The 57,671-nt window shown below is 70.7% G+C and carries 50 protein-coding genes (2 of these 50 running past the window's edge); 28 read left to right on the top strand and 22 right to left on the bottom strand.

Annotation, left to right across the window (positions count from 1 at the left end):
* The 4 genes from F4560_RS38400 to ribA all read right to left on the bottom strand — a co-directional run.
* Window positions 1–68: the beginning of a vWA domain-containing protein gene (locus tag F4560_RS38400; protein WP_184927957.1), read on the bottom strand. 646 nt of this gene lie to the left of the window's left edge; 68 of the gene's 714 nt are visible here — the first part of the coding sequence; the start codon lies at window positions 66–68; its stop codon lies off the left edge, out of view.
* 34 nt (window positions 69–102) lie between these two features.
* The gene (locus F4560_RS38405; RefSeq protein WP_184927958.1) at window positions 103–1,572 is read right to left on the bottom strand and encodes a DUF4407 domain-containing protein; all 1,470 of its coding nucleotides are present in this window, start codon (window positions 1,570–1,572) and stop codon (window positions 103–105) included.
* Window positions 1,569–2,975: a hypothetical protein gene (locus F4560_RS38410; protein ID WP_184927959.1), complete on the bottom strand. Its 1,407-nt coding sequence runs from the start codon at window positions 2,973–2,975 to the stop codon at window positions 1,569–1,571. The genes F4560_RS38405 and F4560_RS38410 overlap by 4 nt, the downstream gene beginning before the upstream one ends.
* A 528-nt stretch (window positions 2,976–3,503) precedes the next feature.
* Entirely contained in the window at window positions 3,504–4,142 is a 639-nt protein-coding gene (ribA, locus tag F4560_RS38415; RefSeq protein WP_184927960.1) for a GTP cyclohydrolase II, read from the bottom strand.
* Window positions 4,143–4,232: 90 nt separating this feature from the next.
* Between ribA and F4560_RS38420 the strand changes: the two genes are divergently transcribed.
* Genes F4560_RS38420 through F4560_RS38435 form a run of 4 tightly spaced genes read left to right on the top strand, consistent with a single transcriptional unit; the run spans window position 4,233 to window position 7,434 of the window.
* A complete protein-coding gene (locus F4560_RS38420) occupies window positions 4,233–4,631 on the top strand; it encodes a 6-pyruvoyl trahydropterin synthase family protein (RefSeq protein ID WP_184929639.1) in 399 nt (132 codons plus the stop codon).
* Window positions 4,628–5,668: a glycosyltransferase family 4 protein gene (locus F4560_RS38425; RefSeq protein WP_184927961.1), complete on the top strand. Its 1,041-nt coding sequence runs from the start codon at window positions 4,628–4,630 to the stop codon at window positions 5,666–5,668. The genes F4560_RS38420 and F4560_RS38425 overlap by 4 nt, the downstream gene beginning before the upstream one ends.
* Before the next feature lie 9 nt (window positions 5,669–5,677).
* Complete coding sequence (locus tag F4560_RS38430; protein ID WP_184927962.1) at window positions 5,678–6,457, top strand: class I SAM-dependent methyltransferase; 780 nt, start codon at window positions 5,678–5,680, stop codon at window positions 6,455–6,457.
* The gene (locus F4560_RS38435; protein WP_184927963.1) at window positions 6,454–7,434 is read left to right on the top strand and encodes a lysylphosphatidylglycerol synthase transmembrane domain-containing protein; all 981 of its coding nucleotides are present in this window, start codon (window positions 6,454–6,456) and stop codon (window positions 7,432–7,434) included. The genes F4560_RS38430 and F4560_RS38435 overlap by 4 nt, the downstream gene beginning before the upstream one ends.
* Here F4560_RS38435 and F4560_RS38440 read toward each other — a convergent pair.
* Both F4560_RS38440 and F4560_RS38445 read right to left on the bottom strand, forming a co-directional pair.
* Window positions 7,360–8,040: a creatininase family protein gene (locus tag F4560_RS38440; RefSeq protein WP_184927964.1), complete on the bottom strand. Its 681-nt coding sequence runs from the start codon at window positions 8,038–8,040 to the stop codon at window positions 7,360–7,362. The genes F4560_RS38435 and F4560_RS38440 overlap by 75 nt on opposite strands.
* Complete coding sequence (locus tag F4560_RS38445; protein WP_184927965.1) at window positions 8,027–9,004, bottom strand: zinc-dependent alcohol dehydrogenase; 978 nt, start codon at window positions 9,002–9,004, stop codon at window positions 8,027–8,029. Before F4560_RS38445 ends, F4560_RS38440 begins: the two co-directional genes overlap by 14 nt.
* A gap of 46 nt (window positions 9,005–9,050) precedes the next feature.
* Here F4560_RS38445 and F4560_RS38450 point away from each other — a divergent pair, with 46 nt between their 5' ends.
* Both F4560_RS38450 and F4560_RS38455 read left to right on the top strand, forming a co-directional pair.
* Window positions 9,051–9,773, top strand: coding sequence for a CDP-alcohol phosphatidyltransferase family protein (locus F4560_RS38450; RefSeq protein WP_184927966.1), 723 nt, complete (start codon window positions 9,051–9,053; stop codon window positions 9,771–9,773).
* The gene (locus F4560_RS38455; RefSeq protein ID WP_184927967.1) at window positions 9,766–10,179 is read left to right on the top strand and encodes a DoxX family protein; all 414 of its coding nucleotides are present in this window, start codon (window positions 9,766–9,768) and stop codon (window positions 10,177–10,179) included. The genes F4560_RS38450 and F4560_RS38455 overlap by 8 nt, the downstream gene beginning before the upstream one ends.
* Here the strand turns inward: F4560_RS38455 and F4560_RS38460 are convergent.
* The gene (locus F4560_RS38460) at window positions 10,161–10,832 is read right to left on the bottom strand and encodes a RibD family protein (RefSeq protein ID WP_184927968.1); all 672 of its coding nucleotides are present in this window, start codon (window positions 10,830–10,832) and stop codon (window positions 10,161–10,163) included. The two genes, F4560_RS38455 and F4560_RS38460, sit on opposite strands and share 19 nt — an antisense overlap.
* A 98-nt stretch (window positions 10,833–10,930) precedes the next feature.
* Here F4560_RS38460 and F4560_RS38465 point away from each other — a divergent pair, with 98 nt between their 5' ends.
* Window positions 10,931–12,553: a sulfatase-like hydrolase/transferase gene (locus F4560_RS38465; RefSeq protein WP_184927969.1), complete on the top strand. Its 1,623-nt coding sequence runs from the start codon at window positions 10,931–10,933 to the stop codon at window positions 12,551–12,553.
* 11 nt (window positions 12,554–12,564) lie between these two features.
* Here the strand turns inward: F4560_RS38465 and F4560_RS38470 are convergent, their stop codons facing one another.
* The 5 genes from F4560_RS38470 to F4560_RS38490 all read right to left on the bottom strand — a co-directional run bounded on the left by F4560_RS38470 (window position 12,565) and on the right by F4560_RS38490 (window position 20,448).
* Window positions 12,565–15,609: an alpha-L-rhamnosidase gene (locus F4560_RS38470; RefSeq protein WP_184927970.1), complete on the bottom strand. Its 3,045-nt coding sequence runs from the start codon at window positions 15,607–15,609 to the stop codon at window positions 12,565–12,567.
* A 100-nt stretch (window positions 15,610–15,709) separates the two neighbouring features.
* Window positions 15,710–16,555: an SDR family oxidoreductase gene (locus F4560_RS38475; protein ID WP_184927971.1), complete on the bottom strand. Its 846-nt coding sequence runs from the start codon at window positions 16,553–16,555 to the stop codon at window positions 15,710–15,712.
* Between the two features lie 49 nt (window positions 16,556–16,604).
* The gene (locus F4560_RS38480; RefSeq protein ID WP_184927972.1) at window positions 16,605–18,635 is read right to left on the bottom strand and encodes an iron ABC transporter permease; all 2,031 of its coding nucleotides are present in this window, start codon (window positions 18,633–18,635) and stop codon (window positions 16,605–16,607) included.
* A complete protein-coding gene (locus tag F4560_RS38485) occupies window positions 18,635–19,600 on the bottom strand; it encodes an ABC transporter substrate-binding protein (RefSeq protein ID WP_184927973.1) in 966 nt (321 codons plus the stop codon). Before F4560_RS38485 ends, F4560_RS38480 begins: the two co-directional genes overlap by 1 nt.
* A 29-nt stretch (window positions 19,601–19,629) precedes the next feature.
* Window positions 19,630–20,448, bottom strand: coding sequence for an ABC transporter ATP-binding protein (locus tag F4560_RS38490; RefSeq protein WP_184927974.1), 819 nt, complete (start codon window positions 20,446–20,448; stop codon window positions 19,630–19,632).
* Between the two features lie 196 nt (window positions 20,449–20,644).
* On the opposite strand from F4560_RS38490, the gene F4560_RS38495 reads away from it, so the two are divergent.
* A complete protein-coding gene (locus F4560_RS38495) occupies window positions 20,645–21,745 on the top strand; it encodes an ATP-binding protein (RefSeq protein ID WP_184927975.1) in 1,101 nt (366 codons plus the stop codon).
* A gap of 9 nt (window positions 21,746–21,754) precedes the next feature.
* On the opposite strand, the gene F4560_RS38500 is transcribed toward F4560_RS38495, so the two are convergent.
* Window positions 21,755–22,213 (bottom strand): SRPBCC family protein, encoded by a 459-nt coding sequence (locus F4560_RS38500; protein WP_184927976.1) that lies wholly within the window; start codon window positions 22,211–22,213, stop codon window positions 21,755–21,757.
* Window positions 22,214–22,421: 208 nt separating this feature from the next.
* Here F4560_RS38500 and F4560_RS38505 point away from each other — a divergent pair, with 208 nt between their 5' ends.
* From F4560_RS38505 to F4560_RS38535, 7 genes are all read left to right on the top strand, one after another.
* The gene (locus F4560_RS38505) at window positions 22,422–24,623 is read left to right on the top strand and encodes a terpene synthase family protein (protein ID WP_184927977.1); all 2,202 of its coding nucleotides are present in this window, start codon (window positions 22,422–22,424) and stop codon (window positions 24,621–24,623) included.
* Between the two features lie 202 nt (window positions 24,624–24,825).
* Window positions 24,826–27,486 (top strand): AfsR/SARP family transcriptional regulator, encoded by a 2,661-nt coding sequence (locus tag F4560_RS38510; protein ID WP_246477939.1) that lies wholly within the window; start codon window positions 24,826–24,828, stop codon window positions 27,484–27,486.
* Window positions 27,487–27,585: 99 nt separating this feature from the next.
* A complete protein-coding gene (locus F4560_RS38515; protein ID WP_184927978.1) occupies window positions 27,586–28,155 on the top strand; it encodes an NADPH-dependent FMN reductase in 570 nt (189 codons plus the stop codon).
* 1 nt (window position 28,156) lies between these two features.
* The gene (locus tag F4560_RS38520) at window positions 28,157–29,152 is read left to right on the top strand and encodes a zinc-binding dehydrogenase (RefSeq protein WP_184927979.1); all 996 of its coding nucleotides are present in this window, start codon (window positions 28,157–28,159) and stop codon (window positions 29,150–29,152) included.
* A gap of 105 nt (window positions 29,153–29,257) precedes the next feature.
* Window positions 29,258–30,409: an HNH endonuclease signature motif containing protein gene (locus F4560_RS38525; RefSeq protein ID WP_184927980.1), complete on the top strand. Its 1,152-nt coding sequence runs from the start codon at window positions 29,258–29,260 to the stop codon at window positions 30,407–30,409.
* 58 nt (window positions 30,410–30,467) lie between these two features.
* Window positions 30,468–31,718, top strand: coding sequence for an IS4 family transposase (locus F4560_RS38530; RefSeq protein ID WP_184927898.1), 1,251 nt, complete (start codon window positions 30,468–30,470; stop codon window positions 31,716–31,718).
* A 275-nt stretch (window positions 31,719–31,993) separates the two neighbouring features.
* On the top strand, window positions 31,994–34,681 hold the full coding sequence (locus tag F4560_RS38535) for a helix-turn-helix transcriptional regulator (protein WP_184927981.1): 2,688 nt from the start codon (window positions 31,994–31,996) through the stop codon (window positions 34,679–34,681).
* Here F4560_RS38535 and F4560_RS38540 read toward each other — a convergent pair.
* Window positions 34,674–35,450, bottom strand: a complete 777-nt coding sequence (locus F4560_RS38540) for a hypothetical protein (RefSeq protein WP_312869725.1) — start codon at window positions 35,448–35,450, stop codon at window positions 34,674–34,676. The genes F4560_RS38535 and F4560_RS38540 overlap by 8 nt on opposite strands.
* 118 nt (window positions 35,451–35,568) lie before the next feature.
* Complete coding sequence (locus F4560_RS38545; protein ID WP_184927983.1) at window positions 35,569–35,805, bottom strand: hypothetical protein; 237 nt, start codon at window positions 35,803–35,805, stop codon at window positions 35,569–35,571.
* A gap of 198 nt (window positions 35,806–36,003) precedes the next feature.
* Here F4560_RS38545 and F4560_RS38550 point away from each other — a divergent pair, with 198 nt between their 5' ends.
* Together F4560_RS38550 and F4560_RS38555 are read left to right on the top strand one after the other, a co-directional pair.
* Window positions 36,004–37,107 carry an XRE family transcriptional regulator gene (locus tag F4560_RS38550; RefSeq protein WP_312869726.1) on the top strand — a complete coding sequence of 368 codons (1,104 nt, stop codon included), beginning with the start codon at window positions 36,004–36,006 and terminating at the stop codon, window positions 37,105–37,107.
* On the top strand, window positions 37,104–38,288 hold the full coding sequence (locus F4560_RS38555; RefSeq protein WP_184927984.1) for a hypothetical protein: 1,185 nt from the start codon (window positions 37,104–37,106) through the stop codon (window positions 38,286–38,288). The genes F4560_RS38550 and F4560_RS38555 overlap by 4 nt, the downstream gene beginning before the upstream one ends.
* 4 nt (window positions 38,289–38,292) lie before the next feature.
* On the opposite strand, the gene F4560_RS38560 is transcribed toward F4560_RS38555, so the two are convergent.
* Window positions 38,293–40,551 (bottom strand): ATP-binding protein, encoded by a 2,259-nt coding sequence (locus F4560_RS38560; RefSeq protein ID WP_184927985.1) that lies wholly within the window; start codon window positions 40,549–40,551, stop codon window positions 38,293–38,295.
* A 185-nt stretch (window positions 40,552–40,736) separates the two neighbouring features.
* On the opposite strand from F4560_RS38560, the gene F4560_RS38565 reads away from it, so the two are divergent.
* The 5 genes from F4560_RS38565 to F4560_RS38585 are packed head-to-tail and all read left to right on the top strand — an operon-like array spanning window position 40,737 to window position 44,686.
* On the top strand, window positions 40,737–41,861 hold the full coding sequence (locus F4560_RS38565; protein ID WP_184927986.1) for an acyl-CoA dehydrogenase family protein: 1,125 nt from the start codon (window positions 40,737–40,739) through the stop codon (window positions 41,859–41,861).
* Window positions 41,861–42,865, top strand: coding sequence for a s-methyl-5-thioribose-1-phosphate isomerase (locus F4560_RS38570; RefSeq protein ID WP_184927987.1), 1,005 nt, complete (start codon window positions 41,861–41,863; stop codon window positions 42,863–42,865). The genes F4560_RS38565 and F4560_RS38570 overlap by 1 nt, the downstream gene beginning before the upstream one ends.
* A complete protein-coding gene (gene mtnC / locus F4560_RS38575) occupies window positions 42,862–43,527 on the top strand; it encodes an acireductone synthase (protein ID WP_184927988.1) in 666 nt (221 codons plus the stop codon). Before F4560_RS38570 ends, mtnC begins: the two co-directional genes overlap by 4 nt.
* A complete protein-coding gene (gene mtnB / locus F4560_RS38580; RefSeq protein WP_184927989.1) occupies window positions 43,524–44,108 on the top strand; it encodes a methylthioribulose 1-phosphate dehydratase in 585 nt (194 codons plus the stop codon). The genes mtnC and mtnB overlap by 4 nt, the downstream gene beginning before the upstream one ends.
* 5 nt (window positions 44,109–44,113) lie before the next feature.
* Entirely contained in the window at window positions 44,114–44,686 is a 573-nt protein-coding gene (locus F4560_RS38585; RefSeq protein ID WP_184927990.1) for a 1,2-dihydroxy-3-keto-5-methylthiopentene dioxygenase, read from the top strand.
* On the opposite strand, the gene F4560_RS38590 is transcribed toward F4560_RS38585, so the two are convergent.
* From F4560_RS38590 to F4560_RS38605, 4 genes are read right to left on the bottom strand one after another with little or no spacing between them, the layout of a single operon-like run.
* Window positions 44,661–45,290 (bottom strand): HD domain-containing protein, encoded by a 630-nt coding sequence (locus F4560_RS38590; RefSeq protein ID WP_184927991.1) that lies wholly within the window; start codon window positions 45,288–45,290, stop codon window positions 44,661–44,663. The genes F4560_RS38585 and F4560_RS38590 overlap by 26 nt on opposite strands.
* Window positions 45,283–46,572, bottom strand: a complete 1,290-nt coding sequence (locus F4560_RS38595) for a HAMP domain-containing sensor histidine kinase (protein ID WP_184927992.1) — start codon at window positions 46,570–46,572, stop codon at window positions 45,283–45,285. The genes F4560_RS38590 and F4560_RS38595 overlap by 8 nt, the downstream gene beginning before the upstream one ends.
* Window positions 46,569–47,237 (bottom strand): response regulator transcription factor, encoded by a 669-nt coding sequence (locus F4560_RS38600; protein WP_184927993.1) that lies wholly within the window; start codon window positions 47,235–47,237, stop codon window positions 46,569–46,571. Before F4560_RS38600 ends, F4560_RS38595 begins: the two co-directional genes overlap by 4 nt.
* A gap of 31 nt (window positions 47,238–47,268) precedes the next feature.
* On the bottom strand, window positions 47,269–48,027 hold the full coding sequence (locus F4560_RS38605) for a phosphotransferase (RefSeq protein WP_184927994.1): 759 nt from the start codon (window positions 48,025–48,027) through the stop codon (window positions 47,269–47,271).
* Between the two features lie 140 nt (window positions 48,028–48,167).
* On the opposite strand from F4560_RS38605, the gene F4560_RS38610 reads away from it, so the two are divergent.
* From F4560_RS38610 to F4560_RS38635, 6 genes are all read left to right on the top strand, one after another.
* Complete coding sequence (locus F4560_RS38610; RefSeq protein WP_184927995.1) at window positions 48,168–48,899, top strand: hypothetical protein; 732 nt, start codon at window positions 48,168–48,170, stop codon at window positions 48,897–48,899.
* 144 nt (window positions 48,900–49,043) lie between these two features.
* Window positions 49,044–49,805 (top strand): hypothetical protein, encoded by a 762-nt coding sequence (locus tag F4560_RS38615; RefSeq protein ID WP_184927996.1) that lies wholly within the window; start codon window positions 49,044–49,046, stop codon window positions 49,803–49,805.
* Window positions 49,806–50,039: 234 nt separating this feature from the next.
* Window positions 50,040–51,827: an aa3-type cytochrome oxidase subunit I gene (ctaD, locus tag F4560_RS38620; RefSeq protein ID WP_184927997.1), complete on the top strand. Its 1,788-nt coding sequence runs from the start codon at window positions 50,040–50,042 to the stop codon at window positions 51,825–51,827.
* 130 nt (window positions 51,828–51,957) lie between these two features.
* On the top strand, window positions 51,958–53,175 hold the full coding sequence (gene serB / locus F4560_RS38625) for a phosphoserine phosphatase SerB (protein ID WP_184929642.1): 1,218 nt from the start codon (window positions 51,958–51,960) through the stop codon (window positions 53,173–53,175).
* Window positions 53,172–53,870 (top strand): peptidyl-tRNA hydrolase, encoded by a 699-nt coding sequence (locus tag F4560_RS38630; RefSeq protein WP_312869728.1) that lies wholly within the window; start codon window positions 53,172–53,174, stop codon window positions 53,868–53,870. The genes serB and F4560_RS38630 overlap by 4 nt, the downstream gene beginning before the upstream one ends.
* Before the next feature lie 37 nt (window positions 53,871–53,907).
* The gene (locus tag F4560_RS38635; protein WP_312869729.1) at window positions 53,908–55,317 is read left to right on the top strand and encodes a phospholipase D-like domain-containing protein; all 1,410 of its coding nucleotides are present in this window, start codon (window positions 53,908–53,910) and stop codon (window positions 55,315–55,317) included.
* Here the strand turns inward: F4560_RS38635 and F4560_RS38640 are convergent.
* Entirely contained in the window at window positions 55,314–57,341 is a 2,028-nt protein-coding gene (locus F4560_RS38640; RefSeq protein WP_184927998.1) for an ATP-dependent DNA helicase, read from the bottom strand. The genes F4560_RS38635 and F4560_RS38640 overlap by 4 nt on opposite strands.
* A 51-nt stretch (window positions 57,342–57,392) precedes the next feature.
* Window positions 57,393–57,671: the end of a biotin transporter BioY gene (locus F4560_RS38645; RefSeq protein ID WP_184927999.1), read on the bottom strand. Its footprint extends 297 nt past the window's final position; the window shows 279 of its 576 coding nt (coding positions 298–576); the start codon falls outside the window, past its right edge — the gene reads right to left on this strand; the stop codon is at window positions 57,393–57,395.

Consider the following 57,671-nt stretch of genomic DNA (forward strand, 5'->3'; position numbering starts at 1 on the left):
CCGGTCATCGACGCCGAGACGTCGATCACCAGGTAGAAGGGCAGCAGCTTGGCCTTTTCGCTCTCCATGTCGGAGCGTCTCCAATCAGGGTTGTTCGACGGCTCAGGGGTTGTTCGACGGCGACGGCACGCCGGGGACGTGGGTGCCGTTGGTGGGCAGCGCCGTCCGGGGGATCGGCATGGTGCGCTGGTTGTCCACCTTGGGCAACGGCATCGTGTGCTGGTTGTCCACCTTGGGGATGGGCATGGTGTGCTGGTTGTTCGCGCCGACGTGGGCGCGGTACCAGTGGTGGAGCTCTTCGTCGGTGCGCAGCTGCGCGAGCGCCGCCCAGACGTCGATCGCCTTCATGGCCATGCCGAGCTGCTTGTCCGCGACGAGCTGGGTGGTCTTGGCGTGGGCCTTCGTCTGCGCGTCCAGCTTGTGCCGTTCCATGGCGAGGTTCTGGTCGGCGCGGTCGACCGCGAGGTCGCGGTCACGCTTGGCCCAGAGCTCGTCGTCGGAGTCGAGACCGTCGTCGACGCGCTTCGCCAGCCGGTCGTACAGCGTCTCGGGGGCGAACCCGGACAGCAGCTTGAGCAGCACCGGCAGCACTTCGATGGACAGGAAGAGCCAGAACAGGGCCTCGTGCGCCCGCCCGCCGCTCGGCCGGGCGTCGGTGATCCGGTCCAGCGCCTCGAGCCGGGCCAGCAGCCCGGTGTTGGCGGCGGTCGCGTCGCTGCCCCGCCGTTCCAGGTCTTCCCGGTCACCGCGCAGCCGGTCGAGGTCGGCCTGCACCTCGGGCAGCCGCTTCTTCGCGTTCTCGGTGTCGGTGGCCGAGCCGTCCTCGATGCGCTTGGTCACCTTCGCGGTGACCTCGTCCAACGTGGTCTTCGCCCGGTCCCGGGCGGCCTCGGCGTCGTCAGCGACCTTCTTCTTCTGCCGGTAGGACTCGCCGTCACCGGGCACGCCGGTCCCGCAGACGCCGTCGAACTCGCACTGCGCGGACTGCCTCGCGTCCTGGTACGCCTTCTCCGCGACGTCGAGGGCGCTCTTCGCCGCCTTCACGTCGGCGTCGTCGGAGACGGTCGTCGCCGCCCGGCCCGCGATGACGGCGAGGAGCCCGGCCTCCTCGGTCTCCAACTCCTTGATCTTGGCGTACGCCTGGTCGTACTCGTTCTGGTTGCGCTCGGTCGTCTCCGCCTGCATCGCGATCAGCTCGCTGTTGATCTCCGGCTCGAAGATCTCCAGCACCAGCGGGGTCGAGATGATCGCGCCGATCACCGCTGCCAGCGCCATCCGGGGGATCGCGGCGACGCTGTTCAACAGCCAGCCGTTGCCGCGCGTCATCGTGACGACGAGCATCCGGTCGAGGTTGAAGATGATCAGACCCCAGACCGCGCCGACCGCCGCGGCGACGGCGGGGGCCAGCCCCAGCACCGAGTGCATGGCGAAGAACGCCGACACCGCGGCCACACCGGACGTGGTGAGCAGGACGCCACCGAGCGCGGCGTGCTTGTTCACGTCACCCGGCGCCTTCGCCAGGATCTCGGCCCTGGCGCCGGCCAGCGTGGCCAGCCGCGTGGAGAGGCTCATCGGGCCGTCCCTTCACCGTCGCGTGACCCGAGGTCGACCTCGGGTGAGTCGGTCAACATCGCCCGCAGGTCGAGCGGGAACCCGGCGGCGCGTGGCGCGGGCATGGGCGGCCACGGTGCGGGCCGTCCGCCGTCGGGGTACGGGTCCGGCAGCTCCACCCGCACGTCGACCGCGGGCAGCGGGAGCAGTCGGAGGTTCGGTGGCGCGGGGGTGTGGGGCAGGTGCACGTCGGGCATCGGCACGGGCAGCTGGCGGAATTCGGGCAGCGGCGCCACCGTCACGGGGCCGACCTCCCGGAGGTCCACGCCGAGGTCGTTGACGGCGCGGACCCGGATCCAGCCGGACTCGTCCAGGGTGATCGGCGTGCTGCCCTTGCCCGGTCGACCGTCCACCCGCACGGTCCGCGTGCCCGCGACGAGTTCGATCTCGCGTGCCTCCAACGCTTCCCACTCGACCGCGACGGGCCGGCCGGCGAGGACGAACGCGCGGTCGACGGCCACCTCGCCGAGCCGCGGTGGCGTGATGGCCTCACCGAGCAGCCGGCGGAAGTGGATCTCCCAGTCACGGGCGGACGGGCGGTTCGACGGGCCGCCCAACGCGCGCCGCAGCAGTGCCAGCCCTGCCGCGTCGAGCACACTCGCCGCCGCGGCCGGATCGGTGTTCACCGAGGAACCCGCGCCGGGCGTGAGGCAGCGCAGGATGAACAGGCCGAGCTTGTAGTGGTCGGTGGCGAGGGTGAGCTTGCCGCCTTCCGGTGGCACCCAGTCGGGCGCGTCGAGCTGCCGGACGTGGGCGACGACACCGGTCGGCCGCACCGCGTCGCAGTCGAGGAACATCACCATCGGCCGGGCGTCGAGCCGGAACACCGCGTTCTTGGGGTTGATGTCCCCGAACACGATCTTCAGCTCGTCGTGCAGGAACGCCAGCGCGGCGGCGAAGTCCAGGCAGATCCGCAGCCGCTCCTGGTCGGTGGGCGCGGGACGGCCGACCTTCAGGGCGCGGACCGGGTCGATGAACAGGTTCTGCACCTCGCGCAGCGACTTCTTCACGCCGGCGTTGCGGACGACCCGGTCGAAGTACGGGTCGGGGATGCGGGGCATGACGATGCCGACCGCCTGCCCGTGCTCCTCCACGACCCGGACGGGCCAGGCGGTGACGGCGTCGAGCCGGGCGCGTCTCGTCGGGTCGAGGTTGGCGCGGGCGGCCACGACGCGGCGCAGGCTCTGCGGTGCGTCGTGGCCGTTCCGGTAGCGCTTGTAGACGAGGGCGCCGGTCACGTCCGGGTACGTGAGGCCGGGCAGGTCGAAGACGGTCGCCTCGCCGCCTTTGCCGAGTTGGTCGCCGGGAGTGCCCAGTTCGTCGGGTGCGACGGACATGGCGGTGCCGGACGAGGAAATCCCCACGAGTACCCCTCTTCAGCGGGTCACGACATTCGACGTTGGTCGGCAGAACGGAGGCGGACGGGACAATAGCTGGCGGTGTGCCGGCCATTGCCGTCGCATCCGTCCGACTGTGCGGAGTGAGCGTCTCGGGGGGTCAATCGGGCGGTCGTTTAAGTCCGTTACCGCCGGTTGGGTCGAGTTCCCCGGCACGAGTGGAGCAGTCCGGCGGAGGATCGGTCGACACTGGGTCATCAAATAGATTGGCAATGAAACGGTCGAGCGATGCCCTGGTTCGCCGCTTGAGGGTCTGACCAGCGAAGTTGGTGTGAAGAATATTCAGGTGTAACGATTCGGTCGCCATTCAACCGTCGTTCGGGTGTTGGGCGCGACTGCGGCGCGTGACCAATCAGGACGGACTGGAATATTCGAAGTCCAGCCGAATGGAGTCGTCATTGCGATTGTTCGGGGACCGGTCCCGCGGAAAGTCGATATGAGTGTGTGTCGACTACCCGCAAAAGAGCGGAATAGCGTGGCCGGGCTAGTTGTGGACTAGTCGGCCGCGAACACGTCGACTTGCGGCAGGTCGTGGCCCATCCGGTCGCGTTTCGCGGTGAGGTAGCCGATGTTGTGCTGGTTGGGGCGCATCAGGTGCGGCACGCGGGCGGCGACCTCGATGCCGTTGTCCTCCAGCGCCTTGATCTTGTCCGGGTTGTTGGACATCAGCCGCACGGACAGGACGCGCAGGTGCTTCAGGATCCGGGCGGCGGAGGTGTAGTCGCGGATGTCGACCGGGAGGCCCAGGGTGGTGGCGGAGTCGAGGGTGTCCAGGCCCTGCTCGTCCTGGAGCACGTGCGTGCGCACCTTGGCCACCAGGCCGATGCCGCGCCCTTCGTGGCCGCGCAGGTAGATCAGGATGCCGCCGCCCTCGGCGACGATCCGGTCCAGCGCGGCCTCCAGCTGGTCGCCGCACTCGCAGCGCATCGCGCCGAAGATGTCGCCGGTCATGCACTCCGAGTGCACGCGCACCAGCACGTTCTCGCGCATCGTGGTGCGTCCGTAGACGAGGGCCATGTGCTCGTGCCCGTCCGCCCGGAACGCCACCGCGCGGAACGTGCCGCGGCGGGTGACCAGGTCGGACTCGGCGACGTCCTCGTCGTCGAAGGTGTCCTCGAAGGTGTCCTCGCGCATCCGGTTCCCCTCGTCGCCCCGACACCGGCCGGGCGTTCACTACGCTCGACCGGACTTGCACCGTAGCTCGCTCACTCGGCGGAGGTCACCCTGTTCAGCATCACCGTTCGTGATCACGTGATGATCGCCCACAGCTTCCGCGGCGACGTGTTCGGTCCGGCACAACGCCTGCACGGAGCAACGTTCGTGGTGGACGCTAGGTTCAAGCGGGCCGAGCTCGACGCGGACAACATCGTGGTCGACATCGGACTCGCGACCGAGCGGCTGCACGCCGTCCTCGGTGAACTCAACTACCGGAACCTGGACGACGTGCCCGCGTTCGCCGGGATCAACACGTCGACGGAGTTCCTGGCCAAGCACATCGCCGACCAGTTGGCGGACCTGGTGCACGAGGGCGCGCTCGGTGAGGGAGCCCGTGGGTTGACTGCCATCGAGGTGACGTTGCACGAGTCGCACGTGGCGTGGGCGAGCTACGAACGTCCGCTGTGACGCTCCACTTCGTGCTGCCCGGCGGCGTGGACGATCCCACGTCGCCCAGCGGCGGCAACGTCTACGACCGCCGGGTGATCGAGGGACTGCGGGCGTTGGGCACGGAGGTGCACGAGATCACCGTCCCCGGCACCTGGCCCCAACCAGACTTGAACGCCCGTGCTGATCTGGCGAGGGCGTTGGTCGCTCTTGACGACGGTGCCGTAGTGCTGCTGGACGGCTTGGTGGCGTGCGGTGTGCCGGAGATCGTCGTGCCGCACGCCGGTCGGCTGCGACTGATCGTCCTGGTGCACCTGCCGTTGGCCGCCGAAACCGGCCTACCTCCCGCCGTGACCGCAAGTCTGGACACTGCCGAGCGCGAGTGCCTACGCGCTGTGCGTGCCGTCATCGCCACCAGCCCACAGGCAGCCCGACACCTGACCGACCACCACGGCCTGACCGAGGTCCACGCCGTAAACCCGGGCACCGACCCCGCCCCACTCGCCACCGGCACGGACGGCGTGTCCCAGCTCCTCTGCGTAGCCTCCCTGACCCCGCGCAAGGGCCACGACGTGCTGATCGAAGCCCTGGCCACGGTCGCCGACCTACCGTGGACCTGCACGTTCGTAGGCCCCGGCCGTCCCACCCAAATCCAACACCTGATCACCCACCACGCCCTGACCTCCCGAATCCACCTGACCGGCCCCCTCGCCGGCACCGCACTCGACCGCGCATACGCCACGGCGGACCTCTTCGTCCTGCCGTCCAGAGCCGAGACCTACGGCATGGTCGTGACCGAGGCCCTGGCAAGAGGCATCCCGGTGATCGCAAGCGCCGTCCCGGACGCCTTGGCCACCGGCGGCCTCCTCCTCCCACCAGGCGACGTCACAGCACTCGCCCAAGCCCTCCACCGCTGGCTGACCGACAACCACTGGCGCCACACCCTCCGCACCCAAGCCCGAACCCGCCGCACCCGACTGTCTACTTGGGACGAGACGGCGGCGGCGCTGGCGAGAGTGGCGTCAGCTGTAGGAGCAGACTGCGGAGGTGCCGGCTAGTCTGCGGCCATGAGCACCTTCGCACCGGAATGGCTGGCGCTGCGCGAGAAAGCCGATGCGGACGCTCGGGCAGACGATTTGGTGGAGCGGCTGCGCAAGATCCATCTGAACCGGACACCCCTCGTGGTGCGTGATCTGGGGTGTGGAACGGGATCGTTGGGACGATGGCTCGCCGGGCGGCTGGACGGTCCGCAGCACTGGGTGCTGCACGACCGCGACCCCCGGCTGCTCGGCATCGCGGCGGCTGCGTTGAGTGGCGTCACGGTGGAGACGCGCGAGGGTGATCTCACCGCCCTCACCGCCGCCGACCTGGCGGGCACGTCGTTGGTCACCGCGTCGGCCTTGCTCGACCTGCTGACCAGAGCCGAAGTGGACGGGTTGGCCGAGGCGTGCGTCGGCGCGGGCTGCCCGGCCCTGCTCACGCTGTCCGTCGCGGGACGGGTGGAGTTCGACCCCGCCGAACCGCTGGACGCCGAGTTCGAAGCCGCCTTCAACGCCCACCAACGCCGCGTCGTCGCCGGCCGTCGGCTGCTCGGCCCGGACGCCACCGACGCCGCCGTGGAGGCCTTCGAACGGCGAGGCGCGGACGTCACCACCAGCCCGAGCCCGTGGCGGTTGGGCTCGGACCAGAACGCGTTGGCGGCCGAATGGTTGCGCGGGTGGGTGGACGCGGCAGTGGAGCAGGAACCGGCGCTCGCCGCCGAAGCCCCCGCCTACCTGCGGCGCAAGCGGGACAACGGGCCGCGCGTCGTCGTGCACCACACCGACCTGCTGGCGATACCGGCATGACCAGGCTCTGGGCGTGGCTGAGGCTGCTCGGCGCGGTCGGGATCATGGTGGCGCTCGGGTGGCGGCTGGGCACCGACGCGTTCGTGGCCGGACTGCGCGCGGTCAACGGCTGGTCCATCGCCGCGGCACTGGGGATCGGGCTGCTGACCACGGTGTCCAGCGCGTGGCGGTGGTGCGTGATCGCCCGCCGTCTCGGCCTCCCGCTCACCCTCGGCAAGGCCGTCAACGACTACTACCGAGGGCTGTTGTTCAACGCCGTGCTGCCCGCCGGAGTGCTCGGTGACGTGCACCGCGCGGTGAGCCACGGACGGCTGGCCGGTGACGTCGGGCGCGGCGTGCGGGCGGTGGTGTTCGAACGGGCCGCGGGTCAGGTGGTGCTCGTGACGCTGGGTGTCGCGGTGCTGGTCAGCGAGGGAATGCCGGTCGGGCTGCCGAGCCAGGGTGTCCTGGTGACGGCGATGGCGGCAGTAGTCGCAGCCGCCGCCGCAGCCGGAAGGTCCGCGAGAGTGCGCGAACACCTGAGGAAGACGTGGGCGGACGCCCGCACGGGCCTGGTGAACGCGGAAGTCATGCCGAAGGTCGCGCTGCTGTCGGCGGTGACCGTGGCCGGTCACGTGGTCCTGTTCGTCGTAGCGGCCCGAGCGGCGGGCACCGACGCGCCGATCGGCCGGCTCATCCCGCTGATCGTGCTGGCGCTGCTGGTGATGGCCGTGCCGGTGAACGTCGGCGGCTTCGGACCGCGTGAGGCGTTTCTGGCGGTGGCGTTCGGCGCGGCGGGTCTCGGTGCGGCCCAAGGCCTGACGACCGGTGTGGTTTACGGCGTGTTGGCGCTGATCAGCAGCCTGCCCGGTGTCCTGACGATGTTCGGCCGCCGGTCAGGAGACCGCCGGTCAGGAGACCGGTCACGAGAACAGCGCGACATAAGCCCCGAACGCCGAGACCAGCGCCGCGAGCAGGTCCCGGCCCTTGTCGGCTGACGCCAGCGAAGGACTCCCGACCACCCCGGACGGCGTGTACGGCGCGAGCCCCAGCGTGAGCATGTGCGGCCGGTCGTCGGCCAGGTGGTCACTGGTCTCGTAACCGGGTTTGACCAGCTCCGGATGGGCGTGCAGGAGGACGGAAGTCTCCAGTTCCCCCGCGTGCATGTCGCTGCGCGAAGACGTCTCCATCCCCGCGGCGGCCCGTGCGGCGGCCCAGTCGGCGCTGCTCGGGAACAACGCCATCCCCTCGGACTCCTGCACGACGTTCGACAGCACGTAGTTCCCGCCGTGCGCGTTGACCAGCACCAAGTGCGGCACACCGGACCGGCGCAACGAGTCGGCGATGTCCCGCACCACCGCGTACAACGTCCGTGCCGAAATGCTCACCGTGCCCGGCCAGTCGGCGTGCTCGTGCGAGCACGAGATCGTGATCGGCGGCAGCAGCCGGACGGCATGAGCGTCCGCGATCGACCGCGCGATCGTGCAGGCGACGACCGTGTCCGTCGCCAACGGCAGGTACGGGCCGTGCTGCTCGTGGCTGCCGATCGGCAGCACCGCCACGGTCGCCGCCCGCACGTCCCCGGTGGTGTCAGGCAGGTACATGCCCGGAACCGTAACGAACGCGCCGGCACAGGGCCGGGAGTTCGCCGCTCGCCAACTCCGGCAGCACGGACGGCAGGTCGTCGAAGTCGCTCTCGCCGGTGATCAGCGCGTCGAACACCGGATCGGCGAGCAGGTCCAACGCGAGCGCCATCCGCTCGGCGTACGTCCGGTCCGGCCGCGCCACCACGCCCACCTGACTGCTCCGCAGCCGCAGCCGACGGGAGTGGAAGAACTCGCCCAGCGGCACGCTCACCCGCCGGTCGCCGTACCAGCTCAGCTCCAGCACCTCACCCTCCGGCGCGAGCAACGACAACGACCGCGCCAGCCCCGCCTCGGACGCGCTCGCGTGCACCACGAGGTCACAGCCGTCAGTCGCCTGATCGGGTGACGCGAAGTCGACGCCCAGCGCGGCGGCCACCGACGCGCGGGCCGGGTCGGCGTCGACCAGTTGCAGCCGAACGCCGGGGAAGCGGGCCAGCACGGCGGCCACCGCGCACCCGACCATCCCGCCGCCGACCACCGCGATCCGGTCGCCGATCAGCGGTTTGGCGTCCCACAGCGCGTTCACCGCCGTCTCCACCGTCCCGGCCAGCACCGCGCGCGACGCGGGCACGGCGTCCGGCACGGGAGTCACCGCGTCCGCCGGAACGACATAGTGTGTCTGATGTGGATAGAGGCAGAACACCGTGCGACCGAGGAGCGGACCGTGTTCCACCACACCGACGTTCAGGTAGCCGTACTTGACCGGCCACGGGAAGTCGCCCTCCTGGAACGGCGCCCGCATCACGTCGTGCTGGTTCTCCGGCACACCACCGCGCAGGACCAGGCTCTCCGTGCCGCGGCTGATGCCCGAGTAGAGGGTTCGGACCAGGACTTCACCAGGTCCCGGCGAAGGCAGCTCGACCGGCCGGATCTCGGTTTTCCCGGCTGAGGTGAACCAGAGGGCCCTCGCAAAGCGTGTCATCTGTACAACCTCCGGACAACGAGGCCCACCGCCACAGAGGGGCACGATGACCACACTTCAGCACAGTGCGCCGCTGACGAACACAGAGCCCACCGCCTGGGCGGCGGTCCAGGTGCTCCTGCTCGGCGTGCTGGAGTGCACGGTCGGGCTCGGTCCGCTGGGCTGGCTCGCGGGGGTGGCGTACGCGGTCGGGACGCAGGCGTTGTTGAGCGGCGCGTTGCAGCGGTCCGCGACCGGGCTGCTCGGCCCGGCCGACCGCGTCACGCTGGCCAGAGGGCTGCTGGTCGGCGGCGTCACGGCGATGGTGGCCGACGGCTCCGATCACACCGCGGTCCTCGTCGTGTTCGGCGCGGTGGCGCTCTCGCTGGACTTCGTGGACGGTCAGGTGGCCCGCCGCACGGGCACCGCGTCACCGATGGGCGCGCGGTTCGACATGGAGGTCGACGCGTTCCTCATCCTGGTGTTGAGCGTGCACGTGGCGTTCGAGTTCGGGCCGTGGGTGCTGGTGATGGGCGCCCTGCGGTACGCGTTCGTCGTGGCGTCCTGGGGTTTGGGCCGGCTGCGGGGTGCGCTGCCACCGAGTTACGCGCGCAAGGTCGTGGCCGCCGTGCAGGGGATCGTGCTGGTCGTGGCCGCGTCAGGGCTGGTGCCGTACTCCGGCGTGCTGGTCGCGCTCGCGCTGGCCGCGCTGATCTGGTCGTTCGGCCGTGACATCGCCTGGTTGTGGCGCGATGCCCCGGTATCGGTGGAGGGAGTCCGCAATGTCTGAGTCGGCGAGGTCCGGTCCGGCGATGTCCAACGGGATGAAGGTCGGGAACGTCCTGCTCTGGGCGTTGCAGGTGCTCCTGGCCGCGTTCATGGTCTACAGCGGTTGGTCGCTGTTCGGCGACCAGTTCGTCGGCAAGTTCGACAAGATCGGGTTCGGGCAGTGGCTGCGGTACGTGACCGGTGTGCTGGAGATCGCGGGCGGGCTGGGGCTGCTCGTGCCACGCCTGTGCGGCCTCGCGGCGCTGGGTGTGGTGGGCGTGATGGTGGGCGCGGTGGCCACCGAGGTGGTCATCCTCGGCGACCCGCCTGCCGCGGTGCTGCCGGGGACCGTGGTCGTGCTGACCGCCGTGGTGGCGTGGTTCCGCCGCGACACGGTCAAGGCGCTGCTTCAGGCCTTCGGGAAGTAACGCAGCACGGCGACGTCACCGAGCTTGGCCACCTCCTCCAGGTGGAAGCGGCGGGCCGGTCCGCCCGGGAACTCGGCCGGGTTGACGAACCGCGGCGCGGTGGCCTGGCCGATCAGCATCGGCGCGACGGCCATCCGGATCTCGTCGGCCAGCCCGGCGGTCAGGAACGCGGTGTGGATCAGGCCGCCTCCCTCCACCATGAGGCGGTCCACGCCGCGCGCGCCGAGGTCGTCCAGCAGCGCGCCGAAGTCGATGGCGGGGCCGATCGGGACGACGTCGGCCAGTTCGCCGACTGCGGCACGGGCCGGTGCGTGCCCGGCGTCCGTGGTGTAGACGACCTTGTCGCCGCCGTGGTGCCAGAACTTGAGCGTCGGGTCCAGGTCGCCGCTACCCGTCACGGTGACCTTCACCGGGTGCTCGGGACGGCCCGCCGCGACCCGGGCGGCACGCCGTTCCGCGCTGTTGACCAGCAGCCGGGGGTTGTCGCGGCGGATCGTCGCGGCACCCACCAGGATCGCGTCCGACTCCGCGCGCACGCGGTCGACGTGGTCGAAGTCCTCGGCGTTGGACAGCGGGAACCGCTCCGCACCCCGGTCGTCGATGTAGCCGTCCACGCTGACGGCGACGCTGAGCAGGACGTGCGGACGAATCACGCGCCCACCGTACCGACGCGTGAACCGCCCGCGTCTGAACCGCAGACCACCGATCACGCGTTCTACCCAGCAGGACGTGGACGACCGCGGAGGACGGTATGACGGAGCGTGTCGTTGATCATCGTGGCCGTCGGGTCGCGCTCACCGTCCTGGCGTTCGTGTTCGTGGTGTTCGCCCTGGTGGTGCCCGGCGACTTCAACCGGTTCACGGTGGCGGCGTTCCTCCGCATCCCGGTGGAAGGGCTGCTCGGCCTGGTGGTGGTCCTGGTGCTGCGAGGGCGGGCGCGACGGGTGGCGGCGGTGGTCGGCGGGGTCGCGCTCGGCGTGCTGCTCGTGGTGAAGGCGATGGACATCGGGTTCGAGGCGGTGCTGTACCGGCCGTTCGACCTGGTGCTCGACTGGCCGTTGCTGGGTCCGGCGGTGGGCTACGTGGACGTGACGGTGGGGTGGTTCGCGGCGGTCGCGGTGGTGTCGGCGGCCGTGCTGCTCGCGGCGGCGGTGGTGTTCCTGACGGCGAGGTCCGTGGTGCGGCTGACGAGCGTGGTGGATCGCCACAGGCTGTTCGTCACGCGTGCGGTCGCCGTGCTCACGGTCGTGTGGATCACGTGTGCCGCGCCGGGCCTGCAACTCGCGCCCGGTGTGCCGATCGCGTCGCACAGCACGGCCGAGTTCGTCTACGACCATGCACGTCAGGTGCGCGCGGGTCTGGGTGACCAGGAGCGGTTCGCGGAGGCGGTGGCGGTGGACGCGTTCCGCGACGCGGCGGGCGAGGAGCTGCTGACGGCGTTGCGCGGCAAGGACGTCGTGCTGGCGTTCGTGGAGAGCTACGGGCGGGACGCGGTGGAGGACCCGGAGATGGCGCCGCACGTCGGCGCGGTGCTGGACGCGGGCACGCGGCGGCTGGCCGAGGCCGGGTACGCCTCGCGCAGCGCGTTCCTCACCTCGCCGACGGCGGGCGGTGGCAGCTGGCTCGCCCAGGCCACCCTGCTGTCCGGGCTGTGGGTGGACAACCAGCAGCGCTACCGGACGCTCGTGGCCGGCGACCGGCTCACGTTGGGCGGCGCGTTCCGGCGTGCGGGCTGGCGTTCGGTCGGTGTCATGCCGGGCATCACCGAGGCTTGGCCGGAGGGCGAGGTCTTCGGCTACGACCGGATCTACGCGTCCGGCGACCTCGGCTACCGGGGGCCGCGCTTCGGCTACGCGACCATGCCCGACCAGTTCACGCTGTCGCGGTTCCAGCAGGCCGAGCGGGCCGGTGAGCACGAGCCCGTGATGGCCGCGATCCCGCTGCTGTCCAGCCACGCGCCGTGGTCGCCTTTCCCGTCCACGGTCGGCTGGGACGACGTCGGCGACGGCTCCGTCTACAACGCGATGCCGTCCGGTGAGGCTCCGGCGGAGGACATGTTCGGCCGTGAACCCGCGTCGGTGCGGGCCGACTACGCGCGGTCCGTCGAATACTCGCTGAACACCCTCGTGTCGTACGTCGAGACCTACGGCGACGACGACCTCGTGCTGGTGTTCCTCGGCGACCACCAGCCCGCGCCGTTCGTCACCGGCATCGGCGCGAGCCGGGACGTGCCGATCACCATCGTGACCCGCGACCGGGCCGTGCTGGACCGGACCGCCGAGTGGGCCTGGACCGACGGCCTCAAGCCGGGCCCGAATGCGCCGGTCCGCCCGATGGACACCTTCCGCGACCAGTTCCTGACCGCGTTCCGCTAGCCGTCAGCGGCTCAACCGACCGGCGAAGTCAGGTGGTGGTGACCGGAACCGAGCCGGCGGGCGCCGTTCGGCAGGACCACCTCGGCCACCGCGTTGACCGGCACGCGCACGTCCAGCGCCAGCGTGCCGCCGTCACGCCGCCAGGACACCTCGACCCGGCCGCGAACGGTGTCCAGCGCCGCGCTCGCACTCGGCAGCACGGGCGTCGGCGCGACCCGGAACCGAGCCCAGCCCGGCTCCAGCGGCTCGACCCCCACCACCCGCTCGACCAGCCAGGACACCGGTGAGCTGATCGTCGGGTCGTTGCGGCCGCGCGAGTCCGCCTCCCACGACTCCCAGAACGTCGTCGCGCCCAGGTCGCGCAGGTAGCCGTACGACGGGTAGTCGCGCTGCCCGAGCACGAGGTGGGCGAGGTCGGCGCGGCCGTGGTCGGACAGGGCGTACGGGAGCGCGCCGACGCCCAGCGCGCCCGTGTCCAGGTGCCGCGTCGCTTCCACCTCGGCGGCCAGCCGCGCGGCGACGGCTCGCACGCGTCCGGCGGGCACCAGGCCGAACGCCAGCGGCACGGCGTTGCTGGTCTGGCGGTAGGCGGTGGGGATCTCGGTGCGATAGGTGTCCCCATCGAGGAACACCTCGTTGAACCGGCGCGTGATCCCGTCGGCCCGGCCGGACCACGCGGCGACCTGGGCGGTGTCGCCGAGCAGTTCGGCCAACGCGATCGCGTCACGGAGGGTGCGGATCACGTACGCCGTGCCGACCAGCTTGTTGCCCTCGGGCGGACCCGGCGTGTCGCCCGGCCTCGGCGGGTACCAGTCGCCGAACACGTCGTCGGCGATGTCGTCGTCGAGCTTGCCGAGCAGCCACCCGACGTACCGCTTCACGGGTTCGTAGTGCTTCTCCGGTACGGTCCGGTCGCCGTAGGCAAGCCAGTAGCGGCGGACCAGGAACGGGTAGACGCCGGTGGACGAGGGCGTCAGCAGGCCGCCGCCCGCCACCGTGCCCATGGGTGAGATGAGCGGGATCTCGCCGTCAGGGGCCTGGCCGAGCCGGACGTCGTCCAGCCACTTGCCCATCACGGCGGCCACACCGAACTGGTAGAGCAGTGGCTGAGCGGCGCGGTAGGTGCTGCTGGTCCAGCCGAGCTTGCTGTACATGGCCGACGGCTCCAGCTGCCCCCGCAGCCCGTTCAGGGCGGTCTGGTGGAAGGCGTCGGCGATCCACTGGAGCACCGGGTGCTCAACCTTGATGTCCATGGTGTCGGCCACGTCGTTGTGCAGCGGGACCGCCGCCAGGTCCAGCCGGCCCGGCGCGCCGGTGACCTCGACGTAGCGGAAACCCTTGTACGTGAACGAAGGCCGCCAGGTCTCCGTGGTGCCGGTCGCGGTGTACTCGTCCAGCTGGAACCGGCCGTCGACCATCGCGTTCTCCAGACCGCCCGGGGTCTGCGTCTCGATCCGCCCGCTCGCGCCGAGCTTCTCCGAGTGCAGGAGGCGGATCGTGGCGCCTTCCGGCAGTTGTGCGGTGAACGTCGTCCAGCCGGACAGGAGCACGCCGAAGTCGTACAGCCAGGTGTCACCGTGTCGCGTCACGTTCTTCGGCCGGATGACACCCCCGGCGCGCACGGGCTCGCCCGCGTACGCCTCCAGCCTGCCTCCCGGACCGTCCACCCGGGTCGCGGGCCGCCAGCCCGTGGTGTCGAAGCCGGGAGAGGACCAGCCCACGAGGGCTCGCGCGCGGCGGGCGTCGTACGACTCGCCCGCGTACACGCCGTCGGACGTGGTCGGGCCTTCGGTGAGGAGCCAATCCGGGCTGGTGGTGACGGTGACGGCGCGGCCGTCGGTCAGCCGGACTTCGAGTTGCGCCTTCACCCTCGGTTCGGCGATCCAGCGGGCCCGGTCGCTGCCGTCGGTGTCCGCCGCACGCGTGCTGAAGAACCCGCGGCCGAGGGCGATGCCGAGTGCGTTGCGGCCTTGGTGGAGCAGGGCGGTGACGTCGTGCGTGGTGTAGAGGGAGCGGACGTCGAAGTCCGTGGCGGGCGGGGACAGCTCGCCGTCGCCGACCCGTCCGCCGTTGACCCACGCGGTGGCGTGGCCGAGACCGGCCAGGTAGAGCCGGGCGGACGCGACCGGCGCGGGCAGGTCGAACTCGTCGCGCAGCAGCGGGTCGGCGGGTGGGGCCGGCGGGATGCCGCACAGCCAGCGGTCGCCGGTCTGCGGCACGCCGTCGACGTGGGCGGTGCCCTCGGGGTAGGCGTCGTAGGACAGGCCGTACCAGCCCAAGTTCCCCTGTCCGGCGGAGAGTTCGAGGTAGTACGCGCCGGGTTCGAGCGGTTGCGGGAAGTCGAGCCGGCCGTGTGCTTGGCCGTAGCGGTCGCCGGTGAGCCCGTCGAGAACCTTCTCCGCGACGACCGTCCCTTGTGGACCGTCCTGGCGCAGGGACATCACGCAGCGCGCGGTGCCGTCGACCTTGAGCAGCACGGTGAAGCCGGTGTGCGGGCCGTCGGCTCGGAACGTCTGGCCGAGCGTGTGCCCGGCGTCCAGCGGGACGGCGGTGAACTGGCGTGGCGGCAGCACCCGCACGGGCGGGGTGAGCACCGCGCCGGTGCCGATCCAGTCGGCGGACCAGTCGCCGTCCGCGAGCATCGCCGTCTCGAACCACGCGGCCCCGGCCTGCCCCGGGCGTCCGGCCTCGTCCCAGACCTCGACCGCCCAGTGGTACCGGGTCCTGCTCCGCAATGGCGGCCCGGCGTAGACCTGCGCGGTCTGCTCGCCCGACCGGACCTTCCGGGAGTCCCACACGTCCGGTGCGCCCAGCTTCTCCGGTCGGCTGGCCACGACCAGGCGATAGGCGCTCTGGGCCCGCCCGGTCCCGGATGCCGCCAACTGCCAGGAGAACCGCGGCGCGCCGACGTCGATGCCCAGCGGGTCGGCCACGTGCTCGACGGTCAACCGCCGAGCGCGTACCCCCTCGGCCGCCTGAGCCCGCAACGGCACCGCCGCCAACGCCGCCGCGCCCGCCATCCCGCCCAACACGGCCCTGCGCCTGACCTCTGCCATGACCTGACCCCCTGAGTCGGATGTCAGCTTATCGTCCCCAGACCGCTCCGCGCCGTCGTCCGCCCGGAAGCGGCTCCCGCGCGTACGCGCTCCGACGTACTCAGCGGAACGCAGCCAAGTGGTCGCGCACCCAGGTGGCGAAGCTCGTCGCCGGGCGGCCGAGGACCTCGGCGACGTCCTCGGTCACCACGGCGTTGTGCCCGGCCCGCGCCCACTCGACCCCGGTGAGCACGGCGTCCACGGCCGAGGCGTCCATGCCGTGACCGAGCATGTCGGCCCGTGCGGCGTCCGCCGGCACGTCCACGGTCTCGACGGCCCTGCCCAGCGCGGCGGCCAGGATCGCGGCCTGCTCGGGGACGCTCAGCGCTTCGGGACCGGTCAGCGCGTAGGTCTGTCCTTTGTGGTCGGACGTGGTGAGCGCTTCGACCGCCACCGCCGCGACGTCACGCGGGTCCACGACGCCCTGCCGTGCGTTGCCTGTCAGGTTCGGCACGGGGCCACCGGCCGCGATCGGCTGCGCGAACCGCAGGAAGTTCGACGCGAAGCTGGACGGCCGCAGCACGGTCCACGCCATCCCGCTGTCCTGCACTGCCCGTTCCGCCGCGAGGTGCCACCCACCGACGGTCCGGTCGCCGATGGTCTCCCCGGTGCCGATCGCGGACAGCTTCACCACCGTGCCCACGCCCGCTCGCGTCGCCGCGTCGAGCGCCGCCAAGTCGTGGTCCGGCGTGGGCTTCGCGGGTGCCGTGAGCAGGAACAACGCATCGACGCCCGTCATGGCGAGCCGCAGCGTGTCGGGGTCGTCGAAGTCGGCCCGGACGACGTCGAGGTCCGGTGGAAGTTTGTCGGGCGAACGGGTCACGGCCCGCACCCGCTCGCCCCGTTCGACCAGGAGCTTCAAGACTTCACTGCCGATGGTGCCGGTCGCCCCGGTGATCAGGATCATGGCGACGACTGTCCCCGAACGCGTGCCGGTGGGTCTTGGAGATTTCGGCTCAGGTGCGCATCTCCCGCGTCCGCCACAGCACCAGCACGAAGTAGGGCGTGCCGATCAACGAGATCACCAACCCGGCCGGCACCTGCGCCGGCGCGATCACGGTCCGCCCCACCGTGTCCGCGATGGACACCAACACCGCGCCCAACGCCGCCGCCACCGGGATCACCCGCGCGTTGCGCCCGCCGACCAACGACCGCGCCAAGTGCGGCGCGACCAAGCCCACGAACGCCACCACCCCGATCGCCGACACGGCCGTGGCCGCCAGCACACCCGCCGCAGCCAGGATCGCCAGCCGCGACCGCTCCACCCGCATCCCCAACACCCGCGGCGTGTCCTCGTCCAGGCTGTGCAGGTCCAGCTCACGGTGCCGGGCCCACAGCAACGGCGTCAACAACACCAACGCCAGCGCCGTCGGCAGCACCTGCTCCAGCGTCCTCCCGTACGTGGACCCGGACAGCCAGGTCAACGCCTTCGCCGTGTTCCACGGGTCCGACGTCACGATCAGCAGCGTGATCAGCGCCATCCCGCCGGACCACATCGCGATGCCGATGACCACCAGCCGGTCCGAGTCCAACCCCGACCGCCACGCCAGCCCGTAGACCAGCGCGAACGCCACCATCGCGCCGACACCCGCAGCCCCGGCGATGTGCCACGCCCCGGCCATCGGCACGACCGTGATCAACGTGATCGCACCGAGCCCCGCGCCCGCCGTGATGCCGAGCAACCCCGGCTCCGCCAACGGGTTCCGGCTCACCGACTGGATGCCGCACCCCGCCACCGCCAGCGCCGCACCGGCCGCCAACGCCGCCAGCACCCGCGGCAGCCGCTGGTCGACCACGAACGTCAACGCCGTCCCCGAACGCCCGGCCAGCCAGTTCGCCAGGTCACCCAGCAGCACCAGCCGGTCCCCGAACATCAGCCCCGACACCGGCGCCGCGACCACCAGCAGGGCCAGCACCACCGAGATCACCACGAACCGACGCGGCGACCCGGCCACCCCGACCCGACCGGCCGGGGCCTGCCGAGGCGTCCCACTCGACCGACCGCGCCGCGCCAGCCAGATCAGCACGGCCGCACCGAGGATCGTCGTGGTGACCCCGGTCGGCACCCGGATCGCCGCCGCGGAACCCATCACCGCACGCAGCAGCACGTCCGCGCCCAGCACGATCAGCACACCCACGAGCCCGGACACCGGCAGCAACACCCGGTGCCGGCCCAACCCCGGCACGAACGGCGTCAGCAGCCGCGTGATCACCGGCGCGCTCAGCCCGACGAACCCGACCGGCCCGGCCACCGTCACCGCCGCCGCCGTCAACGCCACGGTCAGCAGCACCGCGCCGACCCGCGTCCGCCGCACCTTCAACCCCAGCACGGTCGCGCTGTCGTCACCCAGGGCCAGGACGTCCAGCGACCGCCCCATCACCACCAGCGCCGCCACCGCGACCACCACGACCGGCGTCATCTGCGCGGTCGCGTTCAGGTCGCTCACCGTCAACGAGCCGCTGCCCCACCCGAACAGCCCGCTCGTCTCCTCCTCGTACATCAGCAGCAACAGGATCGTCGCCGACTGCAACGTCAACGCGACCGCGGACCCGACCAGCACCAACCGCGGACTGGTCGAACCGCCGCCGGACAACCCGAGCACGACGACCGCCGCCGCCAACCCACCCACGAACGCCGCCGCACCCGCGGGCAGCGTCGGCAGGCTCAACCCGAACGCCGCGATCGAGACCACGGCCAGGTGCGAGCCCGCGTTCACCGCGAGCGTGTCCGGTGACGCCAACGGGTTGCGCGCCACCGACTGCATCCCGGCGCCGGCGACGCCCAGCGCGACACCGATCAGCAACGCGGCCAGCAGGCGCGGCACGCGCGAACCCTCCAGCACGGCGAGGGTCTGCGCGTCCCCGTTGCCCACCAGGGCGTTGAGCACGTCGAGCACACCGGTCGACGCGGTGCCCTGGGTGAGGTGGACGGCGGAGAGCAAGGCGATGGCCGCCAGGATCCCCGCCGTCACGACGGCGGTGCGCATCAGGCGGTGACGGCCTTCACGAACTGCTCGGCGACGTGCACGACGGACTTCGGGCCGCCGAACGTCCACGTGCCCGGCTCCAGCTTGACCACCTTCTGCGACACCACGAACGGCAGCCGCTGCCACACCGGGTTCTGCGCCAGGCCGGTGGTGAACACGTCGTTCTCGGACGCGCTGTAGAACAAGACCGTCTTCGGGTCGGTGATCGCGGTCAGGCCCTCGACGTCGGTCGCGCCGAGGCCCCACTTCGCGTCGACCTCGCCGGTCCACGCGTTCTTCAGACCCAGCGCCTCGGCCGTTTCGGAGACCTGCGAGCCCTTGCCGAACGGGCGGATGTTGACCGTGCTGCCCTCCAGCCAGCCGTCGGCCATCAGGAACGGCGTGCCGGTCGCGCCCTTGGCCTCGACCGCCTTCTTGCCGTCCGCCAGCGCGGTGTCCATCTCGGCCAGCAGCTTGTCGCCCTCGGCGGACTTGCCGACCGCCTGGGCGATCATCTTCACGTCCTCGCGCAGCCGGTCGAGGTTGCGGGCCGCGTCACTGGCCTTGGTGACGACCACCGGGACGTACTTCTCCAGCTGCCCCACCATGGTCTCGTCCCGACCCTGGGCCATGATCACCACGTCCGGGTTCAGCGCGACGATCGAGTCCACGCTGGGCTCGTTGCGCTTGCCCACGTCCTTCACGTCGGCGGCGAGCGGCACGGACGCGTCCCACGTCTTGTAGCCGGCCGCGTCCGCGACACCCACGGGCATGACACCCAGGGAGGCGACGACCTCGGTCTCGGACCACTCCAGCGTGACGACCCGCTGGGCGGGCGCCTTCAGCTCGACGGCCTTGCCGCGGGAGTCGGTCACCGTGACCGGGCCGCCCGCGGACTCGCTCGGTGCGGTGGTCGGTGTCTCGGTGGTGCCACAGGCGGACAGCAGCACGGCTGCCGCGATCAGGGCAGGGGGCAACAAGCGCATCGCTCGAACCTCTCAGCTTCGGGGGAGTGTCAGACCGGGCGCGGTGTGTGCCGGCCCAGGGGGCGGCAGTGGATCGCGCCGGTCACCGGGTCGTCGGCGACGTGCACCGTGACGCCGTACGCGTGGGTGAGGTGTTCGCCGGTGAGGACGTCGCGGACCCCGCCCGCCGCGACGACCCGTCCCTCGGCCAGCAGCACGACCTCGTCGGCGATGATCGCCGCGTGGTCGAGGTCGTGCAGCACGACGCCCACCGCCACGTCGTGGTCGTTCGCCAGGTCACGCACCACGTCCAGCACCTCGACCTGGTAGCGCAGGTCGAGGTGGTTGGTCGGCTCGTCCAGCAGCAGCACGGAAGTCTCCTGTGCCAGGCACGAAGCCAGCCAGACGCGCTGCAACTCGCCGCCGGACAGCTCGTCCACGCCGCGGTCCGCCATCGCGGTGACACCGGTCAGCTCCATGGCGCGGGTGATGGCGGCGTTCCCCTCCAGGTCCACGCCACGCCACCCCGTCCGGTACGGGTACCGGCCGTAGGAGACGACGTCGCGCACCGACACGCCGGACGGCGTCGGCCGCTGCTGGGTGAGCAGGGTGACGTTGCGGGCGAACTCCTTGCCGGACAGCGCGGAGTGCCCCCACACCGGGCGCTCGCCCAGCTTCACCTGACCCGTGCGGGGTCGGTGCAGGCGCGCGAGCGACCTGAGCACGGTCGACTTGCCGGACCCGTTGGGGCCGACGAGCGCCGTCACGGCGCCCGCGCGCAGTTCGAGCGAGACACCGTGCACCACAGCGTGGTCGTGGTGCGCCAGGACCAGCTCGTCGCCGGCGAGCAGCGCGTCTCCCTTGGACATGAGGGGAGCCTAACCTAAGACGCCAATTCACCCATATGGGCGTGATCTACTGCACTTCACGGGCGATTGCCGTACAGCGGGCATCCTGCGAACAGGTCGTTGTGGTTGGTCAGCGGTACGGCTGGGGAAGTGGTTCGGCAGAGTGCCGTCCAGCATTGGCGCGTTTTGTCGGTTACGAGATCGCGATGACGAGGCCGTGCTCGCTCGTGCGGCGGACGATCCGGTCGGTTTCGTGGACGCCTTGCCGCGACCGGCGGCGGTCGACGAGTTCCAGCGTGCCGGACGCGGTTTCCTGCTCGCGGTGAAGCAAGCGGCAGACCGCGACCGCGCGCGAGGTCAACTGCTGTTGACCGGGTCGACCAACTACCTGGCGAACAAGGGTCTCTCGGAGACCTTGGCGGGCCGTGCCGGGAGGCTGCTGCTCTGGCCGTTGTCGATGGGGGAGCGGCTCGGTGTGCGGGAAACCTTCCTCGACCTGCTGTTCGAGCCGACTCGGTGGCCAGGTCGGTTCGAGCCGTTGCCGCGTGCGGAGTTGATCGGCACGTTGTTGGAGGGCGGGTTCCCCGAGATCGTCACCGAGGGACTCGCCGGACGCCCGCGCCGGAACTGGTTCGAGGCGTACGTGCACGACGTCGTGTCGAGGGAGGCACTTCGCCCGATCGCCGAGGTCCGGTTGGAGGCCGAGCTGCGGAAGCTGCTGCGCCTCCTGGCCGCTCGTACCGGTCAGGAGTTGGTCGTCGCCGGAGTTGCCGGGGACGCCGAGCTCGGCCGTGAGACCGCGTCGAACTACGTGACCCTGCTGGAGTCCCTCCACCTGGTGACCTTGCTGCCCGCGTGGTCGACCAACATCACGAACAGGGCGAAGCGTCGCCCGAAGGTCGTTGTCGTGGACACAGGACTCGCGGCGGATCTCTGCGGTCTCGGCGAGCGGGCGTTCTCACTGTCCGCCGATGGGACTGCGGCAGGTGCGCTGTTCGAGACGTTCGTCATCACCGAGGTCCTCAAGCAGGCGACGTGGAGCGAGCGGAGCGTGGACCTGTCGCACTTCCGCGACCGCGATGGGGCTGAGGTGGACCTCGTCGTGGAGGACCGCAGGTCTGGTGAGGTGGCCGGTTTGGAGATCAAGCTGACCAGCACGCCGACCGCTCGGCACGCCAAGCACCTGGTGATGTTGCGGGACAGGTTGGGAAGCCGGTTCACGACGGGTCTGGTGGTCCACGCCGGATCGCAGGTGCTGCCGCTGGGCGACCGGATCTGGGCCGTTCCGGTTTCCGCTCTGTGGCGGTCGGACAGCTGACCGCGGTGGTCAGCCGCCGAAGTGCCGGCGCGTGTCGGCGACCAGCGACGCGAACAACGCCGTGGTGAGCCCGCCGCCGAACTTCACCGCCGGCTCGTACGCGAACGTCCAGGTGAACCGGCACCCGTCACCCGCCCGTTCCACGAGGTAGTCCTCCCCGAACCGGCGGAACAGCGGCAGGTTGGCCCGCTCCACCCGGAACGACTGCCGCCGCCCCTTCTCCCACCGGAAGAACACCTCGTGCAGCCGCAGCACGCCGAGCACCGTCGTCTTCCGCGTCGTGCCGATCCCGAACGGGCGAGGCGAGGTGTACTCGGCTGACGACAGCAGGCGGCACCACCACAGAGGGTTGGACGCGGTCAGGCCCCGCCAGACACGTTCGGGTGACACCGGCAGGTCCAGCACGTAGCTGCTGCGCTGCGGTGCCGAATCGAAGAAGTCCAGGTCGAACGGCTCCAGGCGGGGCACGTGTCCAGTGTGCCGCTTTCGTGGCGGTTCCACCGCACACCCGCACGGGGGCACGCCGCAACCTGATGGCACCGACAGCGGTAGTCCGGTGCGCCACTCGGGGGTATCCGACGCTCGAACGTGTGGATCAACCCCGCCGGCCTTGGCCCGCGCCGCCCGGCACTGGTTGCGTACACGGGTAGGCCACGCGATCGAGAGGTGCCAGCAGATGCAGCCGTTCCAGCTGCCGGATTTCTACATGCCCTACCCGGCACGGCTGAACCCGAACCTCGAACGCGCCCGTGCGCACACGAAGGCGTGGGCGCACGAGATGGACATGATCGACGTCCCGCAGCACGGCACGGTCATCTGGACCGACGAGGACCTCGACTCGCACGACTACGCCCTGCTCTGCTCCTACACCCACCCGGACGCGACCGCGGCCGACCTTGACCTGGTCACCGACTGGTACGTGTGGGTCTTCTACTTCGACGACCACTTCGTGGAGCTGTACAAGCGCAACCCGGACGTGGCGGGCGCGAAGGCGTACCTCGACCGGCTGCCGCTGTTCATGCCGGTGGACGGCCAGATCACCGAGGAGCCGACGAACCCGGTCGAGAAGGGCCTGGCCGACCTGTGGACGCGCACCGTCCACTCGCACTCGCCCGATTGGCGCCGCCGGTTCGCGGACAACACCAAGCACCTGCTGGACGAGTCCATGTGGGAGCTGCTGAACATCACCGAGGGTCGGCTGTCCAACCCGATCGAGTACATCGAGATGCGCCGCAAGGTGGGCGGCGCGCCGTGGTCGGCGAACCTGGTCGAGCACGTCACGGGCATGGAGGTGCCCGCCCGGATCGCCCTCACCCGCCCGATGGGCGTCCTGCGCGACACGTTCGCGGACGCCGTGCACCTGCGCAACGACCTGTTCTCGTACGAGCGCGAGGTGCTGGACGAGGGCGAGCTGAGCAACGGCGTCCTGGTGCTGGAGAAGTTCCTCGACATCCCCACCCAGGAGGCCGCCGAGGCGGTCAACGACCTGCTCACGTCCCGCCTGCACCAGTTCGAGCACACCGCCGTCACCGAGGTGCCGGCGCTGCTGGACGAGAACGCGATCGACCCGGCGGGGCGGCTGGCCGTGCTGGCGTACGTGAAGGGGCTCCAGGACTGGCAGTCCGGCGGCCACGAGTGGCACGCCCGTTCCAGCCGCTACATGAACGAGGGCGCGGTCACCGCGAACCCGGTGCTCGGCGGCCCGACCGGCCTGGGCACGAGCGCCGTCCGCTCGCTCATCGCCACCGCGCCGCAACGCCTGCGCAGCTTCGGCCACGTGCCGTTCGAAGAGGTCCCGTCGCTGCCGGAGCCGGCCCTCGACATGCCGTTCGAGTTGAGGCTGAGCCCGCACTGGCAGGACGCGAAGGAGAAGAGCGTCGCGTGGACGCGTGACATGGGCTTCTTCGACGACGTGCCCCGCGTGTGGACCGAGGACAAGCTGCGCGACTACGACCTCGCGCTGTGCTCGGCGGGCCTCGACCCGGACGCCACACCGGAGGAGCTGGAGATCTCCGCGCTGTGGCTGACCTGGGGCACCTACGGCGACGACTACTACCCGGCCGTCTTCGGCCGCACGCTGGACATGCCCGCCGCGAAGGTCGCCACCGATCGGCTGAAGCAGATGATGCCGCTCGAAGGCGAGCCGCCCACGCCGGTGACCCCGATGGAACGCGGCCTCGCCGACGTCTGGCAGCGCACCACCGCCTCGATGCCGTCGGCCAACCGGCGGCAGTTCCGGCGCGCGGTGGACCTGATGCTGGACAGCTGGCTGTGGGAGCTGAAGAACCAGCACGAGAACCGCGTGCCGGACCCGGTGGACTACGTCGAGATGCGCCGCAGCACGTTCGGCTCGGACATGACCCTGAGCCTGGCGCGGCTCGGCCACGGCGGGCTGGTGCCCGACGAGCTCTACCGCACCAGGACCATCCGGAACATCGAGAACTCGGCGATCGACTACGCGACCATGCTCAACGACCTCTACTCGTACCGGAAGGAGATCCAGTTCGAGGGGGAGGTGCACAACATGGTCCTGGTGGTGCGCAACTTCCTCGACGTGGACCTGGAGCGGGCGTACAAGGTCACGACCGACCTGGCGAACGCGCGGCTCAAGCAGTTCCAGCACGCGGTCGCGGTCGGGCTGCCGGCGTTGTTCGAGGAGTTCGACCTGGGTCCGGAGACCCGTGACGCCCTGAACACGTACGTCGCCGAGCTACAGGACTGGATGGCCGGGATCCTCAACTGGCACCGCGAGGTCGTCCGGTACCACGACGCCGACCTGGCCAAGCACTTCGGCCACCGGCAGATCGTCCCGCAGACGCCGTACGGCCCGACCGGCCTCGGCACGTCGTCCACCCGGATCCTGGCGCACAACAGGTGACGGAACGGGCGGGGCACTGATACCCGGCCGAGGGCCGACCTGCTCGAGCGAACGCGGCGCCCCAACCGGCAGGGGGCTACCGGTCGGGACGTCGACCCCTCGTAACCGGCGGAGCTGTGGGGGCTCCGCCGCGGTACTCCATCGATCCGCGGTCGCGAGGGACAGCCTGCTCGGACGCCCTGGAGCGAACCTAGGATGAACCTTGAACCGGCTGTTCAAGGGGGCTGTGCGCGTGGAGTTCGGGCTGCTCGGCGGCATCCGGGTGTCGGTGGGCGGCGTGGACCTCGACATCGGCCACACCCGCCGGCGGAGCGTGCTGTCGGCACTGCTGCTGGAGGCCGGGCGGCCGGTGTCGGTGGAACGGCTGGTCGATCGCGTGTGGGGCGCTCGGCCGCCGCTGCGTGCCAAGGAGACGCTGTACGGGTACGTCTCCAAGCTGCGTGCCGCCGGGATCGACATCCGGCGCAGCCCCGACGGGTACCTGCTGGAGCCGGAACGGCTCGACCTGACCGAGTTCCGCGCCCTCGTCAAGCAGGCCCGTGACGAATCGGACGAGCGTGCCGCCGCCCTGTACGACCAGGCCCTCGGGCGGTGGCGCGGTGAGGCGTTGGACGGGCTCGAATCGCCGTGGTTCGCCCAGGTCAGGGAGGCCCTGCACGCCGAACGCGCGGCCGTCGAACTGGACCGCAACGACGTGGCCATCAGGCTTGGCGACCACGCCGCCCTGCTCCCCGACCTCCGCCAGGCAACCCAGTCGAACCCGCTGGACGAACGCCTCGCCGGCCAGCTCGTGCTCGCGCTGCACCTGAGCGGCCGGTCGTCGGAGGCGTTGCGGCACTACGACGCGCTGCGCCGGCAGCTCGCGGACGAGCTGGGCACCGACCCCGGCAAGCCGCTCCAAGACCTCTACCTGCGGGTTCTCGGCCAGGAAGAACGCCGGGAGACCACCGCCGTCCCGCGTCAACTCCCCGCACCGCAACGGTGGTTCACCGGCCGGGAGAAGGAGATCGCCGACCTCACCGACCCGTCGTCCACCGTCGTGATCACCGCGATCGGCGGCGCGGGCGGCATCGGGAAGACGGCGTTGGCGCTGCACTGGGCGCACCGGCACGTGGACGACTTCCCGGACGGCCAGCTCTACGTCAACCTGCGCGGTTTCGACCCGGCCGGTGAGCCCGTCACGCCCCAGACCGCGTTGCGCGGGTTCCTCGAAGCGCTCGGCGTCGACGATCCACCCACCGACCTCGACGCCCAGGCCGCCCTCTACCGCAGCCTGATCGCGGACAAGCGCGTCCTCGTCGTGCTGGACAACGCCCGCGACACCGCGCAGGTCACCCCGTTGCTGCCGGGCGGGGCGCGCTGCACCGTACTGATCACCAGCCGCCAGCAGCTCTTGGGCCTGCTCACGTCCCACGGCGCGCGCTCGGTGACGTTGGACGTCCTCGACGAGCACGAATCGCTCGCGCTCCTCACCGCACGCCTGGGCGCCGAACGCGTGCAAGCCGACGTCACCCGCGAGCTGCTGCGCCTCTGCGGCGGCCTCCCGCTCGCCCTCGGCATCGTCGCGGCCCGTGCCGTCACTCAGCCGGACCTGCCGCTGTCGGCCCTGACCGATGAGCTGAAGGACCACCGCCTGGACGCGTTGGACGACCTCAGCGCCGACCTGCGCACGGTGTTCGCCTGCTCGTTGCGGGTGCTCAGCCCGGCCGCCGCCGAGCTGTTCGGGCTGCTGGGCCTGACGTCGGCGCCGGACCTGAGCCTGCGTGCGATCACCGCCCTCACCGGCCGCCCGGACACGCGCAAGCTGGTCAGGGAGCTGGAAGCCGCCCACCTGGTCCAGCAACACCAGGTCGGCCGCTACCGGATGCACGACCTCGTCCGCCTCTACGCCGCCGAGGTCGCGCCCGTCGACGCCGATCTCACCGGCTTCGTCGGCTACTACGCCGCCACCGCGCACAACGGCGACCTGCTCATCGAGCCGCACCGCCCACCGGTCCCCGCCCCGGACGGCACACCGGCGCCGCTCGCGGACGTCACCGCCGCGATGGACTGGTTCGACGCCGAGTACGAGTCGCTGCTCGCCGCCCAACGCCTGGCCATCGCCAACGCCTGGCACGCGCCGGCCTGGCACATCGCGTGGGCGCTCACCAACTACCACCTGCGGCGCGGGCACGTGGCCGAGGACATCGTGGTGTGGCGGACGGCGTTGGACGCCGCCGAAGCCCTCGGCGACCGGTCCAAGCAGGTGGCGGCGCACAGGTTCCTCGGGCTGGCGTTGACCGACGTGGGCCGTTTCGACGAGGGCGACCACCACCTGCGCCGGGCGTTGGAGCTGGTGGAGGACGACTACGGCAAGGCGGGCGCGCACCGTGCGATGGCGTGGGCGATGGAACGCCGTGGCGACCTGTCCGGCGCGCTGGAGCACGCGGAAGCGCAACTGGCACGGTTCCGCGCGTTGGAGATCCCCATCCGCATCGCCGAAGCGCTGAACGACGTCGGCTACCGGATGGCGAGGCTCGGTGACTACGCCCGTGCCGAGGAGCACTGCCGGGAAGCGTTGGCGCTCAACGAAGAACTCGGTCACGTCGAAGGCGAAGCGGCCACTTCGGACAGTCTCGGCCACATCGCCCACCACCACGGGCGTGACGCCGACGCGGTCGAGCACTACCGGCACGCGCTGAAGCTCTACCGGCAGCTGGACAACTCGTACGAGGAGGCCAGCGTGCTGCGGCACTTCGGTGACGTGCTGGCCGCCGTGGGCCGTGCCGACGACGCCCGTGAGGCGTGGCAACGAGCCCTCACCCTGTTCCGCGCGCAGGGCCGCGTTCAGGACGCCGACGACGTGCTTGAGCTGCTCGCGTGAGCCTCTCGCGTGAGCCGGCGACCAGTCATGTGACAGATGCCCTACCCCTCCCCAGGTCCATAACGTCGGTGCCAGGACACCGAGGGAGGGAACACGGGAATGATCAAGTTGGCGATCATCGTGGGAAGCACGCGGAAGGGCCGGTTCGCGCCGGTCGTGGCGAACTGGTTCGCCGACCGGGCCAAGCAGCGCGACGACCTGAGCGTGGACGTGCTGGACCTGGACGACCTCGACCTGCCGGACCGGCTGCACGGGTTCGGTGAGGAGCCCGCGCCGGAGGTCGCGCTGGTCTCGCCGCGGCTGGCGGACGCGGACGCGTTCGTCGTCATCACGCCCGAGTACAACCACAGCTTCCCCGCGCCGTTGAAGAGCGCCATCGACTGGCACTTCACCGAGTGGCAGGCCAAGCCGGTCGGGTTCGTGTCGTACGGGGGCGTCGGCGGCGGGTTGCGGGCGGTCGAGCAGTTGCGGCAGGTCTTCGCCGAGCTGCACGCGGTGACGGTGCGGGACACGGTCAGCTTCCACGGGGCTTGGGACCGGTTCGACGACACTGGGAACCCGGTGGAGGCGGACGAGGTGAACAAGGCCGCGACGACCGTGCTCGACCAGCTGGTCTGGTGGGGGACGGCGTTGCAGGAGGCCCGCGTGAAGCGGCCTTACGGGGCCTGACGTGCGTGCCATCCGTCTGCACGCGTTCGGCTCGGCGGACTTGCTGCGGTGGGACGAGGTTCCGGACCCGGCGGCAGGGCCGGGCCAGGTGCGGATCGCGGTGCGTGCCGCGGGGGTGCACCTGGTGGACGCGGTGATCCGGCGTGGTTGTGGCCAGTGGGTGCCGTTGCCGGATCTCCCCACCACGCCGGGCAGTGAGGTCGCGGGGGTGGTCGACGCGGTCGGGGCGGGCGTTGATCCTTCGTGGCTGGGCGTCCGGGTGGTGACGCAGCTCGGTCTGGCCAGCGGGGGGTATGCCGAGCTGGCGGTACGGGAGGTTGGTGCGCTGCACGTCGTTCCCCCCGTGCTCGGATTCGCGGCGGCGGTGGCGATGATCTGCACCGGCAGCACGGCGTTGGGTGTGCTGGACGCGGCGGCGTTCTCTCCCGACGACGTGGTGCTGGTGACCGGTGCGGCCGGTGGCGTCGGGACGTTGCTGGTGCAGGGGATTTCGCGGGTCGGGGCGTTCGTCGTGGGCCTGTCCGGGTGTGCGGAGAAGCGGCGGGCGGTGCTGCGGGCGGGTGCGGCGGTCGCGGTCGACTACCGGCGGGACGGGTGGCAGGGGGACGTGGTGGCGCAGTTGGGTGGGCGGGAGGTGAGCGCGGTGCTGGACGGTGTCGGCGGCGAGGTCGGGCGGGGTGCGCTGGACCTGCTCGCGCCGGGTGGTCGGCTGGTGATGTTCGGGGCGTCGTCGGGCGAGTTGGTGCGGGTGTCGACGGCCGACCTGTTCGAACGCTCCCTCACCGCGACCGTCGCCGTCGGGCCGCACGTGGCGAGGCGTGCCGGTGGGCTGCGGGCGTTGGAGGCTCGGGCGCTGGGGGAGGCGGCGAGTGGGCGGCTGACCCCGGTGGTGCACACGTTTCTGCTAGGTGAGGCGGCGCGGGCGCACGCGGCGATGGAGAGCCGGCACACAGTGGGCAAAGTCGTCCTCGTGCCGGACGCCGCGCCGTGCGGTTGAATTCACGCGTCCGTGCAGCCCGATGACGGTCTGTGCAATTATCAGCCGTTTTCCATACCTGGTCGGGTGATGATGTGCGAATGTCTGTTCGACTATTATTCGGGTATGGATGTTTCGCCTGTGTTGTTGACCGAGGACGACGTGTTCGCCGCCATTGCGGAGGTCGAAGCGTCGGTTCGGGCATTGCACGGGCGGCGGTTGGAGTTGTTGGCGAGGGTATTGCGCTGCGGGTACGACCTGGATTCGTACCGGCGATTGGTGCGGGCGAATCCGGTGGAGGTGAAGCAGTGGGTCGCGCAGGTGGAGTTGTTCCTGCCGTCGGTCACGCCGACTGGTCAGCCGTTGCCGCCGCTGTACCCGGTTGCCGGTGCCGCGTTGGTGGAAGGTGAGTTGTCGGAGGGTCATCTGCGGGAGTTGACGCGGGCGGTCACGACGCTGAAGCTGCCGGACTGGTCGGAGGGGATCCTGGTCGAGGCGGCCCGGTCGGTGGAGCCGAAGGTGATCCGGCAGCTCGCCGACCGCATCCGCGACCGGGTCGAGCAGGACGCCGTGGACGAGCTGGACGAACCGGCGGCCGAACCGGCGGCCGAGCCGGCGGACGTGCTGTACACGCGGGATCTTCCGGGTGGGCGGCTGGAGTTCTGGGGCGAACTGTCGGCGGAGACCGGTGCCCGGTTCACCGCCATGCTGGAGCCGTTGGCGACGCCGCGTCCGGAGGGCCCGAAGGATCTCGCGCACCGGTTGGGTGAGGCGTTCGCCGACGTGGTGTCGCTGGCGTCCCGGTCCGGGGATCTGCCGTCGGAGGCCGGGGAACGCCCGCACATCAGCGTCACGGTCGACATCGAGACGTTGCGGCGCGGGGTGGGGCACGCGGTGTTGGACGGTGACCGCTACCTGAGTGCGGCGCAGGCGCGGCGGATCGCGTGTGACGCCAAGGTCGTCCCGGTCGTGATGGGCGGTGATTCCGAAGTCCTGGATCTGGGGCGGACGAAGCGGACGGTGAGTGTGGCGCAGCGCAAAGCACTGCACGCCCGTGACCGGGGATGTGCTTTTCCCGGATGCTCCCGGCCGCCGAAATGGTGCGACGCGCACCACCTCAAGTTCTGGGCCGACGGGGGCGCTACGAATCTGGACAACCTGATTCTGCTGTGCCGCGCGCACCACACACTGGTGCACCATTCACAATGGCGGATCACGATGACCGGTGGTATTCCGGTATTCATTCCGCCGCGTCACGTCGACCCCAATGCCGCTTAGTTAGTGGCCTTGGTGTGCGGGTTGAGGCGAGTGGATTGGTTGGCAGTACTGTTGATCAGTGCCGTCTGCTCGCCGTTTCACCGATGGGATCAGCATCGGTGTGCTGGCCCGTGTGTTCGACCGGGATCTGGTGGACGAGGTGCTCGCGGAAACGGGGCGTCGGGAGAGGCGGTCGCGTCTGCTGCCCGCGCGGGTGGTCGTCTACTACGTGCTGGCGCTGTGCCTGTTCTTCGATGACGGTTACGAAGAGGTGATGCGCAAGCTGGTCGACGGTCTGCGGTTTCTGGGCACGTGGCGGCAGGGGTGGACGGTGCCCACGACGGGGGCGATCTCCCAGGCGCGGGGGCGGTTGGGCGAGGCGCCGCTGCGGGTGCTGTTCGACCGGGTGGCGGTGCCGATGGCCCATGCCGGAACGCGGGGGGCGTGGTTTCACGGGTGGCGGGTGATGGCGGTCGACGGTGTCGTGCTGGACTTGCCCGACACGGCGGCCAACGTGGCCGAGTTCGGCAAGAAGCCGCACAAGGGCGGGCAGAGCCCGTTTCCGCAGGTGCGGATCATGGGGCTGGGCGAGTGCGGCACGCATGCGATCGTGGCGGCGGAGTTGGATTCCTGGCGGGTGCAGGAACGCGGCTTGTGCGAGCGGTTGGTGGCGGCGTTCGAGCCGGACATGCTGGTGCTGGCCGATCGCGGTGTGTTCTCCTACGACTTGTGGCAGCGGGCGCGCCGGAGCGGGGCGCAATTGGTGTGGCGGGTCCGTGACGATGTGGACCTGCCGGTGTTGGGGTGGCTTCCCGACGGGTCCTACCGCAGTGAGCTGCTGCCCTCGAAGGTCAAGGCGGACCTGAAGCGGGGCAAGCGGTCGCGGGCGCCGGAGGGGTCGCGGTTGCCGGTGCGGGTGGTGGAGTACTCGGTGACCGACCGCGGCGGGCAGCCCGAGATGATCCGCCTGGTGGTGTCGATCATGGATCGCGAGGTGGCGCCGGCGGTGGAGTTGGCGGTGCTGTATCGGCAGCGGTGGGAGTTCGAGCTGACCCTGGACGAGATCGAGACCCATCAGATGCCGCATGGCAGGGTGCTGCGGTCGAAGTCCCCGGAGTTGGTCCGGCAGGAGATCTGGGCGTTGCTGCTGACCCACTACGCGGTGCGGGCGTTGATGTTGGAGGCCGCCGAGGGCCTCGGTCCGGACGACGGGCTCGACGTCGACGGGTTGTCCTTCGTCCGAAGTCTCAACGCTGTGCGCCGCCAGGTCACCAACCAGGCGGGTTTTTCCCCCTCACCGCCTGAAGAACGCGATCATCGAGACGCTTGAGGAGATCCGACACCGACGCGCCCGGGGCCGCCGCCACCGCTCCTACCCACGCGTGGTCAAACGCAGCAACGTCGGCAGCAAGCTGATCAAACGCGCGCACCACACAGGCACCCGCTACGACCGGCCACCTGGCATCCACCTCTTCGGCAAGATCACTAACTAAGCGGCATTGACGTCGACCCCGGCCAAAGGCCCCGGCAGAACCTGCTCCACCGACCACCCATGCCCATCGCGGCCTGAACACCCACAACCACACCTCATCTAGGGTCGGAGACATGCTGCACGGGAGGTCCGAAGAACTGGCGGTGGTCGACGGACTCCTGTCCGACGCACGCGCCGGTCGCAGCGGTGTGCTCGTGGTGCGCGGTGAGGCGGGCATCGGCAAATCCGCCCTGCTCGCGCACGCAGCCCAGGGTGGCGGCGGTGCCGGCGAGTTCCGGATCTTGCGCGGCACGGCGGTCGAGTCCGAGTCGGTGGTTCCGTTCGCCGGGTTGAACCTGCTCCTCGGCAGCGTGATGGACCGCGTCGACGCCCTGCCACCCAACCAATCCACCGCCCTGCGCGGCGCGCTCGGCCTCGCACCCTCCGACGGCGGCGACTACTACCTCGTCGGCCTGGCCGTCCTCACCCTCCTCGCCGACCTGGCCGAACAAGGGCCCGTCCTCTGCCTCGTGGACGACGCGCACTGGCTCGACCAAGGCTCCGCGCACGCCCTCGTCTTCGCCGCACGCCGCCTCCAGGCCGAAGGCATCGCCATGATCTTCGCCGCCCGTGACCTGCACGCACCGCCGTTCCCCGCCCCCGGCCTCCCCGAACTGCGCCTCACCGGCCTCACCCCCGAGCACGCCACCGCGCTCCTCGAAGAACACGCCGCCGACCTGCCGCGCTACGTCCGCGACCAGATCGCCCAGGAAGCCCGCGGCAACCCGTTGGCACTGCTGGAACTTCCCGCCGCCCAACGCGAAGGCCACCTGCCCACCGCGCACGGCTACCGCGTCGCCGCCCTCCCCACCCACAGCCGCATCCAGCAGACCTTCGCCGACCGCATCGGCGCCCTGCCCGAACGCACCCGCACCCTCCTCCTGATTGCCGCCGCCGACGACACCGGCGATCCAGGCGTGGTCTTCACCGCCGCCGGCCTGCTCGGCGCGTCCGTGGACGACCTCGAAGTCGCCGAACAACGCCAACTCCTGCGCTCCGACGAAGGCCGGCTGACGTTCCGCCACCCCCTGATCCGCGCCGCCGCCTACCAGAGCGCGTCCCTGGTCCGCCGCCTCGCCGTGCACAAAGCCCTCGCACACGCCCTGGCCGACGTCCTCGATGACGACCACCGCAGCGCCTGGCACCTCGCCGCCGCCACCACCGCACCGGACGAGGACGTGGCCGCCGCCCTGGCCCGCACCGCCGAGGACGCACGCGGTCGTGGTGGGTATGTCGCGGTGGCGTCGGCCTACCAGCGCGCGGCCGACTTGAGCCCGGACCCGGCGCAGCGCGGGCACCGGCTCGCGGCGGCGGCGGGCGCGGCCGGTGCGGCGGGCCAGTTCGACCGCGCGGCCGTGCTCGCCGAACAGGCGTGGGACTTGGTGCCGAACCACGTCGACAAAGCGCGGGTGGCGCGCATCCAGGCCAAGTTGGCCAGTGAGCAGGGACGTCTGGCGCAGGCGTCGCAGCAACTCGTCCGCGCCGCGATGTGCGCCAGGCAGACCGAGCCGGAGCTGGCGGGGGAGATGCTGTTCTTCTCCGCCCAGCACGCGTGGGCCGGCCGTGACCTCGACGCCGTCCGCGAGATCGCGTCACTGGCGGCCGACCTGCCCGGAGCCGAGGACACGCGACTCACCGCGCAGGCGGCCACGGGCCTGGACGGCGGCGACGTGCCCGGCGGCATGGCGGCGCTGCGGACCCTGCTCGGCTCGCAGTACGTCGGCGGACCGGGGAACGCGATCACCGCGTGGTGGCACCTCGTGCTCGGCGACGACCAGGCCGCCTACGACTGGGCCTCCCTCCTCGAACGCCAGTCCCGTGCCCAGGGCGCACTCGGCGTCCTGCCCCGAGCCCTCGCCTACCTGGCACGCGGTCGCCTGCACCTCGGGCAGCACCGTGACGCCCGTGCCGCGGCCGAGGAGGGCATGCGGATCGCGGCGGACATCGGCCAGACGTTCAGCGTCGGCTTCCTGGCCAGCGTGCTCGCCGAACTGGCCGCCATCGAGGGTGACGACGCCCGGTGCGAGGAACTCGTGGCGACTATGACCGACGGCCCGACCCAGTCCGTCCGCGCCGCCTGCGCGCTCGCCCTGCTGGACTTGGGTTCCGGTCGGCACGACGCGGTGCTGGACCGGCTGGCCGACGTCGCCGCCGGCGCGCACCGCCTCTACGCCCTCTCCAGCCTGCCCGACCTGGTCGAAGCGGCCGTCAGGCTCGGCAAGGACGCCATCGCCGAAGACGCCGCCACCTGGTACGACGAGTGGGCGCTGAACACCGGCCGGCTGTGGGCGCAAGCGGTCGCGGCGCGGTGCCGTGCCCTGCTCACCGATGACGAGCAGTGGTTCACCCGAGCCGTCGACCTGCACCGCGCCGACGAAGGCCGTCCGTTCGAACGCGCCCGCACCGAGCTGCTGTACGGGGAGTGGCTGCGCCGGGCCAGACGCAAGGCCGACGCCCGCACGCACCTGCGTTCCGCGTCGGACCTCTTCGAACGCCTGGGCGCCACCCCCTGGGCGAACCGTGCTCGCACCGAACTCCGCGCCACCGGCGAAAGCCGAGCCGTCCCCGGCCCCAACCCACTGGGCACCCTCACCCCGCAGGAACTCCAGGTCGTCCGCCTGGCCGCCGAGGGCCTGACCAACCGCGACATCGGCGCGCAGCTCTTCCTGAGCCCTCGAACCGTCGGCTACCACCTCTACAAGGCGTACCCGAAGCTCGGCGTGACCTCCCGCGCCGGCCTGGGCCGGCTGACCGTCAGCTGATCACGCGGGCGGCGGCCACCGGGCGTTCCCCGGTCGTGAACGTGCCGGCGGACGACGTGTTGACGCTCCACCGGTAGCGGGCGAACCCGCCGGTGGCGTCGGAGGCGTAGAACATCATGTGCCCGTAGCCCGCGCCGTCCGTCTCGGCGGTCGCGTTGAAGATCCGGTTGTCCGGGAACCGGAAGTAGTTGCCCACCCCGAACACGCCGTGCGGCTCGGACGTGCAGTCCACCACCTCCACCGCGTACTGCGTCTCACCGGTGAAGTTCAGGCTCGCGCTGGGCGCCGTGTACACGCCCTTGACCGACCGCACCATCACCACGTGCCCGGTGTTGGTGTCCTGGTCGTTGCGGTAGTCGATGGCGATCAGGTCGCCCGGACGGAGGTCCGCCACCGCGGTGACGGGCTCGAAGTGCGGGATCTCCCGCTCCGCGAACGCCGCCCGGTAGTCGCGCGCGAACGGGCTGGAGAGGCCGAAGTGCCTGCTGAAGAACCCCGGAGTCGCCCACTTGTACGTCCGCTTCAGCACCGCGGTCAGGAAGGACGCGCACTGGCTCTGGTTGACCCAGCCGGACGCGTCACCGGGCGAGCCCCACCGGACCACGTTCGGCTGGTCCGGTTCCTTGTACGTGTTGTTGCCCAACGGGCACGTCGGCAGCGACAGATAGCCCACGAGCTGCTCCGCTTCGAGCAGGTGCGGTGTGGACGTCTGATGTGGACGCGGCACAGGGCCCACGGCCAACGCGGTCGTCCCGAGGGTCGCGGTCACCCCTACGGCAACCGCCGTTCCCCCTAAGAACGATCTGCGCGACAGGTCCATCGTGCGACTCCCCCTTCGATACGGGCCCGCACACCGTAGTCGAAGGGGGTGAGCCGCACGCGGCGGTTCAGCGCACGTAGACCAGCAGCACGGTGGTCAGAACGGTGCACATGGCGAGCATCGTGGCGATCCCGGTCATGGCCGCGCCGGCCGACAGGAGCACCCGCGTGAGCATGCCGAGAACTCGGCGGAGAAGTTTGGCCAGGCCCAAGACCAGCGCCAACGCGCCCATCATGACCATGACGACGACAGGCGACCACTCGGTGGTCCCGGACGATTGGGCAAACGCGGTGAGCGTGTTCATAGCGACCCCCGGATGGCTTCCTGGGTGAACTTCACCTCGAGTCACTGAAGTTGACTGAACCTCAGTAACTTGAGGGTAAGACAGGTGTACTTGAGTGACAAGCCCCTAACGGGGGTACTGGGGCGTGACTTTTCTCCGCAATAGTGTATGTTTCCCTCTTCAGCTGATACGCTGAAGTTCACTGAAGGGCGCTCGGACGTGTCTGACGTGGTCGTAACCGGGGATTCCCGCTTGTTGGCGTACCGCCTCCGGGCGCTACGCGAGGAACAGTGGCCGGACGTAGCGATCACGCAAAGTGATCTCGCCGAGGCGTTCAGTGCCGACAAGCCGGCAAGCGTGCCCCTCCTGTCGTCGTGGGAGAGCCGCACCAAGCCGAAGACGCCCCCGCTGCACCGCCTGGCCGCCTACGCCACGTTCTTCGCCACCAAGCGCTCCGTCGCCCAGCGCCCGTACCGGCTGATCCCGGTGGACGAGCTGACCGCCGACGAACAGCGCCGCCGCGACGAGCTCCTGCGCGAGCTCACGGACCTTCGGGCCGCCGAACAACGCGAAGTCGGCACGCCGCCCGTGGCGGACCGTCGCGACTCCGGCTTCTGGTACTTCGACGACCGCCACGTGATCACCATCGTGGTGGCCCAGCTGCCGGCCGACATGCGGGCGAAGATGCCCTACTCGGACCCGACCCAGCCGGACTACGTCGAGCTGTACACGTACGCCGACCTGGACGCCCTGATCGAACTGCACGGCCACATCCGCGCGATCAACCCGCGCAGCCAGGTCAACTTCCGCATCGCGTCGGACCTCGAACCGGACGACTACACCACCCACCTCGTGCTGCTCGGCGGCGTGGACTGGAACGTGCTCACGCGCGAGCTGCTGCGGCGGGTCGAGATGCCCGTGACCCAGGTCGCCCGGCACGACGAGTCGGAGGCGGGTGGGTTCGTGGTGCGCGGCGGCGAGGCCGGGGAACGCCTCTTCGCGCCCAAGCTGGCCACCTTCGGCGGGCACGAGGTCCTGCTGGAGGACGTCGGACACTTCTACCGCGGCACGAACCCGTTCAACCACAAGCGAACGGTGACGATCTGCAACGGCCAGTACGGCAGGGGAACCCTCGGCGTCGTGCGGGCTCTGACCGACGGCAGGTTCCGCGACCGCAACGCGGACTACCTGAAGCGGCGATTCCCGGACCTGGACTCTTACAGCATCCTCACCAGGGTGATGGTCGTGAACGGCCAAGTGGTCACGCCGGACTGGAACCTGCCGGAATCCCGGCTCTTCGAATGGCCGGAGGGCCAGAGTTGAACGCCGCAGCCCACGCGCCGACCGGAACCCTGATGCACCCCGGAGCCCTCGGGCAAGCCCAGCCGCACAGCCCCCGGTCGTCGAACCACCATGGTTCCCACCGGCACCTGCTGACCCGCGACGCCGTCGCCGCACCGGCGAAGGTGGACGCGATCATCGTGCCCACCTCGCGGCCCGTCGCCTACCTGGAGAACGTGGTCGCGCTCGCCAAGCACCACCGGTGCATGCTCGTCACGCTGTGCAGCCGCCGTTCGTCCGCGGACGCCGCCACGGCACTCGCCGAACACGCCGGCGTGGAGATCGTCGCCGTCGACATCGCCGAAGCGCCTCCCAGCCTGATCCCGGAGTTCCGGACCACGACGATGCTGCGCGGCGGCAGGTTCGACCGCCGCACCGACACCAGCCTGAAGCGCAACCTGGGCCTGCTCCTGGCGGCGGTCGCCGGGTGGGAGCGGGTCGTCTACGTGGACGACGACGTCGTGATCCCGCGGCCCGAGGACCTGGGCGACGCCGTGGGCCTGCTCGACCGGTTCGTCGGTGTCGGGCTCGCGGTCGGCGGCTACCCGGACAACTCCGTGGTGTGCCACGCCTACCGCGAGGCCGGCGGCGACCAGGACACGTTCATCGGCACGGGTGCGCTCGCGGTCGGCCGGGAGTCGTTCACGTCGTTCTTCCCCAACATCTACAACGAAGACTGGTTCTTCCTCCTCGACGACACCGGGTTGGCGCCGTCGGCGGTGACGGGCCTGGCGATCCAGCAGCCGTACGACCCGTACCGGGACACCATGCGGGCCCGTACCGAAGAGCTCGGCGACTGCCTCGCCGAAGGTCTGTTCGGGCTGTTCGACACCGGGCACGACCTGACCGAGGCCACCGTCGGGTACTGGCGGTGGTTCCTGGCCCGGCGCAGGCGGTTCATCGACGAGGTCATCACGAGGGTCACCGACACCCAGCCCGACGGTCCCGCCAAGCTCCGGATGATCGACGCCCTGAAAGCCGCCCGCGGCCGCAACCGCCTCATCGATCCGCAGCTGTGCGTGGACTACCTCACGGAGTGGCGTGCCGACCGCCAGGTGTGGCGCGACCACGTCGAAACCACCCGTCGCGGCTACGGCGGCCAACCCGTGCAGAAACTCCTGGCAGACCTCGGCATGTTGCACCGGTACCGCCCCGGAGCGTGACGGGTCAGCCGGTCAACCGGGCCAGCCGGCGGCGGACCTCCGCTGCCTCGGGAGCGCCGAGGTCGAGGTAGATCTCCAGCGCGAGACTCCACCGTTCCCGGGCTTCGGCCACCTTTCCCAGCGCCTCGTACGCGTTGGCGAACCCTTCGTGCGCCTGCGCCTGCTCATGCCGGTCGCCGATGTCCCGTGCGATGGCGAGTGCCAGTTCGTGGCACGCCAGCACCTCGTCCGTCACCTCCACGCGCCGCATCGCGTTGCCGAGCCCGTTGAGCGCTTCCGCCTCCAAGCCGCGGTCGTGGGTGGCGCGGGCGAGGTCCAACGCCTCCTCGTGGTAGGCCTTGGCTTCACCGTGACGATCCAGGTGCTGGAGTGCGACGCCGATGTCGTTGAGCGCGTAGCCCTGCCGCGGTCGGTCGTCGGTCTCCCGGAACAGCGCCAGCGCCCGTTGCGCGTGCTCGACCGATTCTTCGTGACGCCCCAGCCGGTGGAGCACGAGCCCCATGTTGTTGAGCACCTGGCCCTGACCCGTGCGGTCGCCCCCGCTCTCGAACAGCCGAAAAGCGGCCGAACCGCAGGACAGGGCGTCGTCGTGCCGGCCGAGGTGCATTTGCACGTGGCCGAGGTCCGCCAGCGCCAACGCCTCCACGAGCGGACTGCCCGCCCGCCGAAGCATGGTGATCGCCTGTTCCAAGTGGTCACGGGCTTCCGCGTAGCGACCCAGGCGCTGGTAGACGACGCCGAGGTTGTGCAACGCCCGACCCTCGGCCGCGTCGTCGCCCCGGTGTCGGCCGGCGGTCACCGCGAGGGAGTGCAGCGTGACGGCGTCGTCGAAATGGCCGTGTATGTCGAGGAACCGGTAGAGGGTCGTGGACAGCAGGGTCGCGTAGACCGCCCAGGTGGTGTCCACCGTCTGGGCCGCCACCGCCGACAGCGTGGCGCGTTCGGCCTCCAGCCAGCGCACCGCCTGGGCGTCGTCCACGAGGTGCGCGGGTGATCCACCGTCCGCCGGGAGCGTCGGCCGCCGGTCCCGTTCCTGGGGGAAGAGGATGTCCATGGCCAGGGACGCGGTGTGCAGGAAGAAGTCGAACAGCCGCTCCAGCGCCGCCTGCTGCGCCTCCTCGGACTCCTCCTGTGATGCGAGGTCGGCCGCGTAGACGCGGAGCAGGTCGTGCATCTGGTAGCGGCCGACCGCAGTGCGTTCCAGCAGGTGCGCGCGGACCATGGAGTCGAGGAGCCGACGCACCCTCGCCGGCGTGGTGTCGATCAGGACCGCGGCGCTGACCGGGTCGAAGTCACGGCCGGGATGCAGGCCGAGCAGGCGGAACGTGCGGGCCTGCTCGGGTTCGAGGTTCCGGTAGGACCACGACAGCACCGCTCGCACCGCCGTGTACGGATCGTCCCCGGCGTCGAGCAGGTCGAGCCTGCTCTGCTCGTCCGCCAGGTCCATGACGAGTTCGGCGAGCGTCACCTCCGAGCTGCCGGTGACGAGGTCGGCGGCGATCCGGAGCGCCAGGGGCAGGCGGGCGCAGTGGCGGACGAGGGAGTCGGCGGCCTCCGGCTCGGCGTCGACCCGGGGGCCGATCAGCATGCGCAACAGGGCGACAGCTTGATCGTGCGGCAGGAGGTCGAGGTTGACGCGGCGGGCGCCGTCCCGGGAGACGAGCCCGGGTAAGGCGTCACGGCTGGTGACGAGCACCAGGCACGAGGACGTTCCGGGAAGCAGTGGCCGGACCTGGTCGGCGGAACGCGCGTTGTCCAGCACGATCAGCATCCGGCGGCCGGCGGCGATGCTGCGGAACCTCGCCGCGCGTTCGTCCGCGTCGTGGGGGATGTCGGAGTTCGGCACGCCCAACGAGCGCAACAGGCCCGCGAGGGCTTCCGCGGGAGGCACCGGCTTGTCCGGGCTGTACCCGTGCAGGTTGACGTAGAGCTGGCCATCGGGAAACCGGTCGCTCACCCGGTGCGCCCAGTGCGTGGCGAAAGCCGTCTTGCCGACACCGGCGGTGCCCGACACCGCGGAGATCACCAGCGCCGCTGTCGACGGAGGCCCCTCGGTCGACGCCAGGAGCAGGTCCAGCTGGGCGAGCTCCTCCAACCGGTCGGTGAACGCGTGCACGTCGGGCGGCAACTCGTGCGGAGGCGGGACCGGGTCGGAGCGGGTGGAATGCAGGTGCACGCCTCCCGTGATCGCGCCCGCCTGGACGACCGCGCCCGTCGTGCTGGACATGGTGTTGGCCACGTCGGCCCCGTGCTCGTTCGACATCCAGAGCCTCCCACCGGATGTCCCGAGCGTATCGATCTCCGGCGGGGGCAAGTACGCCCAAGAGGCCACGCCGGCGTGCTGCCCTGGTCGAGCCGCACGGCTCCCATGTGGCGGAACGCTCAGTTCTGCGCGCTCGCCGGCGATTAGGCTCGCCTGCTGGAGCGCGGACGAGTGGGAGGCGTGGCATGACGAGCACCGATGGTCGGCAGAAGTGGCTGACCGTCGCCGAGGAACTGGCCACGGCGTTGCGGGTGGACGCGGCGGAGCGGGATCGGCGCGGTGCGGAGCCGGTGGCCGAGGTCGACGCGCTGCGACGGTCCGGTGTGCTGGCGATCGGTGACTGGGCGACGCAGCAGGCGGTCACCCGGGTGGTCGGCGCGGCCGACGCCAACGTCGGGCACCTGCTCGGCTACCACTACCTCCAGGTCTGGCGCAGCGGGCTGTTCGACAGCGTGTCCGTGCCGGTGGGCGACGACATCTTCTGGGCAGGGGTCAGCAACCCCCTCGACGCGGCGCTTGAGCTGCGGTCCGTCGACGGCGGGTTCGAGGTCACCGGGCGCAAGACGTTCGCCACCGGCGCCTCGGTGGCCGACCGGCTCGTTGTCAGCGCCACCCACACCGAGACCGCCGACAAGATCACGTTCACGCTCGACGCGAAGGCCGACGGCATCACCTACGCGGGCGACTGGGACAACATCGGCCAACGCCTCACGGCCAGCGGCGGAGTGGTGTTCGACCACGTCCACGTGCCCGCTGACCAGGTGCTCGGCGCGCACGACGACACCAGCCCGCGCCTCTCCCTCGCCGGCCTCGGTTTCCAGCTCGTGCTCGCCCAGCTGTACGTGGCGATGGCCGAGGGCGCGCTGGCCGAAGCCGCCCAGTACACCCGCACGACCACCCGCCCGTGGTTCCTCAGCGGCGTCGACAAGGCCACCGCGGACCCGTACATCCTGGGCACCTACGGCGAGCTGGTGTCCGAGACGCAGGCCGCCGGCTTCCTCGCCGACCACGCCTCGGACAAGCTGCGCCAAGCCTCCGAACGCGGCGCCGACCTGACCAGGAACGAACGCGCCGAGACCGCCGCCGCCATCTCGTCCGCCAAGGTCGTCGCCACGAAGGTGGCCAACCAGACCACCAGCCGGGTGTTCGAGCTGTGCGGGGCCCGCGCCACGGCGGGTGGGTACGCGTTCGACCGGTTCTGGCGCAACGCCCGCACGCTCACCCTCCACGACCCGGTCTCGTACAAGGCCCGCGAGGTCGGCGCGTACTTCCTCACCGGCGAGCACGCCCCGTACACCGGGTACAGCTGATGGAGCCGTTGCTCGCACGCAGCGTGCGCCTCGAAGACGACGGCGTGCACATCCTGGACCGGCGGAACTTCCCGTTCGAGAAGACGTGGGTGCGCTGCGGCACGGTCGCCGAGGTCGCCAAGGCCATCGAGGACATGGTCACGCAGTCCTCCGGCCCGTACTTCGCCGCGCTGTGGGGCATGGTGCTGGCCGCCCGGGAGGCCCGCGGTCTGCCGCGTGCCGAAGCCCGCGCCTACCTTGACCAGGCCGGACAGCTGCTGATCGCCACCCGCCGCACCAACAACCACCTGGGCAAGGCCGTCGCCGCAGTGCTTGCCGGAGTGGACGAGGACGACGACCTCGAAGCCGGAGCGCTCAAGGGCGCGAAGGCGGGGGACGAGCGGTACCGGACGCGCAGCCGCAAGCTCGGCGAACACACCGCCAAGCTGCTGCCGGACGAGGGCGCGGTGCTCACGCACTGCTGGGCCGACCTCTACCTGACCGAGACCGTCACCGCAGCTCAAGGCATGGGCAAGCGTTTGCGATTCGTCTGCACGGAGACCCGCCCGTACCTCCAGGGCGCTCGCCTGACCGCGGAAACGCTGGGGGAGATGGGCGTCGACACGACCCTCATCACCGACGGCATGGGCGCGGCCGTCATGTCGACCGGTGATGTCGACGTGCTGCTCACCGCCGCCGACCGCGTCACCATGGACGGGCACGTGGTCAACAAGGTCGGCACGCTCGGCCTGGCGATCGCCGCGCACGCGTTCGACGTGCCGTTCCTGGCCATGGTGCAGGCGCCGGACCGGCTCGCGCCCACCGCCGCCGACGTGCCGATCGAGTACCGGCCGGGCGACGACGTGCTGCACACCCTGGGCCGCCGCACGGCCACCGAACGGGCGCGCGGCCTGTACCCGGCTTTCGACATCACGCCGCCGCGGTTCGTGACGAAAGTGGTGACCGACCGCGGTGCGTACGCTCCGCACGGCCTGGCTGATTACTACGTTGAGGAACGTCCATGAGTGAGTGGGTTGTGCTGGACATCGAGGGCACGCTCAGCGCCACCGACCAGGTCCTGGTCACGCTGTACGGCTACGCGCGACCGCGGCTCGGCCCGTGGATCGACGAGCACCCGGACGACCCGGCCGTGGTCGAGGCCGTCGCGCAGATCCGTGAACTGTCCGGTGTGGACGGTGGCACGGGCGAGCTGGTGCGCGTCCTGCACGGCTGGATGGACGCCGACCAGAAGGTCACCCCGCTGAAGACGTTGCAGGGCTTGATCTGGCAGCAGGGTTACGCCCAGGGTGACCTGGTCGCCGAGTTCTTCCCGGACGTGGTGCCCGCCCTGCGCAAGTGGCACGACGAGGGCAAGAACCTGGCGGTGTTCTCGTCGGGCTCGGTGGCCGGCCAGGTGGCGTTCTTCGCGCACACCACGGACGGCGACCTGACGTCGTTGTTCGAGTACCACTTCGACACCGTCAACGCGGGCCCGAAGCGCGAGGCCGGGTCGTACCTGAAGATCGCGTCCGTGCTCGACTCCGGTGACATCACGTTCTACTCGGACGTCCCCGCGGAACTGGACGCCGCCGTCGAGGCGGGCTGGCAGACGGTCGGCGTCGCACGCCCCGGCGAGCCCTACGGCGACGCGGACTTCGGTCCACACCGGACGGTCGACGCCCTGTGACGCCGGGTGAGGCGCTGGCCGCGGAGTGCGCCCGGTACACCGCGATGGGCTGGATGCGCGGCACGTCGGGCAACCTGTCCGTGGTCGTGGACCGCGACCCGCTGCGGCTCGCGGTTACGGTCAGCGGCAAGGACAAGGGCGAACTCACGCCCGACGACGTCGTGATCATCGACGCCGACGGCCGTACGGACGACCCGGTGCGCGTGCCGTCGGCCGAAGCGGGCCTGCACGGGCGGATCGCGGCGGTGGCGGGCGCGGGCGCTGTGGTTCACGTGCACGCCCTCGCCCCGGTGATCGCGGCCGAGTACTGGCCGGACGGCGTCGAACTGAGCGACCTGGAGATGCTGAAGGGCTTCGGGCGGCAGGCGCACGAGACCGTCCTGATCCCGGTCGTGCCGAACAGCCAGGACATGCGGGTGCTCGGTGACGCGTTCGAAGCCGACTTCCGCGCGGACGTCCCGGCCTTGATAGTGGCCCGGCACGGGGTGTACGTGTGGGGTGACGACCTGCACCAGGCCCGGCACCGGCTGGAGTGCCTGGAGTGGCTGTTGCGCTTCAAAGCCGAAACTCGCAGGAGGTAGGCGCGATGACGTTGCTGACCGTGTGGCCGGACACCGACCCGGAGACCGTGGTGGTGCGCACCGCCGACCCCGCCGAGATCGCCGTGGAGCTGAAGCAGCTGGGCGTCCGGTACGAGCAGTGGCCGGTCGTACCCGGTGTGACCAGCGAGAACGCGCTGGAGGTGTACGCCGAGCAGGTTGCCCGCGTCACGGAGACCGAGGGCTACATCCTGGTCGACGCGATGGAGATGACCCCGTCGGACGACCCGGAGTGGCTGGAGTCGGCCGGACAGGCGCGGCTGAAGTTCCTCGCCGAGCACACCCACGACGACGACGAGGACCGGTACTTCGCGCGCGGCTCCGGGGTGTTCTACCTGCACGTCAGGGAACGGGTCTACGCGATCCTGTGCGAGGCGGGCGACCTGCTGAGCGTGCCCGCGAACACCACGCACTGGTTCGACATGGGCACCCGGCCGGACTACGTGTCGATCCGGTTCTTCCACGACGACGACGGCTGGGTCGGCAACTTCACCGGCAGCGAGATCGCCCGGTCGTTCCCGACGTTCGACGTGCTCACGGCGGGTCACCGAGCGAGCTGATCTCGGCGGCGAGGTTGGCCTTGGCGCTTGCCTCCCACCGTTCACGCGCGTGCGGCGTGACGTACAGCGGGTCGCGCTCGGCGAGGGTGCGCAGGACTTTCGCCCGGCCGACCCGCCACGCGTCGTCCGGGACGTGCGCGTACTCGGTGCGCACGGCGGTCCGGTAACGCTCGTAGGTGGCCGGATCGGAGCCGAGGATGGCCAGGTCGGCGTCCAGGAGCAGGCACGTCAGCGGGTCGTCCGACGCGTGGTTCACCGTGGCCAGCACCAGCCGGGCCACTTCGTCCGCCTCGGGGAGACCGGCGAGCCGTTCGCGGACCCAGTCGGCGCTGCGGCGCTCGTCGTCACCCGGCTTGCCGTCGTAGACGACGTCGTGGGCCAACGCGGCGAGCGTCAGAACGGCTCGTTCACGCGCGGTGCGGTCGTCGGCTTCCGCGAGGACGTTCACGTCTCGGACTACGGCCAGCACGTGGTCGGTGTTGTGGTAGCCGCGGTGCGACTCGGCGTAACGGTCCGCGAGGTCGCCGGCGTCGTGCGCGCCGCCCAGCTCCCGGACCGCCTCGTGCCACCTGGCCCCCAGCTCACGCCCAGCCTGTTCACCCATGCGGCAACCTCACCGTGAAAGCCGCGCCGCCCTCGGGCGCGGGACCGGCCTCGATCGTGCCACCGAGTCTGGTCACGAGACCGTGCACCAACGCCAACCCGACGCCCGTGCCGACCGGCCGCGACCGCTCGTACTTCGCGTGCAGCGCCCCCTTCCGGAACGCCACCCGGTAGTCCTCTTCGGACAGCCCCGGGCCGCCGTCCCGCACTTGCAGCACGTCGCCGAGCGACAGCACCACCGGCCGACCGGCGGGTGTGAGGCGCAGCGCGTTCTCCAGCAGCCCGTCCAACACCTGCCGCAGTCGGCGGGCGTCGGTGGTGCGGACGGTCGGGTGCGGCGGCAGTTCGAGGCGGAACTCGACACCCTTCGCAGTGCACCGGGCCCGCCACACCTCGGCGGCACTGGAGACGAGTTCGGTCAGGTCGACCGGCGCGAGGTCGACCCGGAAGTCGTCCGCGCCCAGCCGGGCCAGGTCCAGCAGGTCGGTGACCAGCCGGTCGAGCCGGTGCGCCTCCTGCTGGATGGTCCGGCCCACCGCCGGCACGTCCGGCCCGGTCACCACCCCGTCGGCCAGCGATTCGGCGAACCCGGTCACCGCCGTCAACGGCGTGCGCAGCTCGTGCGACACGGACAGCAGGAACTCCCGCTGCCTGGCCTCACTGCGTGCCAACGCCTCGGTCAGCGCGTTCACCGCTCCACCAACCTCGGCTACCTCCGCGGGACCGTGCTCGGGCGCCCGCAGATCCCGCCGTCCACCGCTCATCGTCCGTGCGACGGCCGCCGTCTGCCGCAGCGGGCGGGCGACCAGCTTGCCGAGCAACAACCCGGCCAACGCCGCCACCACCAGCCCGACACCCAACGCGAACGTGATGTTGCGCAACAGCTTCCGCCCCGGCCCGTCACCGGTCGCGGTCTCCTGCACGAGCGCGACACCGGACCGGACCTCCACCAGCCGGGTGCCGACCGTGCCGGACGTCGTGCCGGCCGCCCGCACCGCGCGCACCGCCCGCGGATCACCGGCCAGACCACCGTCCGGGCCGATCAGCACCACCGCGATGCCCTGCCCCCGCAACACCTCGACCACCCGCAACCGACCGACCCGGCCCGTCTCGCCGACCTGCTCGGCCACCACGTCCGCCTGGTCCGCCAACGCCTCGCGCATCACCTCGCGGGACGACGTGAGCACCAACCGGGCCGACACCAGACCGGCCACCACCACCGCGACCCCGGCAACGGCCAGGCACAGCGCGGTGATCCGGAACGCCAGACTCGTGCGCTTCACGTCGCCTCAGCTGAGTAGCCGACCCCGCGCACGGTCCGAATCGGACTGCCGTCACCGAGCTTCGCCCGCAACTGCGCGACGTGCACGTCCACCGTCCGCGTGCCCGCCGCCGCCGCGTAACCCCACACCGCGCTCAACAGCTGCTCTCGCGCGAACACCCGCCCCGGCTGCCGCATCAGGTGCGCCAACAGGTCGAACTCGGTCGACGTCAGCCCCACCTCGACGTCACCGACCCACACCCGCCGCCGGTCGCCGTCCAGCCGCACGTCCCCGACCACATGAACCGGGTTGACCTGCGGTGACGACCTCCGCAGCACGGTGCGGACGCGGGCCACCAGCTCACGCGGGCTGAACGGCTTGGTCACGTAGTCGTCCGCGCCCAGCTCCAGCCCGAGCACCCGGTCCACCTCGTCATCGCGTGCGGTCACAAAGAGGACCGGCGTCCAGTCACCCGCCGCGCGCATCGCCCGGCACACCTCGACGCCGTCCAGTCCGGGCAGGCCGACGTCCAGCAGCACCGCCACCGGCTTCAGCCGCCGCACCGCCGCCAACGCCGCGTGCCCGTCCGCCTCCACGTGCACCCCGAACCCATCCCGCCGCAGGTAGAGGCCGACCAGGTCGGCGATGGCCCGTTCGTCCTCCACGACCAGCACGAGTCCTCGCACGCCGCGAATCGTGGCACGGGAGGAGTCGCGATCAGGGCCGCGAGGACGTTCGGGTTCGGTAAAGGTCGCGGACCCGCGTCCAGCACTTTCCGTACAGCGCGCGCAGCTCCAGCCAGAACGCCAGGTCGCCCGCCGGGTAGGTGATCGGCTTGTCGAACAGGCTGTTCGCGCACGCCACGTCCCACCCGACCGGGCCGTGCCAGGCGTCCTCGAAGTCGTTCCACACCGGACCGTTCGGGGTGATCAGGACGTTGCGGGCGTGCGAGTCACCGTGCAGGGGCTGCGTCGGCTCGTCCGGCCATCGTGCGGCCACCGCGTCCCGTGCCGCGATCAGCTCCGCCGGCCGTCCCAACAGCGACAGTGCCGCGTCCAAATCGGACAAAGGTCCCATCTCGGGCAGTTGTCCCGGGAAGTGTCGCAGTTCGGCGTGCAACTCGGCCAGCATCGCCGCGAACGACACCCGGTCCGGCCGCCGGTCCGGATCGTGCTCGACGTGCCGGGCGAACGCGACCACCAGACCCGCGTGGCGCACCGGCTCCGGTCCGTACGGCTCCACCACGGGAACCCCGCGCCCGGCGAGGAACCGGCTCAGTTCGTCGGCCCGGCGGAAGTTCCCGAGAACGTCGGCACGCACCAACGCCGTCACCGTGGCCACCCGTGCCACCACCGGGGCCGGTCGAAGTCGCACGAGCAGGTTGTAGCCGTCCTTCAGCACCTCGGGGTCGTCGCCCGGCAAACCCAAGCGGCTGGCCAACACCCGGACTTCGCGCAGCACAGCGGCCGTTTCCACGCCTACATCCTGACATTCCACCCGGACGTGTCATAACGGATTGGTATCGAAGTGCACTGTCCAAACAGGAACAAGCCGATAGTCCATTCGGCGGATCTGCTGATCGGCTGAATGGTTCATCGAGTCGGATGGGAGCGTCCATGCGCACGGCATCTCGCACTCTGTTCGGAAAAGCCCTCCTGTTGGCCATGGTCGCGGTGGGTGTGCTGGCTTCCGGGGCGTCGGCCCAGCCGCCGCCCGAGTCCGGAGACCCGCGCGCCACCGCGCACGCCGGCAACATCGACATCGGTCAACCCGGTGACGCATGCGATGAGCTGGGCCTTCCCGGCAACGAGTCGGTGATGCCCGAGGGCACGTACACCAGTGATGGCACCTTCATCGACATCACCGGCGCCCATCCCGACGGCGTGGTCACCGGGGTCATCGTCAAGGGCGGCCCCGCCTACAACGTCTACCCGGCCGGCAATCTCGGTGCGCTGCCCTGGCTCGACCTGCACTCGCCGCTGAACGAGAGCGGCAAGAAGCCCGCGGAGATCAGCCACTGGTTCGTCTGTGTGGACGTTCCCACGACGACGACCACCACGACCACGACGACCACGACCGTGCCCGGGACGACCACGACGGTGCCGGGCACGACCACGACGACTCCCGGCGTGACGACCACGACCGTGCCGGGCACGACCACGACGACCGGGCCGGCCGCCACCACGACCACGACGAAGAAGCCCGCTCCCGCCGTTGTCGGCTCGGATGACGAACTCGCCGCCACCGGTGTCAACAACCTGTGGCTCCTCATTGGAGGGTCGGCCCTGGTCCTGGCCGGTGTGGGCGCACTTCTGGCGTCGAAGCTCCGCAACCGACTGCGTCGCTGAGTCCGAAGGGGAGAGACGCTCCACATCACCGGTGCGTAACGATCGGGCGGCAACCCGTTTCATACGAATGGGCTACCTCGATAGAGGGATGGCCGATGCGGTTCGATCCATCGGTCAGCCCTCGACCCCTGCGGAGCAGCACCCATGCGCATGAACCCCCGCCGCCTGTTCGGAGCAGCGACGCTGCTTGTCGTCACCACCGGTGGTCTCCTCCTGGGCGGCACAGCCTCGGCGACGCCGACCCCCGTCGAGCCCGACCCTCGCGCGGTCATCGTCGAGGGGAACCTCGAATGGGACCACCCGAACGTCTGCGCGACGGCCGGTCTGACCGGCACCGCGATGGACGGCGACCTGCCGGACGGCTCCACGAAGACGACGCTGCCCCACACCGCGGACGGCCTGCGGTCGATCACCATCACGGGCGGCCTTGAGGGCTACACCGTGACCGGTGTCGTCGTCAAGGGCAGCAACGACTCCAACGTCTACACCGCTGAGAAGCTCGGCGAGCTGAACTGGGAGAAGCTGGTCGCGCCGAACAACTCCAGCGGCGCTCCGGCGGACATCAGCCACTGGTTCTTCTGCGTGGAGAAGGACGACTCGGTCACCACGACCCCGTCCACCCCGGTGACCACCACCACGCCGTCCACCCCGGTGACCACCACGACGACGGACGCGCCCGGCGTTACGACCACCACCGCACCCTCCACCACGGCTCCCGTCACCACGACGGAAGCCCCCGCGACGACCACCACCACGGAAGCCGGCGCAGTGGCCGGTCCCGGTGACGACGAGCTCGCCAGCACCGGCTTCAACGGCGGCTGGATGCTGATCGTCGGCCTGGCCCTGGTGGCCGCAGGCGCCGCGTTCGTGGCGTCGCCGAAGCTGCGCGGCCTGCTGCGCCGCTGACCGACGTCGACCGACCCGGGAATCCCGCCCGGTGACCCGACGTAGGACCCGGCACCACACCGAGGGCCGCCTCCGCAACCAGCGGGGGCGGCCCTCGGTGTGTGTGACCTGCGCTACCTGGCTTGATCCAGGGAGCAGCCCAGCGCAGAGGCCCGCGACACCCCCGTCTACGATCCGATGAGCCGGCGGCGCCACCCACCGGCAATGCCAGAACCAGACAGTGCAGGAGGCACCGTGACGGCCGTAGCCCCGCAGCCGATCGCAACGCGGCCCTTCGGGACTCGCGACGCGGTCAAGGGTTCGTTCCTGCTGCGGATGTTCCGCACCACGGACCACAAGCAAATCGGCATCATGTACCTGATCACGTCGTTCGCCTTCTTCATGGTCGGCGGCGCGATGGCCATGCTGATGAGGACCGAACTGGCACGCCCGGGTATGCAGTTCCTGTCGCAGGAGCAGTTCAACCAGCTGTTCACCATGCACGGCACGGTGATGCTGCTGCTCTACGCGACCCCCATCGTGTTCGGCTTCGCCAACTTCGTCCTGCCGCTCCAGATCGGCTCGCCGGACGTCGCGTTCCCGCGGCTCAACGCGTTCTCGTACTGGCTGTACCTGTTCGGCGGCCTGATCGTGATGGCGGGCTTCCTCACGCCGGGTGGCGCGGCCGACTTCGGCTGGTTCGCCTACACCCCGCTGTCGAACGCCATCCACTCGCCCGGCGTCGGCGCCGACCTGTGGATCTCCGGTCTGATCGTCGGTGGTCTCGGCACCATCCTCGGCGCGGTCAACATGATCACCACCGTGGTCTGCCTGCGGGCGCCCGGCATGACCATGTTCCGGATGCCGATCTTCACCTGGAACATCCTGGTGACGTCCGTGCTGGTGCTGCTGGCGTTCCCGATCTTGACCGCCGCGCTGTTCGGCCTGCTGGCGGACCGCCACCTCGGCGCCCACGTGTTCGACCCCGCCAACGGCGGCGTGATCCTGTGGCAGCACCTCTTCTGGTTCTTCGGACACCCCGAGGTCTACATCGTCGCCTTGCCGTTCTTCGGCATCGTCTCGGAGATCTTCCCGGTGTTCAGCCGCAAGCCGATCTTCGGCTACAACGGCCTGGTCTACGCGACGCTGGGCATCGCGGCGCTGTCCGTGGCCGTGTGGGCGCACCACATGTACGCCACCGGCGCGGTGCTGCTGCCGTTCTTCGCGTTCATGACGTTCCTGATCGCGGTGCCGACCGGTATCAAGTTCTTCAACTGGATCGGCACGATGTGGAAGGGGCAGTTGACGTTCGAGACCCCGATGCTGTTCAGCATCGGCTTCATCGTCACGTTCCTCTTCGGCGGTCTGTCCGGCATCCTGCTGGCCGCGCCGGCGATCGACTTCCACGTCTCCGACACGTACTTCGTGGTCGCGCACTTCCACTACGTGCTGTACGGCACGATCGTGTTCGCCACCTTCGCGGGCATCTACTTCTGGTTCCCGAAGATCACCGGCCGGATGCTGGACGAGCCCTTGGGCAAGCTCCACTTCTGGACCACGTTCCTCGGCTTCCACGCCACGTTCCTGGTGCAGCACTGGCTGGGCAACGAGGGCATGCCGCGCCGGTACGCGGACTACCTGGCCAGCGACGGCTTCACCACGCTGAACACGATCTCCACGATCGGCGCGTACATCCTGGGCGCGTCCACGCTGCCGTTCATCTGGAACATCTTCAAGAGCTACCGCTACGGCGAGACGGTCAAGGTCGACGACCCGTGGGGCTTCGGCAACTCGCTGGAGTGGGCCACGTCCTGCCCGCCGCCGCGGCACAACTTCACCGAGCTGCCGCGCATCCGCTCGGCCCGCCCGGCGTTCGAGCTGCACTACCCGCACATGATCGAGCGGCTGCACAGCGAGGCGCACGTGACGTTCACCGGCAAGGCGATCGCGCACGAGGACGCCAAGCCCGCGCCGTCCGAGCTGGCCGCCGCCGCTGTGCAGTCCGGCACAGCCTCGGAGCACACCGAGGGCGACCACAAGTAACGCTTGTAACCTGAGCACAGGTTCAACGACGAGCCCCGACGACCAGCGTCCGATCCCCTCGGCCGAGGTCGCCGGGGCTCGCCGCTGTCTGGCATAGGAGCCATCAGTGACCAAGCCCAGTGGGATCAAGATCAGCGCCACACCCGTCCTGATCACGGTCACCGGACCGGACAAGCCGGGGGTGTCCTCGGTGCTGTTCGCGGTGCTCACCCGGCACGGCGTGGAGATCCTCGACGTCGAGCAGGTCGTGATCCGCGGCCGGCTGGTGCTCGGCGTGCTCGTCGCCGCCCAGCACGACCCGGAGGGGTTGCAGGAGTCCGTCGAGCAGGCCATGGCGACGGTGTCCATGCACGTCGAGGTGGAGATCGGCGCCGATTCGAAGCGCACCGCGCGGCTGGAGTCCAGCCACGTGCTGATCCTGCTCGGCCGCCCGGTGACCGCCCGCGCGTTCACCGAGGTGGCCCGGCGGCTGGCGTCGCTCGGCGTGAACATCGACGCGATCCGGGGCGTGGCCGACTACCCCGTCACCGGCCTTGAGCTGCGGGTTTCCGTGGCGGACGACACGCCGGAGAGTGATGCGCAGCTGCGGTCGGCGTTGGCCGAGGTGTCGGTGCGCGGCGGGCTGGACATCGCGGTGGAGCGGGCCGGGCTGACCAGGCGGGCGAAGCGGCTGGTGGTGTTCGACGTCGACTCCACGCTGATCCAGGGCGAGGTGATCGAGATGCTGGCCGCGCACGTCGGGGTGGAGCCGCAGGTCAAGGAGATCACCGACCTGGCGATGCGGGGCGAGCTGGACTTCACCGAGTCGCTGCGGCGGCGGGTGGCGCTGCTGGAGGGCCTGGACGAGTCGGTGCTGGACGAGGTCGCGGAGTCGCTGGAGCTGACGCCCGGCGCCCGGACCACCATCCGCACGTTGAAGCGGCTCGGGTTCCGCTGCGGTGTCGTGTCCGGCGGCTTCACCCGCGTCATCCAGCGCCTGGTGGACGACCTCGAGCTGGACTTCTGCGCGGCCAACGAGCTGGAGGTCGTGGACGGGAAGCTGACCGGCCGGGTCGTCGGCGAGGTGGTCGACCGGGCGGCCAAGGCGGTGGCGTTGCGGCGGTTCGCGGACGAGCAGGGGATCACGCTGGCGCAGACCGTGGCGGTCGGCGACGGCGCGAACGACATCGACATGCTCGGCGCGGCCGGTCTGGGCATCGCGTTCAACGCCAAGCCGGCGTTGCGCGAGGTCGCGGACACCGCGTTGTCACACCCGTTCCTGGACGCGGTGCTGTTCGTGCTCGGCGTGACGAGGGCCGAGGTGGAAGCCGCCGACGCCGCGGACGGGCTGGAGCTGAACCGGCTGTGAACCCGATCCTGCGGCTGCTGGTCGACCGGACGTTCCGGGACCCGGAAGACCCGGAGTCGGTGCGGGCGATGCCGGTGGTGCTGCGGATCGAGCGGTCCGCGCCGCCGTCCCGGACCGCCCTGCTGGAGGCCGCTGCCGCCGCGGCGATCGCGGTCTGCCTGGACGAGCGCGCCGAGCCCGAGGGGGAGTGGCACGACGAGCTGGTGGCGTGGGTGCACGGGCGGATCCGGAAGGTGACGCGGCGGGCACGGGGCGCGCACTGGGAGGCCGTGCAGGCGTTGCCGGGCGTGACGATCACCGTGGGCGACGCGTCGGTGCGGGCGTTCGTGCCGGGGCGGGTCGTGGACCTGCCCAAGGAGCTGAGCCGGTTGCAGATCTCGGGCAGCGAGCTGCCACCGGACGAGCCCGGTCCGGTGCCCGCCGGCGCGTACGAGCTGTGGCTGAACCCGCGCGTCGAGATGACGGCGGGCAAGACGGCGGCCCAGGTCGGCCACGCGTCGATGCTGCTCGCGCCGCACCTGACCGAGACCGAGCTGAAGGCGTGGGCGGCGCTGGACTACCGGTGCGCGGTCCGCACACCGGCCAAAACCGCGTGGGACGCTCTCGTGGCACGGCCGGGCGTCGTGATGGTGCGGGACGCCGGGTTCACCGAGGTCGCCCCTGGCACCGCCACGGTGGCCGTCAACAGGCCCTGACGTTTCGGATGCCCGGTTTGCGGTAACCATCCCCGGCGTGGGCCTGTTGGACGTGCTGGACGCCAAGCTCGGCGACGGGCTGGAGAGCCTGATGTGCGCGCACCACGCCCGGAGGCTGCACAAGCTGGGGTGGGGCTCGGTGTTCTCCGCGTCCACGGGCTGGTGGACGCCCAGCCGGCCGGTGCGTGCCGGCAACCGGATCGAGGTGTTGATCGATGGGCACGAGCTGCTGCCCGCGATCGCGTCGGCCATTTCGTCGGCGCGGAGGTCCGTGTACATCGCCGGGTGGTGCGCCAGCCCCGACTTCCGCCTGACCCGTTCGGCCGGCTCGCCGACGTTGCGCGAGTTGTTGGCGTCCGCGGCGGATCGCGTGCCGGTTCGGGTGCTGCTGTGGGCCGGCCCGCCGCTGCCATTGTTCGAGCCGACCCGCCGGCGGGTGACGGAGGCGCGGGCGGATTTCGTGCGCGACAGCGCGGTGAAGTGCGTGCTGGACGGGCGGGAGCGGACGTTCCACTGCCATCACGAGAAGATCGTGGTGGTGGACGACGAGGTGGCGTTCGTCGGCGGGATGGACATGACCGCGGTGGAGGGGGACCGGCACGACTCCGCGTCCCACCCGCCTCGGGAACCGTTGGGCTGGCACGACTTGGGCACGCGGCTCGAAGGTCCGATCGTCGCGGACGTCGCCGAGCACTTCCGGCAGCGGTGGCAGGAGATCGCGGGGGAGTCCCTGCCTGAGGTGACGCCTCCGGCGCCTGTCGGCTCGTCGTCGGCGCAGCTCGTGCGGACGATCCCGGAGCGCACCTACAAGTTCGCTGAGCGTGGCGAGTTCAGCCTGCTCGACTCGTACCTGCGGGCGCTGCGTTCGGCTGCACGGCTGGTCTACGTGGAGAACCAGTTCCTGTGGTCTCCTGAGGTCACCGAGGTCCTGATCGAGAAGCTGCGCACCCCGCCGGACCCGAGGTTCCGCGTCGTCCTGGTCCTGCCGCGCAAGCCGACCAACGGCGCCGACACCACGCGCGGCCAGTTGGGCCGGTTGCTGGACGCCGACGACGGCCGCCACCACCTGATCGCCGCAACCCTGTCCTCGCACGACGGCGAAACGTCCTCGTCGGTCTACGTGCACGCCAAACTGGCGATCGTGGACGACCGCTGGCTGACCATCGGCTCGGCCAACCTGAACGAGCACTCGCTGTTCAACGACACCGAGGTCAACGTGGTGACCGACGATCCCGGGATCATCCGCGACACCCGCCTGCGCCTGTGGTCCGAACACCTCCAGCGCCCGATCCCGGACGTTTCCGGGCCGGCGCACGACGTGGTCGACAACCTCTGGCGCCCCACCGTGAAGTCACCCGATCGACACCGCGTCACCGCCCTGCCCGGCGTCTCCCGCCGAGCCGGCCGTCTGCAAGGCCCCCTGCGCGGCCTCCTGGTGGACGGCTAGTTGTTGGCCGCGTCGAGGCGTTTCAGCGCCGCCTTCACGATCTCCGGGTCGTACGTCGTCCAGAACGGCGGCAGCGACGCCCGCAGGAACCCGCCGTAACGCGCCGTCGCCAGACGGGGGTCGAGGACGGCCACCACGCCCTTGTCGTTCATCGACCTCAACAGCCGCCCGGCGCCCTGGGCCAGCAGCAGAGCCGCATGGGTCGCCGCCACGGTGAGGAAACCGTTGCCGCCCCTCGACTCCACCGCCTTCTGCCGCGCCGACGCCAGCGGGTCGTCCGGGCGCGGGAACGGGATGCGGTCCATCACCACCAGCGACAGCGCCGGCCCCGGCACGTCCACGCCCTGCCACAGCGACAACGTCCCGAACAGGCACGTCTCCGCGTCCTCGGCGAACCGCTTCACCAACTGCCCCGTGGCGTCGTCACCCTGGCACAGCACGGGGTAGCTCACCTTGCCCCGCAACGCCTCCGCCGCCGCCTTCGCCGCGCGCATCGACGAGAACAGCCCCAGCGTGCGACCACCGGCCGCGTTCACCAGACCCTCGATCTCGTCCACATAGGACGGTGGTAGCCCGTCACGCCCCGGCGGTGGCAAGTGCCGTGCCACGTAAAGGATCCCGGCGCTCCCGTGCTCGAACGGCGACCCGACGTCCAGCCCGCTCCACCGCGGCCCGCTCGTGTCCGACGGCGGCTCCTTGTCGGTCGCCGTCCCCTCCGCCTTCGTCGCACCGGACGCCGCCGGCAGCCCCCACTGCCGCGCCAACGTGTCGAACGTGCCGCCCAACGTCAGCGTCGCCGACGTCAGCACCGTGGTCCGCTTCCCGAACAGCCGCTCCCGCAGCAGCCCGCCGACCCCCAACGGCGCCACCCGCAGCGACGGCGCCTTGTTCCGGTCCGCGAAGTCGCCCGACACCCACACCACGTCGTGGTCCTCGTCGAACGCGCCCAGGATCCGCGCCGCGCAGTCGTGCACCTCGTCCAGCAGCGACAGCGCGAGCTTGCGGGACGTGGCGCCGTCCACGTCCTCCTTGCGCTCCGGCCCCAACGAGCTGATGCACGCGTGCGCCGCGTCCTTCGTCGCACGCAAAGCACCGGCCAACGCCTGCGGCAGGCTGTCGAGCCGACCGACCGGCATGTCCTCCAGGATCATCGCCAGACCGTCGCTCGCCTCGGCCATCCGGTCGGCCACGCTCTGGTCGATGAGCCGTCCGCACCGCCGCGCGGCCGTGGAGACGAGGGACGCGCTCAGCTCCTCGGTCGCCACCGACGTCACCCGGTCGACCAGGTCGTGCGCCTCGTCGATCACCACCACGTCGTGGTCGGGCAGGACCTGGTAGCCCTCCAGCGCGTCCACGGCGAGCATCGCGTGGTTGGTCACCACGACGTCCGCCTTGCCGGCGACGGCCCGTGCCTTCTCCGCGAAGCAGTCGACGCCGATCGGGCACTTGTTCACGCCCAGGCACTCGCGCGCCGTCACCGAGACCTGCCGCCACGCCTGGTCCGTGACGCCGGGCACGAGTTCGTCGCGGTCACCGGTCTCGGTGTCGGACGACCACTCGTGCAGGCGCTTGATCTCGCGGCCCATCTTGGACACGGCGAACGGGTCGAACAGGCCCGCGTCCTCCGGCTCGTCCGGAGCGCCGGTGTGCAGGCGGTGCATGCAGAGGTAGTTGCGGCGGCCCTTGAGGATGGCGAACCGCGGTTCGCGGCCCAACACCTTGGTCAACGCCTTGGCCAGCCTCGGCAGATCGCGGTCCACCAGCTGGCGTTGCAGGGCGATCGTGGCGGTGGAGATGACGACCGTGGACTCCTCGGCCACCGCGTGCCGCAGGGCCGGCACCAGGTACGCCAGCGACTTGCCGGTTCCGGTGCCCGCCTGGACGGCCAGGTGCTCGCCCGTCCGGATCGACCGTTCGACGGCCTCGGCCATGTCCACCTGACCCTGACGTTCGGCTCCGCCCACCGCCTCCACGGCAACGGCGAGCAACGTCCGGGTGTCGGGGATGGCGGTGGTGGCGGGCACGGCGAAGACCGTACCCGCCCACACCGTCAACCCGGGCCGGGACTCTCGTGCTTACTTGCGGTTGATCAGAGCCCAAGCGGCCGGGAGGAGCCCCGCGGCGAGGGCGATCTTCAGCGCGTCACCGAGCAGGAACGGCGTCACGCCCAGTTGCAGCGCCTTGCCGAACCCGACCCCGGCAGCGGCCATCAGCCACGGCACACCGCAGGCGTAGATCGCCAGGTTGCCCAACGCCATCGTGCCGACGGTGCGGAACGGCGTCCGGTCACCGCCCCGCGCGGCCAGGTGGCCGACCATCGCGGCGGCGAACACGAACCCGACCACGTACCCGAG

Source organism: Saccharothrix ecbatanensis, from assembly GCF_014205015.1.
GTDB lineage: Bacteria > Actinomycetota > Actinomycetes > Mycobacteriales > Pseudonocardiaceae > Actinosynnema > Actinosynnema ecbatanense.

Excerpts from the sequence above, each read along its gene's own strand:
- F4560_RS38465 (WP_184927969.1), top strand. The coding sequence starts at position 10,931 with ATGACGGAGCGTGTCGTTGATCATCGTGGCCGTCGGGTCGCGCTCACC.
- F4560_RS38570 (WP_184927987.1), top strand. The coding sequence starts at position 41,861 with ATGGAGCCGTTGCTCGCACGCAGCGTGCGCCTCGAAGACGACGGCGTG.
- F4560_RS38505 (WP_184927977.1), top strand. The coding sequence starts at position 22,422 with ATGCAGCCGTTCCAGCTGCCGGATTTCTACATGCCCTACCCGGCACGG.
- F4560_RS38590 (WP_184927991.1), bottom strand. The coding sequence starts at position 45,290 with ATGGGTGAACAGGCTGGGCGTGAGCTGGGGGCCAGGTGGCACGAGGCG.
- F4560_RS38525 (WP_184927980.1), top strand. The coding sequence starts at position 29,258 with ATGGATGTTTCGCCTGTGTTGTTGACCGAGGACGACGTGTTCGCCGCC.
- F4560_RS38480 (WP_184927972.1), bottom strand. The coding sequence starts at position 18,635 with ATGCGCACCGCCGTCGTGACGGCGGGGATCCTGGCGGCCATCGCCTTG.
- F4560_RS38450 (WP_184927966.1), top strand. The coding sequence starts at position 9,051 with ATGACCACACTTCAGCACAGTGCGCCGCTGACGAACACAGAGCCCACC.
- F4560_RS38515 (WP_184927978.1), top strand. The coding sequence starts at position 27,586 with ATGATCAAGTTGGCGATCATCGTGGGAAGCACGCGGAAGGGCCGGTTC.
- F4560_RS38435 (WP_184927963.1), top strand. The coding sequence starts at position 6,454 with ATGACCAGGCTCTGGGCGTGGCTGAGGCTGCTCGGCGCGGTCGGGATC.
- F4560_RS38560 (WP_184927985.1), bottom strand. The coding sequence starts at position 40,551 with ATGTCGAACGAGCACGGGGCCGACGTGGCCAACACCATGTCCAGCACG.
- F4560_RS38470 (WP_184927970.1), bottom strand. The coding sequence starts at position 15,609 with ATGGCAGAGGTCAGGCGCAGGGCCGTGTTGGGCGGGATGGCGGGCGCG.
- F4560_RS38615 (WP_184927996.1), top strand. The coding sequence starts at position 49,044 with ATGCGCATGAACCCCCGCCGCCTGTTCGGAGCAGCGACGCTGCTTGTC.
- F4560_RS38585 (WP_184927990.1), top strand. The coding sequence starts at position 44,114 with ATGACGTTGCTGACCGTGTGGCCGGACACCGACCCGGAGACCGTGGTG.
- F4560_RS38545 (WP_184927983.1), bottom strand. The coding sequence starts at position 35,805 with ATGAACACGCTCACCGCGTTTGCCCAATCGTCCGGGACCACCGAGTGG.
- F4560_RS38445 (WP_184927965.1), bottom strand. The coding sequence starts at position 9,004 with ATGACACGCTTTGCGAGGGCCCTCTGGTTCACCTCAGCCGGGAAAACC.
- F4560_RS38440 (WP_184927964.1), bottom strand. The coding sequence starts at position 8,040 with ATGTACCTGCCTGACACCACCGGGGACGTGCGGGCGGCGACCGTGGCG.
- F4560_RS38485 (WP_184927973.1), bottom strand. The coding sequence starts at position 19,600 with ATGCGCTTGTTGCCCCCTGCCCTGATCGCGGCAGCCGTGCTGCTGTCC.
- F4560_RS38475 (WP_184927971.1), bottom strand. The coding sequence starts at position 16,555 with ATGATCCTGATCACCGGGGCGACCGGCACCATCGGCAGTGAAGTCTTG.
- F4560_RS38610 (WP_184927995.1), top strand. The coding sequence starts at position 48,168 with ATGCGCACGGCATCTCGCACTCTGTTCGGAAAAGCCCTCCTGTTGGCC.
- ribA (WP_184927960.1), bottom strand. The coding sequence starts at position 4,142 with ATGCGCGAGGACACCTTCGAGGACACCTTCGACGACGAGGACGTCGCC.
- mtnC (WP_184927988.1), top strand. The coding sequence starts at position 42,862 with ATGAGTGAGTGGGTTGTGCTGGACATCGAGGGCACGCTCAGCGCCACC.
- F4560_RS38455 (WP_184927967.1), top strand. The coding sequence starts at position 9,766 with ATGTCTGAGTCGGCGAGGTCCGGTCCGGCGATGTCCAACGGGATGAAG.
- F4560_RS38430 (WP_184927962.1), top strand. The coding sequence starts at position 5,678 with ATGAGCACCTTCGCACCGGAATGGCTGGCGCTGCGCGAGAAAGCCGAT.
- F4560_RS38535 (WP_184927981.1), top strand. The coding sequence starts at position 31,994 with ATGCTGCACGGGAGGTCCGAAGAACTGGCGGTGGTCGACGGACTCCTG.
- F4560_RS38565 (WP_184927986.1), top strand. The coding sequence starts at position 40,737 with ATGACGAGCACCGATGGTCGGCAGAAGTGGCTGACCGTCGCCGAGGAA.
- F4560_RS38405 (WP_184927958.1), bottom strand. The coding sequence starts at position 1,572 with ATGAGCCTCTCCACGCGGCTGGCCACGCTGGCCGGCGCCAGGGCCGAG.
- F4560_RS38490 (WP_184927974.1), bottom strand. The coding sequence starts at position 20,448 with ATGTCCAAGGGAGACGCGCTGCTCGCCGGCGACGAGCTGGTCCTGGCG.